The sequence below is a fragment of the Halalkalibacter suaedae genome, assembly GCF_017939705.1.
GTDB classification, from domain to species: Bacteria; Bacillota; Bacilli; order Bacillales; family Bacillaceae_D; genus Halalkalibacter; species Halalkalibacter suaedae.
In genome coordinates, this window is record NZ_JAGKSQ010000004.1 from 288,357 (window position 1) to 344,035 (window position 55,679).

At 34.7% G+C, this 55,679-nt stretch carries 78 protein-coding genes, 1 pseudogene and 1 riboswitch (2 of these 80 cut by a window edge); of the genes and pseudogenes, 68 read left to right on the forward strand and 11 right to left on the reverse strand.

Going from position 1 to position 55,679, the window contains the following annotated elements; all coding sequences use genetic code 11:
* The 11 genes from J7W16_RS11725 to J7W16_RS11775 form a co-directional block, all read left to right on the forward strand.
* Positions 1-435 carry the 3' portion of a hypothetical protein gene (locus tag J7W16_RS11725; protein WP_210597491.1) on the forward strand. 99 nt of this gene lie to the left of the window's left edge, so only the last 435 of its 534 coding nucleotides appear in the window; the start codon falls outside the window, past its left edge; the stop codon is at positions 433-435.
* A gap of 991 nt (positions 436-1,426) precedes the next feature.
* A complete protein-coding gene (locus tag J7W16_RS11730; RefSeq protein WP_246879973.1) occupies positions 1,427-2,587 on the forward strand; it encodes an FAD-dependent monooxygenase in 1,161 nt (386 codons plus the stop codon).
* 84 nt (positions 2,588-2,671) lie between these two features.
* The gene (locus tag J7W16_RS11735) at positions 2,672-3,223 is read left to right on the forward strand and encodes a hypothetical protein (protein WP_210597493.1); all 552 of its coding nucleotides are present in this window, start codon (positions 2,672-2,674) and stop codon (positions 3,221-3,223) included.
* A gap of 39 nt (positions 3,224-3,262) precedes the next feature.
* Positions 3,263-3,760, forward strand: coding sequence for a GNAT family N-acetyltransferase (locus J7W16_RS11740; protein ID WP_419095835.1), 498 nt, complete (start codon positions 3,263-3,265; stop codon positions 3,758-3,760).
* Positions 3,761-3,833: 73 nt separating this feature from the next.
* Entirely contained in the window at positions 3,834-4,181 is a 348-nt protein-coding gene (locus tag J7W16_RS11745; protein ID WP_210597495.1) for a hypothetical protein, read from the forward strand.
* 123 nt (positions 4,182-4,304) lie between these two features.
* Positions 4,305-4,601, forward strand: coding sequence for a hypothetical protein (locus J7W16_RS11750; RefSeq protein ID WP_210597496.1), 297 nt, complete (start codon positions 4,305-4,307; stop codon positions 4,599-4,601).
* A gap of 144 nt (positions 4,602-4,745) precedes the next feature.
* Positions 4,746-5,456, forward strand: coding sequence for a CPBP family intramembrane glutamic endopeptidase (locus J7W16_RS11755; RefSeq protein WP_210597497.1), 711 nt, complete (start codon positions 4,746-4,748; stop codon positions 5,454-5,456).
* A gap of 130 nt (positions 5,457-5,586) precedes the next feature.
* Positions 5,587-6,117 (forward strand): RNA polymerase sigma factor, encoded by a 531-nt coding sequence (locus J7W16_RS11760; RefSeq protein ID WP_246879974.1) that lies wholly within the window; start codon positions 5,587-5,589, stop codon positions 6,115-6,117.
* Positions 6,104-6,718 carry a hypothetical protein gene (locus tag J7W16_RS11765; protein WP_210597498.1) on the forward strand — a complete coding sequence of 205 codons (615 nt, stop codon included), beginning with the start codon at positions 6,104-6,106 and terminating at the stop codon, positions 6,716-6,718. Before J7W16_RS11760 ends, J7W16_RS11765 begins: the two co-directional genes overlap by 14 nt.
* Positions 6,719-6,735: 17 nt before the next feature.
* Positions 6,736-7,242 carry a DUF3916 domain-containing protein gene (locus tag J7W16_RS11770; protein ID WP_210597499.1) on the forward strand — a complete coding sequence of 169 codons (507 nt, stop codon included), beginning with the start codon at positions 6,736-6,738 and terminating at the stop codon, positions 7,240-7,242.
* A gap of 685 nt (positions 7,243-7,927) precedes the next feature.
* Positions 7,928-8,419, forward strand: coding sequence for an ASCH domain-containing protein (locus J7W16_RS11775; RefSeq protein WP_210597500.1), 492 nt, complete (start codon positions 7,928-7,930; stop codon positions 8,417-8,419).
* A gap of 160 nt (positions 8,420-8,579) precedes the next feature.
* Here the strand turns inward: J7W16_RS11775 and J7W16_RS11780 are convergent, their stop codons facing one another.
* Positions 8,580-8,972 carry a RidA family protein gene (locus J7W16_RS11780; RefSeq protein ID WP_210597501.1) on the reverse strand — a complete coding sequence of 131 codons (393 nt, stop codon included), beginning with the start codon at positions 8,970-8,972 and terminating at the stop codon, positions 8,580-8,582.
* A 105-nt stretch (positions 8,973-9,077) separates the two neighbouring features.
* Between J7W16_RS11780 and J7W16_RS11785 the strand changes: the two genes are divergently transcribed.
* From J7W16_RS11785 to J7W16_RS11800, 4 genes are all read left to right on the forward strand, one after another.
* Positions 9,078-9,422, forward strand: a complete 345-nt coding sequence (locus J7W16_RS11785; RefSeq protein WP_210597502.1) for a winged helix-turn-helix transcriptional regulator — start codon at positions 9,078-9,080, stop codon at positions 9,420-9,422.
* A 93-nt stretch (positions 9,423-9,515) separates the two neighbouring features.
* Positions 9,516-9,905, forward strand: a complete 390-nt coding sequence (locus tag J7W16_RS11790) for a WapI family immunity protein (protein ID WP_210597503.1) — start codon at positions 9,516-9,518, stop codon at positions 9,903-9,905.
* Between the two features lie 176 nt (positions 9,906-10,081).
* On the forward strand, positions 10,082-10,567 hold the full coding sequence (locus J7W16_RS11795; RefSeq protein WP_210597504.1) for a hypothetical protein: 486 nt from the start codon (positions 10,082-10,084) through the stop codon (positions 10,565-10,567).
* 72 nt (positions 10,568-10,639) lie between these two features.
* Positions 10,640-10,828, forward strand: a complete 189-nt coding sequence (locus tag J7W16_RS11800) for a hypothetical protein (RefSeq protein WP_210597505.1) — start codon at positions 10,640-10,642, stop codon at positions 10,826-10,828.
* A 111-nt stretch (positions 10,829-10,939) separates the two neighbouring features.
* Here the strand turns inward: J7W16_RS11800 and J7W16_RS11805 are convergent, their stop codons facing one another.
* Positions 10,940-11,416, reverse strand: coding sequence for a DUF1648 domain-containing protein (locus J7W16_RS11805; protein ID WP_210597506.1), 477 nt, complete (start codon positions 11,414-11,416; stop codon positions 10,940-10,942).
* Positions 11,417-11,614: 198 nt separating this feature from the next.
* Here J7W16_RS11805 and J7W16_RS11810 point away from each other — a divergent pair, with 198 nt between their 5' ends.
* The 4 genes from J7W16_RS11810 (at position 11,615) to J7W16_RS11825 (ending at position 13,867) form a co-directional block, all read left to right on the forward strand.
* Positions 11,615-11,758, forward strand: a complete 144-nt coding sequence (locus J7W16_RS11810; protein ID WP_210597507.1) for a hypothetical protein — start codon at positions 11,615-11,617, stop codon at positions 11,756-11,758.
* A 425-nt stretch (positions 11,759-12,183) separates the two neighbouring features.
* Positions 12,184-12,393: a hypothetical protein gene (locus J7W16_RS11815; protein WP_210597508.1), complete on the forward strand. Its 210-nt coding sequence runs from the start codon at positions 12,184-12,186 to the stop codon at positions 12,391-12,393.
* Positions 12,394-12,662: 269 nt separating this feature from the next.
* Positions 12,663-13,070 carry a hypothetical protein gene (locus tag J7W16_RS11820; RefSeq protein WP_210597509.1) on the forward strand — a complete coding sequence of 136 codons (408 nt, stop codon included), beginning with the start codon at positions 12,663-12,665 and terminating at the stop codon, positions 13,068-13,070.
* A 272-nt stretch (positions 13,071-13,342) separates the two neighbouring features.
* The gene (locus tag J7W16_RS11825) at positions 13,343-13,867 is read left to right on the forward strand and encodes a hypothetical protein (RefSeq protein WP_210597510.1); all 525 of its coding nucleotides are present in this window, start codon (positions 13,343-13,345) and stop codon (positions 13,865-13,867) included.
* Positions 13,868-13,961: 94 nt separating this feature from the next.
* On the opposite strand, the gene J7W16_RS11830 is transcribed toward J7W16_RS11825, so the two are convergent.
* Positions 13,962-14,450: a hypothetical protein gene (locus J7W16_RS11830; RefSeq protein WP_210597511.1), complete on the reverse strand. Its 489-nt coding sequence runs from the start codon at positions 14,448-14,450 to the stop codon at positions 13,962-13,964.
* Between the two features lie 230 nt (positions 14,451-14,680).
* Between J7W16_RS11830 and J7W16_RS11835 the strand changes: the two genes are divergently transcribed.
* The gene (locus J7W16_RS11835) at positions 14,681-15,349 is read left to right on the forward strand and encodes a hypothetical protein (RefSeq protein WP_210597512.1); all 669 of its coding nucleotides are present in this window, start codon (positions 14,681-14,683) and stop codon (positions 15,347-15,349) included.
* A 227-nt stretch (positions 15,350-15,576) separates the two neighbouring features.
* Positions 15,577-15,828 carry an NUDIX domain-containing protein gene (locus J7W16_RS11840; RefSeq protein WP_246879975.1) on the forward strand — a complete coding sequence of 84 codons (252 nt, stop codon included), beginning with the start codon at positions 15,577-15,579 and terminating at the stop codon, positions 15,826-15,828.
* 239 nt (positions 15,829-16,067) lie between these two features.
* On the opposite strand, the gene J7W16_RS11845 is transcribed toward J7W16_RS11840, so the two are convergent.
* Together J7W16_RS11845 and J7W16_RS11850 are read right to left on the reverse strand one after the other, a co-directional pair.
* A complete protein-coding gene (locus tag J7W16_RS11845) occupies positions 16,068-17,012 on the reverse strand; it encodes a cation diffusion facilitator family transporter (protein WP_210597513.1) in 945 nt (314 codons plus the stop codon).
* A 15-nt stretch (positions 17,013-17,027) separates the two neighbouring features.
* A complete protein-coding gene (locus J7W16_RS11850) occupies positions 17,028-17,363 on the reverse strand; it encodes an ArsR/SmtB family transcription factor (RefSeq protein ID WP_210597514.1) in 336 nt (111 codons plus the stop codon).
* Between the two features lie 280 nt (positions 17,364-17,643).
* Between J7W16_RS11850 and J7W16_RS11855 the strand changes: the two genes are divergently transcribed.
* Entirely contained in the window at positions 17,644-17,970 is a 327-nt protein-coding gene (locus tag J7W16_RS11855) for a hypothetical protein (RefSeq protein ID WP_246879976.1), read from the forward strand.
* A gap of 222 nt (positions 17,971-18,192) precedes the next feature.
* Here the strand turns inward: J7W16_RS11855 and J7W16_RS11860 are convergent, their stop codons facing one another.
* Positions 18,193-18,786 carry an MSMEG_1061 family FMN-dependent PPOX-type flavoprotein gene (locus tag J7W16_RS11860; protein WP_210597515.1) on the reverse strand — a complete coding sequence of 198 codons (594 nt, stop codon included), beginning with the start codon at positions 18,784-18,786 and terminating at the stop codon, positions 18,193-18,195.
* 330 nt (positions 18,787-19,116) lie between these two features.
* On the opposite strand from J7W16_RS11860, the gene J7W16_RS22195 reads away from it, so the two are divergent.
* The 9 genes from J7W16_RS22195 (at position 19,117) to J7W16_RS11900 (ending at position 25,989) form a co-directional block, all read left to right on the forward strand.
* A complete protein-coding gene (locus J7W16_RS22195) occupies positions 19,117-19,251 on the forward strand; it encodes a hypothetical protein (protein ID WP_283246045.1) in 135 nt (44 codons plus the stop codon).
* Positions 19,252-19,658: 407 nt separating this feature from the next.
* Positions 19,659-20,012 (forward strand): hypothetical protein, encoded by a 354-nt coding sequence (locus tag J7W16_RS11865; protein WP_210597516.1) that lies wholly within the window; start codon positions 19,659-19,661, stop codon positions 20,010-20,012.
* A 130-nt stretch (positions 20,013-20,142) separates the two neighbouring features.
* Positions 20,143-20,337, forward strand: coding sequence for a hypothetical protein (locus tag J7W16_RS11870; RefSeq protein WP_210597517.1), 195 nt, complete (start codon positions 20,143-20,145; stop codon positions 20,335-20,337).
* Positions 20,338-20,460: 123 nt separating this feature from the next.
* A complete protein-coding gene (locus J7W16_RS11875; RefSeq protein ID WP_210597518.1) occupies positions 20,461-20,718 on the forward strand; it encodes a hypothetical protein in 258 nt (85 codons plus the stop codon).
* Between the two features lie 47 nt (positions 20,719-20,765).
* Positions 20,766-21,242, forward strand: a complete 477-nt coding sequence (locus J7W16_RS11880) for a GNAT family N-acetyltransferase (protein WP_210597519.1) — start codon at positions 20,766-20,768, stop codon at positions 21,240-21,242.
* 358 nt (positions 21,243-21,600) lie between these two features.
* On the forward strand, positions 21,601-21,885 hold the full coding sequence (locus J7W16_RS11885; protein WP_210597520.1) for a hypothetical protein: 285 nt from the start codon (positions 21,601-21,603) through the stop codon (positions 21,883-21,885).
* Positions 21,886-22,207: 322 nt separating this feature from the next.
* Complete coding sequence (locus tag J7W16_RS11890) at positions 22,208-22,969, forward strand: ABC transporter ATP-binding protein (RefSeq protein ID WP_210597521.1); 762 nt, start codon at positions 22,208-22,210, stop codon at positions 22,967-22,969.
* The gene (locus J7W16_RS11895) at positions 22,970-25,444 is read left to right on the forward strand and encodes an FtsX-like permease family protein (RefSeq protein ID WP_210597522.1); all 2,475 of its coding nucleotides are present in this window, start codon (positions 22,970-22,972) and stop codon (positions 25,442-25,444) included.
* 86 nt (positions 25,445-25,530) lie between these two features.
* On the forward strand, positions 25,531-25,989 hold the full coding sequence (locus J7W16_RS11900) for a hypothetical protein (RefSeq protein ID WP_210597523.1): 459 nt from the start codon (positions 25,531-25,533) through the stop codon (positions 25,987-25,989).
* Positions 25,990-26,299: 310 nt separating this feature from the next.
* Here J7W16_RS11900 and J7W16_RS11905 read toward each other — a convergent pair whose 3' ends face one another.
* Positions 26,300-28,000, reverse strand: a complete 1,701-nt coding sequence (locus tag J7W16_RS11905; protein WP_210597524.1) for a methyl-accepting chemotaxis protein — start codon at positions 27,998-28,000, stop codon at positions 26,300-26,302.
* 474 nt (positions 28,001-28,474) lie between these two features.
* Between J7W16_RS11905 and J7W16_RS11910 the strand changes: the two genes are divergently transcribed.
* The 8 genes from J7W16_RS11910 to J7W16_RS11945 all read left to right on the forward strand — a co-directional run bounded on the left by J7W16_RS11910 (position 28,475) and on the right by J7W16_RS11945 (position 34,350).
* Positions 28,475-29,410 (forward strand): NADP-dependent oxidoreductase, encoded by a 936-nt coding sequence (locus J7W16_RS11910; protein ID WP_210597525.1) that lies wholly within the window; start codon positions 28,475-28,477, stop codon positions 29,408-29,410.
* Positions 29,411-29,679: 269 nt separating this feature from the next.
* Positions 29,680-30,039, forward strand: a complete 360-nt coding sequence (locus J7W16_RS11915; RefSeq protein ID WP_210597526.1) for a DUF488 domain-containing protein — start codon at positions 29,680-29,682, stop codon at positions 30,037-30,039.
* A gap of 410 nt (positions 30,040-30,449) precedes the next feature.
* On the forward strand, positions 30,450-30,932 hold the full coding sequence (locus J7W16_RS11920) for a DUF2975 domain-containing protein (protein ID WP_210597527.1): 483 nt from the start codon (positions 30,450-30,452) through the stop codon (positions 30,930-30,932).
* A 9-nt stretch (positions 30,933-30,941) separates the two neighbouring features.
* On the forward strand, positions 30,942-31,163 hold the full coding sequence (locus J7W16_RS11925; protein ID WP_210597528.1) for a helix-turn-helix domain-containing protein: 222 nt from the start codon (positions 30,942-30,944) through the stop codon (positions 31,161-31,163).
* 103 nt (positions 31,164-31,266) lie between these two features.
* Positions 31,267-31,734 carry a DUF2691 family protein gene (locus tag J7W16_RS11930; protein ID WP_210597529.1) on the forward strand — a complete coding sequence of 156 codons (468 nt, stop codon included), beginning with the start codon at positions 31,267-31,269 and terminating at the stop codon, positions 31,732-31,734.
* A 462-nt stretch (positions 31,735-32,196) separates the two neighbouring features.
* On the forward strand, positions 32,197-32,718 hold the full coding sequence (locus tag J7W16_RS11935; protein ID WP_210597530.1) for a hypothetical protein: 522 nt from the start codon (positions 32,197-32,199) through the stop codon (positions 32,716-32,718).
* 119 nt (positions 32,719-32,837) lie between these two features.
* Positions 32,838-33,437, forward strand: a complete 600-nt coding sequence (locus tag J7W16_RS11940) for a GNAT family N-acetyltransferase (protein WP_246879977.1) — start codon at positions 32,838-32,840, stop codon at positions 33,435-33,437.
* Positions 33,438-33,627: 190 nt separating this feature from the next.
* The gene (locus tag J7W16_RS11945; RefSeq protein WP_210597531.1) at positions 33,628-34,350 is read left to right on the forward strand and encodes a dihydropteridine reductase; all 723 of its coding nucleotides are present in this window, start codon (positions 33,628-33,630) and stop codon (positions 34,348-34,350) included.
* Positions 34,351-34,586: 236 nt separating this feature from the next.
* Here J7W16_RS11945 and J7W16_RS11950 read toward each other — a convergent pair whose 3' ends face one another.
* The gene (locus J7W16_RS11950; RefSeq protein WP_210597532.1) at positions 34,587-35,006 is read right to left on the reverse strand and encodes an RDD family protein; all 420 of its coding nucleotides are present in this window, start codon (positions 35,004-35,006) and stop codon (positions 34,587-34,589) included.
* Between the two features lie 496 nt (positions 35,007-35,502).
* Here J7W16_RS11950 and J7W16_RS11955 point away from each other — a divergent pair, with 496 nt between their 5' ends.
* The 17 genes from J7W16_RS11955 to J7W16_RS12030 all read left to right on the forward strand — a co-directional run bounded on the left by J7W16_RS11955 (position 35,503) and on the right by J7W16_RS12030 (position 43,477).
* On the forward strand, positions 35,503-36,249 hold the full coding sequence (locus tag J7W16_RS11955) for a class I SAM-dependent methyltransferase (RefSeq protein ID WP_210597645.1): 747 nt from the start codon (positions 35,503-35,505) through the stop codon (positions 36,247-36,249).
* A 55-nt stretch (positions 36,250-36,304) separates the two neighbouring features.
* Entirely contained in the window at positions 36,305-36,835 is a 531-nt protein-coding gene (locus J7W16_RS11960) for a helicase (RefSeq protein WP_210597533.1), read from the forward strand.
* 409 nt (positions 36,836-37,244) lie between these two features.
* Positions 37,245-37,778: a DUF4269 domain-containing protein gene (locus J7W16_RS11965; protein WP_210597534.1), complete on the forward strand. Its 534-nt coding sequence runs from the start codon at positions 37,245-37,247 to the stop codon at positions 37,776-37,778.
* Between the two features lie 39 nt (positions 37,779-37,817).
* A complete protein-coding gene (locus tag J7W16_RS11970; RefSeq protein WP_210597535.1) occupies positions 37,818-38,252 on the forward strand; it encodes a GNAT family N-acetyltransferase in 435 nt (144 codons plus the stop codon).
* A gap of 15 nt (positions 38,253-38,267) precedes the next feature.
* Complete coding sequence (locus tag J7W16_RS11975) at positions 38,268-38,426, forward strand: hypothetical protein (protein WP_210597536.1); 159 nt, start codon at positions 38,268-38,270, stop codon at positions 38,424-38,426.
* A 28-nt stretch (positions 38,427-38,454) separates the two neighbouring features.
* A complete protein-coding gene (locus tag J7W16_RS11980) occupies positions 38,455-39,096 on the forward strand; it encodes a Type 1 glutamine amidotransferase-like domain-containing protein (RefSeq protein ID WP_210597537.1) in 642 nt (213 codons plus the stop codon).
* 31 nt (positions 39,097-39,127) lie between these two features.
* Positions 39,128-39,481 (forward strand): cupin domain-containing protein, encoded by a 354-nt coding sequence (locus tag J7W16_RS11985; protein ID WP_210597538.1) that lies wholly within the window; start codon positions 39,128-39,130, stop codon positions 39,479-39,481.
* A 29-nt stretch (positions 39,482-39,510) separates the two neighbouring features.
* On the forward strand, positions 39,511-39,675 hold the full coding sequence (locus tag J7W16_RS21965) for a histidine phosphatase family protein (protein ID WP_210597539.1): 165 nt from the start codon (positions 39,511-39,513) through the stop codon (positions 39,673-39,675).
* 222 nt (positions 39,676-39,897) lie between these two features.
* On the forward strand, positions 39,898-40,233 hold the full coding sequence (locus J7W16_RS11995; protein WP_210597540.1) for a hypothetical protein: 336 nt from the start codon (positions 39,898-39,900) through the stop codon (positions 40,231-40,233).
* 69 nt (positions 40,234-40,302) lie between these two features.
* Complete coding sequence (locus J7W16_RS12000) at positions 40,303-40,542, forward strand: hypothetical protein (protein WP_210597541.1); 240 nt, start codon at positions 40,303-40,305, stop codon at positions 40,540-40,542.
* A complete protein-coding gene (locus J7W16_RS12005; protein ID WP_346726925.1) occupies positions 40,532-40,903 on the forward strand; it encodes a nuclear transport factor 2 family protein in 372 nt (123 codons plus the stop codon). Before J7W16_RS12000 ends, J7W16_RS12005 begins: the two co-directional genes overlap by 11 nt.
* Positions 40,904-40,913: 10 nt before the next feature.
* Positions 40,914-41,045, forward strand: coding sequence for a hypothetical protein (locus tag J7W16_RS22300; protein ID WP_346726926.1), 132 nt, complete (start codon positions 40,914-40,916; stop codon positions 41,043-41,045).
* Positions 41,046-41,070: 25 nt separating this feature from the next.
* Positions 41,071-41,382 carry a GNAT family N-acetyltransferase gene (locus tag J7W16_RS12010; protein ID WP_346726927.1) on the forward strand — a complete coding sequence of 104 codons (312 nt, stop codon included), beginning with the start codon at positions 41,071-41,073 and terminating at the stop codon, positions 41,380-41,382.
* Positions 41,383-41,503: 121 nt separating this feature from the next.
* Complete coding sequence (locus J7W16_RS12015; protein WP_210597543.1) at positions 41,504-41,821, forward strand: hypothetical protein; 318 nt, start codon at positions 41,504-41,506, stop codon at positions 41,819-41,821.
* Between the two features lie 25 nt (positions 41,822-41,846).
* Positions 41,847-42,140: an antibiotic biosynthesis monooxygenase family protein gene (locus J7W16_RS12020; protein WP_210597544.1), complete on the forward strand. Its 294-nt coding sequence runs from the start codon at positions 41,847-41,849 to the stop codon at positions 42,138-42,140.
* A gap of 158 nt (positions 42,141-42,298) precedes the next feature.
* A riboswitch (ZMP/ZTP riboswitch) is annotated at positions 42,299-42,376 on the forward strand.
* 45 nt (positions 42,377-42,421) lie between these two features.
* On the forward strand, positions 42,422-43,018 hold the full coding sequence (locus J7W16_RS12025; RefSeq protein ID WP_210597545.1) for a DJ-1/PfpI family protein: 597 nt from the start codon (positions 42,422-42,424) through the stop codon (positions 43,016-43,018).
* Positions 43,019-43,054: 36 nt separating this feature from the next.
* Positions 43,055-43,477, forward strand: coding sequence for a GNAT family N-acetyltransferase (locus J7W16_RS12030; RefSeq protein WP_210597546.1), 423 nt, complete (start codon positions 43,055-43,057; stop codon positions 43,475-43,477).
* Between the two features lies 1 nt (position 43,478).
* On the opposite strand, the gene J7W16_RS12035 is transcribed toward J7W16_RS12030, so the two are convergent.
* Positions 43,479-44,599 (reverse strand): IS3 family transposase gene (locus tag J7W16_RS12035; RefSeq protein WP_210597547.1). Its coding sequence is split into 2 segments (ribosomal slippage): positions 43,479-44,350 and positions 44,350-44,599, totalling 1,122 coding nucleotides; the frame shifts between segments, so codons are not numbered across the junction.
* 446 nt (positions 44,600-45,045) lie between these two features.
* Here J7W16_RS12035 and J7W16_RS12040 point away from each other — a divergent pair.
* The 9 genes and pseudogenes from J7W16_RS12040 to J7W16_RS12080 all read left to right on the forward strand — a co-directional run bounded on the left by J7W16_RS12040 (position 45,046) and on the right by J7W16_RS12080 (position 50,779).
* The gene (locus J7W16_RS12040) at positions 45,046-45,513 is read left to right on the forward strand and encodes a GNAT family N-acetyltransferase (protein WP_210597548.1); all 468 of its coding nucleotides are present in this window, start codon (positions 45,046-45,048) and stop codon (positions 45,511-45,513) included.
* 246 nt (positions 45,514-45,759) lie between these two features.
* Positions 45,760-46,536: a class I SAM-dependent methyltransferase gene (locus J7W16_RS12045; protein WP_346726928.1), complete on the forward strand. Its 777-nt coding sequence runs from the start codon at positions 45,760-45,762 to the stop codon at positions 46,534-46,536.
* A 149-nt stretch (positions 46,537-46,685) separates the two neighbouring features.
* Positions 46,686-47,148 (forward strand): annotated as a pseudogene (locus J7W16_RS12050) (NUDIX domain-containing protein).
* A 17-nt stretch (positions 47,149-47,165) separates the two neighbouring features.
* Positions 47,166-47,714: a YfiT family bacillithiol transferase gene (locus tag J7W16_RS12055; RefSeq protein ID WP_210597549.1), complete on the forward strand. Its 549-nt coding sequence runs from the start codon at positions 47,166-47,168 to the stop codon at positions 47,712-47,714.
* Positions 47,715-48,098: 384 nt separating this feature from the next.
* The gene (locus tag J7W16_RS12060) at positions 48,099-48,296 is read left to right on the forward strand and encodes a hypothetical protein (protein WP_210597550.1); all 198 of its coding nucleotides are present in this window, start codon (positions 48,099-48,101) and stop codon (positions 48,294-48,296) included.
* Between the two features lie 41 nt (positions 48,297-48,337).
* Positions 48,338-48,916, forward strand: a complete 579-nt coding sequence (locus J7W16_RS12065; RefSeq protein WP_210597551.1) for a hypothetical protein — start codon at positions 48,338-48,340, stop codon at positions 48,914-48,916.
* 43 nt (positions 48,917-48,959) lie between these two features.
* Entirely contained in the window at positions 48,960-49,499 is a 540-nt protein-coding gene (locus tag J7W16_RS12070; RefSeq protein WP_346726929.1) for a type II toxin-antitoxin system HicB family antitoxin, read from the forward strand.
* Between the two features lie 60 nt (positions 49,500-49,559).
* On the forward strand, positions 49,560-49,787 hold the full coding sequence (locus J7W16_RS12075; RefSeq protein WP_210597552.1) for a hypothetical protein: 228 nt from the start codon (positions 49,560-49,562) through the stop codon (positions 49,785-49,787).
* Positions 49,788-49,936: 149 nt separating this feature from the next.
* Positions 49,937-50,779, forward strand: a complete 843-nt coding sequence (locus J7W16_RS12080; RefSeq protein WP_210597553.1) for a hypothetical protein — start codon at positions 49,937-49,939, stop codon at positions 50,777-50,779.
* Positions 50,780-50,889: 110 nt separating this feature from the next.
* Here the strand turns inward: J7W16_RS12080 and J7W16_RS12085 are convergent, their stop codons facing one another.
* The gene (locus J7W16_RS12085) at positions 50,890-51,723 is read right to left on the reverse strand and encodes a hypothetical protein (RefSeq protein WP_210597554.1); all 834 of its coding nucleotides are present in this window, start codon (positions 51,721-51,723) and stop codon (positions 50,890-50,892) included.
* The gene (locus J7W16_RS12090) at positions 51,713-52,234 is read right to left on the reverse strand and encodes an RNA polymerase sigma factor (RefSeq protein ID WP_210597555.1); all 522 of its coding nucleotides are present in this window, start codon (positions 52,232-52,234) and stop codon (positions 51,713-51,715) included. The genes J7W16_RS12085 and J7W16_RS12090 overlap by 11 nt, the downstream gene beginning before the upstream one ends.
* Positions 52,235-52,636: 402 nt before the next feature.
* On the opposite strand from J7W16_RS12090, the gene J7W16_RS12095 reads away from it, so the two are divergent.
* From J7W16_RS12095 to J7W16_RS12105, 3 genes are all read left to right on the forward strand, one after another.
* Complete coding sequence (locus J7W16_RS12095) at positions 52,637-53,044, forward strand: hypothetical protein (RefSeq protein ID WP_210597556.1); 408 nt, start codon at positions 52,637-52,639, stop codon at positions 53,042-53,044.
* Between the two features lie 58 nt (positions 53,045-53,102).
* Entirely contained in the window at positions 53,103-53,579 is a 477-nt protein-coding gene (locus tag J7W16_RS12100) for a hypothetical protein (RefSeq protein WP_210597557.1), read from the forward strand.
* Positions 53,580-54,106: 527 nt separating this feature from the next.
* Positions 54,107-55,679, forward strand: partial view of an ABC1 kinase family protein gene (locus tag J7W16_RS12105; RefSeq protein ID WP_210597558.1) — the 5' portion only. The gene runs 86 nt beyond the window's last position; 1,573 of the gene's 1,659 nt are visible here — the first part of the coding sequence; it begins with the start codon at positions 54,107-54,109; the stop codon falls past the right edge of the window.

Sequence of the window (55,679 nt, forward strand, 5' to 3'; positions counted from 1 at the left end):
GAAGAAGATACCGAGACAACTCAAGAAGGGGAAAACGATACGAATGTTGTGGTAGAAGAGGAAGAACCATCTAACGAGCAAGAGACCGATAATGAGGAAACAGCTGAAGAAAACAACACTAACAACAACGATCAAAACACAAATAATCCAGATGTCATAGATGAAGGTGCTGATTCTTTAACAGATAGTGAGCAAGTGGATGAAGAATCAATAAAAATATCGAGTGGAGAAGATGCTATTGCTCTACTTAAGAAAGAATTAGACTTGGAAGATAATGACGACATTTTATTCGATGATACAGGTGGAATTCTTCAAGAAGATGAAACTGGATCATACTACCAAATTATACTTATATCAAAATCAATGAAAGCTGCTGGAGGATCAGGAACAGTAGGTGTTTATAGGGTTTATCAAGATGGTCACTACGAGGAATAAATCGTTCTAAGTATTCTTAACCTACTAAGAAGTTTTTTAATGGGGAATTACAAGAGATATTTTGTGCTTTAATAATAAAACTAGTAAATACATAAGTCATTTAGGTGCTAACTTCTACCCGAGTAATGATAGACAATACTTATACCCAGAACGGAACATTGATTATCAATGGGTAGATAAAGATGGTATGGAACGATATGATAAGCATTTAAGAAATTGGTTTTATGCTATCGGGTAGCAATACCCTAAATAAACAGAAACGTTATCCTGCTTACAAAGCAGTAAAGAGAGCAAGTATTAGAAAGAGCAGCACTTAAGAAGTGTTGCTCTTTTGTCGTTGTTAAAAATACTTTCTAAAGAGATGGGGATTGGAAATTATAGAATGTATATCGATAGAAAATCAAACAAATCACTTCTTTTTTGGTACTATGATGATAAAGTAATGAAAATAGAACATCAATATCTTAAATAATTGAAGGTTAAGTAGTGGTAACAGGAGCTTTCCTTGTATTGCAATTCTTATTCTAATATTGGAGCAGAAGAGTTTGGTGAAATCAGGGGGATTAAATGAAAAAGCCAGTAATAATTGACATAATATTTCTGGTATTAGCATTAAGTTCTTTTTTAAAGAATGTATGTATTTAAGGATTCGTGGTCATTCGCTAATATCTTGTTGCTTGCACTTGCTATTTCATCGCAGCTCACAAACTATCTATTTTTTCAGAAAGAGGTTGAATTCGAACGTTATGTTAAAGGGTTTTTAGGTGTAAGTATAGTAATTTGCATTGCTATATTTGTCATGTCATTCTTTTTATCAACTTCTACACTACACTTTTCCGAGCAGGATGCTTATTCAGCCTAAGTTTTTTAAGTAACGGAGCAAGTGTTAAAGATCGGATGTAGAAAAAGGGTATTATGGTTTTCAACTTTTTTTATCTTACAAAATAGTGCCTATGCTCTTTTCACTAAATAACCAGAAAGGGTGACTAATTTGGTATCTAAAACAGCAATAATTATCGGTGGCGGGCTGGGTGGGCTTTCTGCTGCAATAGCCTTACAACAGTTGGGTTTGAACGTCTCCGTATATGAGAAGGCCAAAGAACTTAAGGAATTAGGTGCAGGAATTGTTCTGTCGGCAAATGCTATTAAAGCGTTGGAGAAATTGGGAGTCGCTGAACAAGTTCGTAACTCCGGATCGCCAGTAAAAAAAGCGGAGATACGAACATGGGATGGTAAGCTCCTCGTTAATGTCCCTGTTCATAAACAAGCGAAACTTTATGGCACCTATAGCTACCTGATTTATCGTCCTGACCTGCAAAGCATTTTATATAAAAATGTAAAAAAAGGAACCGTTTACTTCGGAAAAAAGTTAATGCGTATAGAAACGGATGCAACGAAAATTAAGGCGATTTTTGAGGATGGAGAGGAAGTAGAAGGAGATCTATTAATCGGGGCTGACGGCGTACATTCTGAGGTAAGGAGATCTATCATCGGTTCAACACCTTCCCGTTATTCAGGTTTCACCGCTATTCGAGGCATATCCAATTTTGAAGATGACCGCTTTCCTGTCGAACTTGGCGGAGGCTTTGAAGCTTGGGGTCCTGGTAAGAGGTTTGGATTTTCTCATCTGGGCAGAGGTCGAATATTCTGGTTCTCAGCAATTAATATACCGCAAGGAAAGATGATTAACACCGTGGATCGGAAGAAGACTGCTTTGGAGAAATTAAAGGGTTCATTCGAGCCAATTGAAGCAGTCATTGAGTCAACCAATGAATCAGACATACTCCTGCATGAAATTTTTGATCGGAGCCCGCTAAAATATTGGAGTAAAGACAGGGCTACGTTGCTCGGAGATGCCGCTCATCCTATGCTTCCTAACCTCGGACAAGGGGGAGCCCAATCCATAGAAGATGCACTAGTATTATCCCGTTCCCTTGAAAAATACCCTGACAACGTGCAGCAAGCTTTTAAAATGTATGAAGAAATTAGGATTCCTCGCACCTCACAAGTAGTGAGAGGCTCAAGAGCCATGGCGAGATTAATGCAGCTTGAAAATCCATTAGCAATCCATTCTCGGAACCTAATGCTCCGTGCAATGCCAGATACTGTACAAATCAAGCGTTTGAAATGGTTAGTTGGACATGAGGTGTAAAAGCGGGTGCAATCCTTTAATAAGAAGGAATTGCTCTTTTCGTATTGAAATATAGGAGCAGGATAGCATTTAAAGGAGCTTGGAATGAAGAAAAAGTTCTTATTTTTACTTATTATTGTTTTACTTATTAGTGGTATTTATTTTATAAATGCAACCTCAAAAGATGATATAGAAGAAATTCAAAAGGCTGTTATAGCATTAGAGCAACCAGAATTAACGATAGCTCATATTGAATTCGTCGAGAAGAATAAAGCTATCGCCTTTTACGAATGGGGGCACGGTGCTGATGCTTCTTTTGGAAATGTAATCTTAAAGAAAAATCTTTTAGGTTGGGAGATTGTTCGGGGAGGAAGTCTGTATTTGTTGGAGGACTCTAAATTAAATTGGGGACATTTGGAATTAAGGAATTATTTTTCAAATTATACAGATATACTTAGAGGGAAAATAACGGACCCTGAAATCGAGAAAGTACAAGTGATCACGAAGGAAAGACGAGAATATCAAGCCAAAGTGATACAGTATAATAATGAGGGAAGGTTTTGGTTTTTAATTGCAGATGAAGAACTTCTAGGAGCTACAGTGTTAGGGCTTTCTTTTGAAGGGAATGTCATTGAAAAGATTCAAACAAGGCATTAATATTCTTAAACTTATGAGGTGATTCTATTGGTTAATAATATGCAAATTGAACAAGTGAAAATTATTGATATACACGTTGATGAACTTTCCGAACTTCTGATAAAGGTAGTAGAAGATGATGCATCGATTGGTTTTTTACCACCACTGTCATACTCAGATGCTACTAAATATTGGATGAATGTCTTAGATCAAGATGTGCATTTATTTGTCGCTAAAATAAACAATCAGATAGTTGGAAGTGTACAGTTACAGTTATGCAATAAGCAGAATGGTGCTCATAGAGCAGAAATTGCCAAGCTCATGACACACCCTAATTATCGACGTAATGGTATTGGTCGTTCACTTATGAACAAAGCTGAAGAACGAGCCAAGGAGGAGGGCAGGTCATTATTAGTTCTCGATACAAGAGAAGGAGATCCTTCTAATCTTCTTTATTCTTCAATTGGTTATATTCATGCTGGCAAAATCCCTTATTACGCTAAATCGGCAAATGGAGAATTGCATTCTACTATTCTTTATTATAAATCTTTTAGTTAGTTATTACGTGCAGATTAGTATGAGCATGAATTGATTAAATAATTTTTTAGATGAAATTAAGAGGGGGATAAGCATGGATGATATCGTTGGCTTTATTATTGTAGCATTCCTAATTATTGGTTTCACCTATGGTTTGGTAATACAAATTCAATATAATATCTTTATACAAAAAAAGGGTAAAACTTATATGCATAATTATAGAAGGTCTTTAATTGGAAATTATTTAGCATCGATTTCATTTTCAGGCTTTCTAATTTCCTATGTATTAAATATTTTAGTTGCAATACAAATTATTCAGTCAAATATTATAACAAGTGAAAATACGAGCTTTACTTGTTTGGTGTTTTTATTGATACTATTTCTAGCTAAATTTATAATTATTCCCAATAAAATTAGGCAAGGCGAACTGTTAAGTAGTTAACTTGGTAATAAATTTAAAGTGTGAATGGGTTTGAAACGAAAAAAGCGAGTCTTATTGACTAACGGCAGTGATGATGCGAGAAGGATTTTTATGGTGATCTTATATTATAAGGAGAGCTTTTAAATGGATTATATTTTGTTAATTATAGCTATACTTGTTCTATTCTCTTCTCTAAGACAGATGACATTGATTGAAAATAGTAAAATAAAATCAACTATGCAAGAACTTAAGCTGAATAGTAGTTTACTTCTATGCGGTATTCCAACGATTGTGGCATTGGTTTTTATTCCTTATCAAGTCTGGGTATTAACAGGGAAGTCCAATAACTGGGACGGGGTTTATATTCTAGGTGGAACTGTTGTCGCTGTAATAATTATTAGTTTTATTTTCTACTATAAAAGAAAATTGAGATTTAACTAAAGGGGAGCATTCCTGCAATCAGAGGGGGGCTTTTTTTATGTGAAAGAAAAGGAAACTAAATGTTAAGGTATAGAGCAGGATAGAGAAAAAGGGCGAATGTTAGGTGACTTTAAGTATTTATCGAAATGGCTAGGAGGCATGCATATGACATTTTTGTTTTGGACAACTGCCTATGGGATTGGTTTCTTCGTTCTTACTAGCTTACTTCGTAAAGAGGGTTATTCTATCCGAGAAGTAATGGGCGATGTATCTATTAGAAACATCCCGTGGTTGGTGTTAATAGGTATTAAAATCCTTTTGATCTTATTATCTTTACTTTCCTTAGCTGGAGGCATCATTTTGCCTGTAATTTCACTATTTAATCCTCATATTTATTTGGAGATTTTCAATTCTCTTTCAGGTAAGGAAATTGAGCTTTCACGTGAATTTACTATAATCATAACGCTCATTATAAGTGTCGTTCTTGCACCTGTTTTTGAAGAACTTTTATTCAGAGGCTATTTTCTAAATAAATGGAAAGCTAAAATGAATATTTTGAAGGCTATAATTATCAGCTCCCTACTCTTTGCATTTTTTCATTTCGATTTTCTTTTATTCTTTTCATACTTTTGCAGTGGAGTTTTCTACAGTTTAGCTTATTTGAAAACTAAAAGATTAGTTGTTCCAATCATTCTACATTCACTAACCAATTTATTTTCTAACATCAGCATTTTGTTTCCTAGCTTAAATATAAATTTCTTATCATTTGAAACATTTAAGCAAATCATGACGATAAGCTCCTTCGTATATGTCGTACTGTTTCTGACGGTTTGTTATATCTTATACCGATCCTATTTGACTCTTGAAACTTCTTAATGAAAACGTTCGTATGTCTATACATTCAAACGTTTTTTATTTTGGAAACTTAAAAATGAGTTTGGTGTAACTTTTTAAGTTTTAATCCGTTATTACAGTGAGAAATAGAGATAGAAGGAGGAGAAAGTAATTGAACGATCGCCATCACTACATCAAGGAAAAGATAAATGATTGGTACCATACGTACAATAATGATGTTTATAATTATGTCTTTCTTTTAATAAGAGACCATGAACAGGCAAAGGATATATTGCAAGATACATTTCTACGTGCTTATAACAATTATGAATCATTTCAAGGAGGACTTCCAAAGGCTTGGTTATTTCGAATAGCTCGGAATTTGGCTATTGATCATTTTAGAAAAAGGAAACCAATTGCCTATTTTTTAGATTCAATTCCATTTGTGCAAACAATTTATCCAACTCCTGAACAAATGACTTTGTTAAATGAATCCGAACAGGAATTATATATTGCACTTAGTAAATTAAAACGATTATATAGGGAGGTTATTATACTAAGAAAAATTAAGGAGTTCTCTATAAAAGAAACTTCAACTATTCTTGGTTGGTCTGAAAGTAAAGTGAAGGTAAATTTATATAGAGGAATACAAGCTTTGAAAAAGGAATTAGAAAAGGGGGATTATATTCATGAACCATTTTGAGGAGGAAAATGAAATCGACAAAGGTTTAAAATCAATGGAAAATAAGTTTAGGATTTCAGAAAAGGAAGAAAAATACATTCTAAATGAAATAAATTTGACCATAGATAAAAATGGACCTACCAAAATTCAGAAATCTCCACAAAGAAATTATTATATTGCTTCGATAGCTTCTGTTTTTCTTTTAATTATATTAGCAATCCCTCTATTGAGTAATGTCTATGAAACAGGTAGCAATGAATTTTCTAAGAAAACATTTAACATTGCATATACTCCAGTAATCCAAAATGAAATTGATAATCCAAATAAATATCACTCTCTAATGACAGTAGAATTTTTAGATGAAAAGGTATTCACTAATACTATCTACGGAGAGGGAACATATAAGGTAAATGATGATGTACTTGTCCTTCATTTTGAAAATGAAGCTGAAAATTTAATAATAGAATTTAAACTTAAAGAAAGTGATAAAGCTTTCAGTAAATATTCAGCGGTGATTAGTGATGTCGATTTTGAAATAACTGATAACAATAAAATAAGTCATTTAAAAGGCTTATTTGTTAAATTAGATAAGCAAATGTCTATTGAATTCATCAAAAAATAGAATAAAAGGTGATGAAAATGCCTAACAAAAAAGTCAGGGGCTTAAAACGAAAAGTGAACAGTATGGTAAATAGAATTGAGAAGGAAACCATCAAGTTTCCTTCCGATTTTTATAATGGGTATTGGCATCTTCATTTACCTGTTGGACAAGGATTTATATCTTCTCCCAAGACCCCAGTGGGCATCAAGCGTATATGTATCCAAGCATTATTGAAAAGGGCAGAACATTTAGTGAATATAAAACCTGATACTTCGGAAGGAACAAGAATAGTTGTTGCAGTTGATTTACCGGGTCTATGGAACTCACAAATCATTGTGTTTAAAGGGGAGTCTTATTATAAAACATTCTTCGATAGAAATGATGCTTCTCAAAAGTGGACACCTCTTCCTGCATCCAGAAATATTGAACATGAATGGAAACTAACGATCCCGAAGAACATGAAGATTCTAGGGTTTAGAGAAGAAATCACCGATGAAAAGGACCCATATGTAGGAGAAATATGGTTCATAGGGGAGTTGAATTAAGGTGTTGCTTATAAGGAAGGGATGCACGAAATGACGCAAGCGGGATGGAAGTCGATTCGGCATAAAAGACTAGGGCACGAATAATGCTAGACTGATATCCTTTACTCGAATCAGAAAAGGAAGTTGATAATCAACCTCCTTTCTCTAAATTAAAATACGGCTTTCACAAAGTTAATAAGTACCCTTGGAAGATATAACACTGCATCAACAGTCCAGCCTAACAGGGTACTAATCAAGGTATTTTTATCAGCGTTATCTCGGCTCATGTATTCACCTCCTATCCTTACCATAATATTGTTAAAAGTTATAATTATCTTGCTCGGTTAAACCGAATTACTCATTGTATAAATTCATAAGCAGCACTAAATATTTACAATAGTTCTTCCTGCAACAATACAATTTAACATACGGCTGCTATATGATATACAGACATGAAGTAGCTTATAACAAATCTTTAAAGCCTTGCTATTTCAATTATACATATTTTCAACTTTAGGTTGAATTCCTAAATCAATTGTAATTATTAAAAGCCTGGATAATCATTATGTGAATAACCATGGTCTTTAGAAAAGAGAACGTCTTACTACAAAAATAGTGCATTTTTGTCAGTGGAATGGGAATTAATGTTAAACTAAGAAGCGGAGTAGTTATAAAGGAAATAATTTTATTAAAGGATGAATGTTTTATGAATAATAAGGCTCAACAGTTTTTTAATGAGTTTTGTTTGATAGCTAATAAGAAAGGGATTGAATGTAAAGAGGCTTTTCAATTCGGAACTTCTGCTGATTGGTTATCCAGTTTAGTTGTTGAAAATAAGAAGACAGCGACAACTTCTGCTTTCTTGTTTTATGAGTTAGAGAATGAAGCTCTACCTAAAGTGGGCGAATATAATATTGTTCTAGATGCTCAGGAAGAACCGGTATCGGTCATTCAAATTCAATCAGTTGAAGTTGTACCTATGAATGAGGTAACAGAGGAATTTGCTTTAGCTGAAGGCGAAGGTGACTACCGTTATTGGTGGGAAGCACATGAGACGTTTTTTACAGGATTATTAAAAGAGAACAATATGGAATTTTCACCAGAAATGTTAGTTGTATGTGAACGATTTACAAATGTATATTCAAAAAAACAGCTAAATAAAATGGAGTCTTCCATAGTCCGATTAGGCAGCTCTTAAACGGAAGCGAGATTGGGTTTCAAGTAAACGATACGTAGGTAAGTTATGTAATGTTAAGGTTGAAAATCTATAATGATATTGCTTTTTTCAATATCATTATAGATTTTAGTGAAGATCCTACTGATAGAAGTGGTATTTTTAAAATTACTTTGTTCGAAATTTAGTTTATTTTATCGGTATGTGCGATGGCAGAGATTTCAATCAGTTGCTCTGGGAACGCCAGATAAGTCACACCGAGGAGGCTGCCCGCCGGCCGGTGTTGTTCAAGGTATTCCTTGAACAAGTCGACGACTGGCTTAGAGTGTTCTTGCGGATTTGTGAGGTAGATTTCCACATAAGCTAGGTTGGACTTCGTCACTTCTAACTCTTTTAGCACACGATCAAGATTTTCAAGCGTTTGCCGAGTTTGAGATTTAATATCGTTCTTGCCAACGAATATACCTTCTTTATTGTGTGAAAATTGACCTGAAATATAAATAGTGCCGTTGACGTTGTAGCCTTGAGTAATACCGTGATCCCATAGATTGTGATGATAGGTTCTTAAAAGACTCATTGTTTTCTCTCCTTTGTTTTAAAGTAAGGTAAGTATAGATCGACTACAAAGAAAAAAGTAGTACGCACTTTTTTAATAGTTACTACCAGAAAGGATAGTGTAATGATGAGTATGAGTGACTATAAAGAAAAGGGTAATATCCAAGAGACATCTTTTGGTTATACTTTGTCAGTGATTGGAGGTAAATGGAAGATGCTCATCCTTTACCTTTTAGCTGAAAATCAACCGGTTCGCTTTAATGAAATGAAAAGAAGAATAGGAGCTATTACCTATAAGACATTAAGTTCTCAATTAAAAGAACTGGAAGCAGACGGGATCGTTCGACGGAAAGAGTATCCTCAAATTCCACCAAAAGTGGAGTACAGCCTCACAGAAAAAGCAGAAACCCTATTACCCGTTTTAGAACAGTTATGTAAATGGGGAGAAACAAACCGCAATAGTTTGTACTAGATTAATTGAGCTAACTGGGTGCAATTTCCGAACAGAAATAGGTTTTACATTGAAACGAGTATATAAGAAGGTCGGGCAAAAGAGGAGTTAAATATGAATGAAATTAAGCTAATCTGTGAAAATAGAGAATATTTAGGTTTCTTTTTAGACAATGATTTTTTTGAGTATGGAGAAAGTCAAATTGAAATTAAGGTAAGTAATTATTTTGTTCGGGGGCAAGTTTGGTTTAGTTTTGGTGAGTTAAAACAATTCACTAAAGAAATGGAACAATTGTATAAAAATATGAAGGGAAAAGTTGTTCTAATTGATTCAGAGTGTAATCTTGATATAACATTTTCACTCAACAGAAGAGGTTACGTTCTTGTTAAGGGACGTTATCAAGAGAATCATGCAAGAGAGAATAAGTTGATTTTTGAAATGGAGACAACTCAGCCAAGCTTTAACGAATGGATTTCTGCATTTAATAATGCCTTAGCAGAATAAGCCCTTCTTCAATGAAACATCTAGTAAAAGTTTTTAATGGGTAGTTCTAATATGGAGAAATACAGTTATGAAAAAACATTGTTGTGAGGATATAGCTTATCATTCTAACATGTTGCAATAGCTGTTTCAGAAATTTTATCATGAACAAAAAACGAATAAGTTAGGAGTAAAGTAAATTGAAAGAAGTATGGGAGAGGTTTAAAACTGTTGAAGGTTGCTTTTTAAAAGGGATTTTCGCGAATAAGCTTGATACATACCGAGTAAATAAAGAACTCTTAATTCACTCTGTTGAACCCTTACTATATATAAGAAAAGAGAATTCAGTTGACATACAGTATTGGAAAATAGACTGGATTGAGGACAGCACAGGTGATGACTTTCTGTTACTTAAAGAACAGAAAACTCCAGAACCACTTAAATACGAACTAATAGATGGCCCGTCCCAAAAACATATCATAATGGGCTCAAGTTTTTCCGTTCAACCTAACTTAATAAAAAATGTAAGTGGATACGGTTTTAAGGAAAGCAATAATGAGATTTTGTCCTCTATTGTATTAGAACTTGAGGACGTGTTCATGACTATCAAATCAGGAGCCATTATAGAGATTAAAATTATAGAAGATGAACCTAAAGATTTAGGAGACTTAATCTTCACAACATAACTCATTTTGGATGATATCATTGGGTCGACATCATTACTATATTTCGTGCTGCTAAGAGGGGGAGTATGAAGTTTGAGTTCTAAAAAGAGTTCTAAACTTGAAAAATGGCGAGCAAAGTATGCGTCATTAGCTGTTGGATCAGGTTGCTTATATAGTGTTGTTACAAGTTGGGGAGAAAATTGGTTAATGACAACGATATTGACAGCCGGTGTAATCATGTGTGGAATAATGGCTTTCTTTGATCTAAAGAAGAACATTTAGAACGTGTTAAACTGACTAGGATAACCCATTAAGAGCAGGGCTTACTCCTTTCTTACAGTGGTATTTGACTATACGTGCTCTTGAACAGATCTCCTCGGTCTACATACTTAATTATTCTTTTAATCTAACTGCCCATATTAAATTGAAAAAAACGGCCAACAACATAACCGCCGTTAAAAGCAATGGTAAAAAACTGAATACGTTGTTTTCAATACCTACTGAGTATCTTACAAAAGATTCATTGGCTAATATAGAACTAATTAATACTAGGTTTTGAATCAAAACCATGATTTTTTTCGACATATTGTATTGTTGCTCTCGATTTTTTTCGGTTAAATTAATGTAATTAAGTTTTTCAGGGTTTTTAGTTAATAACCCAAGTAACCACCAGATTAGAAGCCCTATAATTGGCATAACTAGTACAAAGTACTTCGAACCCCAATTATCAGGTTCACCTTTAGTGGAATGAATGGCAATACGGTCTGGAATATCTGGCCAAAATAAAAATAAATTTATCAAATGATACGCTAAAATGACCAGAGAAATGAAAGTGAATAAGTGTTTAAATGAATTTACTTTTATCAGCAAAGTACCCTCCTTTTTCCAATTATATATTGTCTATTTTATCAGATATATGAGAAATAGCTTTAGAAAGTTTTTAGATGAATTAACAACAGTAACAGAAGTTTTTCCATGGCATTGGAAAGGAAATTAATGTTAAGATAATAAAGGTGTAATTACTCAAGTTCTGGGATAGATTAGTGAATCTTTTGAGGGGGATCTTGATTGATAATTATTGGTTTTATCATAATAGTGGTCACACTTCTAGCAATAGAAGGACAACTAAGAAAAGCTTCTAGACAGAATGAGGAAATCATTGAGTTGTTAAAAGGAATAAAGGGGATAAGCAGGAATGATAAATTGAACTAGCAGAGTGTTTCAACTAATAGGAGTTATATAATGAAGAAGAGAAAAGAATAATCTTTGAAACTAAATTAATTCTGACTAATTGTGAAATGATTTACGTAAATTTACGGGTAGCGTTCCTTAGAAGGGGCGTTTTTTTTGTGTGAGTAAATGGAAATTGGCATTAAATTAAAGATATGTTTATATTGCGGAAGGTGAAGTTATAGGAGGAAATTCATTTCCAGTACTAATAGCTGACTTTGGCATAGGTGGAGGGTATTTCAATCTTCATGGAGAAGATTGAAATTTACACAGTTATTTGTTTTTTTGAGTGGATTTCTAAAAAAAGCACTTACAATTTGCTACTGTTAGTGTTCCTTCAATATTGTCCATTAAAAGGAAATTAATGTTAAAATATTAAAGACGTAATCTTAATAAGGGTGATTAAAATGGGAGAAATAATCGTATCGGTAATACCGTATATTGTTCAGATCTTATTGTTGGTCGGTGCAATTGGATTGTTCTATTTAGTTTTTAAGGGTGCTTTTTCTAAGTTATTTGTCACTCGTTCAAAATTTGAAGAAGTAGAGAACGAGGTTAATAGCTTGTCTAAGGAATTAGATTCTATAAAAGAGCAGATGAAAAACGATACCAAATGAGTACAGTCTATTTATTCAACAATGGGGGGATTCCCTCTACTAAGAAAATGAATGTAGAACCCAATTAACAGTCTTTGAAAGAAAGATGAAAGCTAATCCAGCGTGATTTTCTGAAAAATAAGAGTTTTAGAGAGTATGTGAAAAGTGAATTAGCAGGTAAGGTATAAGTGCAACTACTTACATATTTACCTTGCGAAAGACTCAGTCATTCAAGTATTAGATTGAAATGCTGTTTCGCTACAACTAGCACTCTTTCAAAGGGGGATTAAATGATTAAAAGAATTTTTGAAAGGATTGTACTCTTTTCAATAATAGTGCTCGCAGCTTGTAATATGAATTCGCAATCAGAATCAATACTGAACCCAATTCTAAGTGAGTTTCAAGAGGCGGGAATTACCTTAAAGGAGGAAACGGAAAAAGCAAAAACATTTAGCTTTCCTGGCTCGGATGAGAAATATTACGAATTTAAGGATGGATACGTCTATCTTATATACAACTTTGACAGTAAAGAAGTGATTATTGACAAACTAACTACAATATTTGCAGAAGCAGAATTTCCTTATGATGTTAATAGTTTATATACGTATCAATTCATTATTATTTTTATTGCTAGTAGCGAAAACCCTGATATAGCAGAAAAAATAGAATCTATATTTCAAAAATTAAAAGATCATTAAAATGCTAGTAAGAGAAGTGATCGGTGCTATTGTTTTTTAATTAAATATTTTGATTGTACATAAAACAATAATAAATATCCTATATACTTGTAATATAGACCATATAGTTTACTTTAGTAATCCTGACCCGGTTTGTAGAAAACATGACACTCCCTTCAATTATAATTGGTGGGCCAAATGAAAAAGTGCTAAAGAAGACACAAAGCCTTCAAGAAACAGACTAACATTGTAGTGAGGATATGGCTAAAAATCAAAGGAGGTAGAGGCAGAAATTGAAGTATAAAAAGCTTTTAATTATATGTTGTATAGTTAATGTATTGTTAGTGATGCTTTCTACTTTTTTTGTGTTCAAAATAAACGAAACAGAGGAAATCCTTACCCAAAATGAGCAGAACTTATTAAGGGAGTTTGTGAAAAATCAAGAAGGTATAAAGACCAAATTGAATTCCTCATTAAAAGAACAAAGTGAAAATAGTGAAATGGGGTTAATAGCAGCATTGTCTTTGAATGTTGCCAATATAAAGCTACATGAACATATTTCAATTCCAAATGATTTAAGAAGGTTTCACTTTGACTTAAACGTGTATATTACTCATCTTTTAATGCAATCTAGTGATGAAAAACTAAATGTTTCAGAAAAGGAAGATATCATAGTTGTTATCGAAATCCTAACTAATTATGAAGAAGAATTGAATTTTAATTTTTATGACAGTCCAAGCGAGATCCAGAGAAAATTAGACAATGCTGTAAAAGAAGTTATAACCCCATTCTTAAACAGCAATTCTAATCCATTTTGATAAAACTAACTACTGCTCATTACTTGAACAGTAGGGACAGGTCAATTTGCTTACAATATTGGAAAAGTAACGTGCACCTCGCAAATGTTACTATTTAGAGAACCTCTTCTAGTGAAATTCCATTATCTTTAAATTCGATTTTTAAATTTGCTCCAGAGTGACATATGACTTCAAAAGAGATGATCTTATTATTTACAGGGAGGAATTCTTCTCTGGTCCATAAGTCTTGTTCAGGACTTAGTATGGGAGCTGGTTTATCTTTATTAAGGTGATGAAAGCTAAAGGAAAAAACATCGGTAAACGTAAGCCTCCATTTTTCCTTCTCATTTGAGACGGTCAGTTGAATAGTGGTATTGATTAGGTTTGAATGGTTTATTACTACTTTTTCTAGCAAGTAATCATGGAATCCATAAGTGTCAAATCTCTGAAACACCTCTTTAGGAAGTCTATTAGATAATGAAGCGTACTGCTCCCAGTATAAATCTCTATTCTTTCCCCATTCTTCCTCAAGTTCGTCTAATTTTGCTTCTCCTAAACTTTCGTTACTCAATGCCGTTAATAAATCATATGTAAAGTATTTCATATAAATCCATCCCCTTAAATTATAGCTTATTGTAATAGTATACTTTAAATCACTAGTATTACATTAGTTAATTCCGTTTAACACACGACACCAAATTCGCCATTCTGATAAGAATCATTGATCCAAGCCATTTTTTCTTTTTACGCTAAAAAAGGAAATTAATGTTAAAATGGATAAGGAGGAAGATTTCACTGTTATCATGTTTTATATACACTGGAGGGAGTTAATTAATGAAGAAAAGATATTTTATACTTTATTCTTTTGTATTGGTGCTTTTATTATTCGTGCTTGGCTCATGTTCTAAGTTAGAAACGGATAATTCATTAGTAGATACAAATATAAAGGAAGAACATCAAATGGAGAGTTCAACTTCAGCGAATAAGGATCGATCTCCTACTAGTAATAACGATTCAGACAACCTAGATAATCATAGTAATAGCAATAGTACTAGTGCAAGTAATCTAAATGAATCTACTGCTGAAAATACAAAAATCGAAAGCAATGAGGATAGTCAAGAATCAATAAAAGAAGAATCGGAGAGTATTACAAAAAATTTTGATTTAGAATCTTATCTTAATACAAATTATCTAATTGATGGTACCCATTATAAAATTAAAAGCTGGGGAGAAGTTGAAGGCACAAATAGAATCGATTATAGAGTTGATATCGTTCCTGATACTAAAGAATTTAGTGCTGAGATCACTAAAATCTTTAAGAGTGGAGAGCCTTATGGTGACAAAAGAACAGAGACTATGATGAATATTGCTAGAAATATATTGACCGATTTACCTGAGATTAATAATAAAGTTCATATCGACTCTGTGAATTGGGTATCGTATGATGGTGAATTTGAAGTAATGTTAATACAAGATTATGAACAAAGCACAATAAGTGAATAAATAACAAAAATGCTTGTTTGTTAAATTATTTTCTATAAAAAACCTCACATTCCCAAAAGCTGAAGATTTGTCACATGAAGCGGTGGCATCAGGGTATTTCTAACTAGAAATGGGTAATCGAAAATGCTTACTGACATTGAATATTGAGAAATAAGGAGACATGATCCAGATAGTAAATTATCGGTTTACATAAGGTAGTAATGTTATTATCTGAAAAGGATGTAAAGATGAAAAAAGTTTTTGGAGAGAGAAATGAGAGAATTAGTTATGAAACTAGAAAGGGTGTTTATGCCGTTATTTATAATTCTCAAAAAGACGAGGTTATGACTGTTCGAAATGAAAGGGGGCATCATCTTTTGGCAGGTGGCGGAATTGAAAATGGTGGAAGTCATTTCAGGTGTCTTGAAAGAGAAATGTTAGAAGAAACGGGATACAAGGTACTATTACATAGAATGGATAGATATACAAAGGGCGAATAAGTTTCTTATCCACGATCATCATTATTGGGCAGTTAAAAAAGGCTTAGATTTATTCAAATAATGCTAGATTTATTTGAATGAAAACGAACAATGATGGGATGGCTGAAGTAAACATTTCTGAAATACACTCCTCTTTCTACAGAAAGCCGGTGAGCCTCAGCTACACTTGGTGAGGCCTCACCCTTTCAAGTTGAATTAGGTAATTTGCTTACATACTGTATTTTAAGTATGCATAGCTATCAGTGATGATGGTGTCCAGATGAATTAGCTTTTGCGTTACACAGAATCGTATTATCATGCTGATGAGAAGTTGTTTCTATTTGAATCGTCATATGGTGAATATTTTTGTGTTCAAGGTCGTGTTCAATTTGATGAAGCAAACGTTCACTTTCAGCAACAGACATTTGCTTATCTACAACTGCATGGCAGGATAGTGCATTTAAGCCGCTTGTAATCGACCAAACATGTAAGTCGTGAACGCTATGAATTTCTTTTTTATTTTGGATTGTTTGGATCACATCGTTTAAATCAACATTTTGTGGTGTCCCTTCCATCAGGACGTGAAGACCAGATTTCGTAACATAGTAGCCACTTCGTAATACGAGTGCGGCAACAATGACACTCGCTAGTGGGTCTGCCCAGCCCAAGTCGAAGAACATGATCAGCAGTGCAGCAATAACTGCACCAATGGAACCAAGCATATCACTCATCACATGCAAGTAGGCTCCACGCATATTCAAGTTTTCTTCTACATCCCCGCCACGCAACATAATCCACGCAACAATAATATTGACTAGTAATCCAAATGCAGCGATGATTAACATTCCCGTTGAAGCCACTTCTGGTGGATTCTGAAAGCGCTCAATTGCCTCATAAAAGATGTATAGAGCAATCAAAATAAGTGTGATGCCGTTAAGAACGGCTGCTAATATTTCAAATCGCTTATATCCATATGTTTTACTATGGTTAGCGACCCTTGCTCCAAGTGTAAACGCCAATAGAGCAATCCCAAGTGATATGGAGTCACTTAACATATGGCCCGCATCAGACAAAAGTGCAAGGCTATTGGTTATAAATCCTCCAATTGCTTCAACTAACATATAGCCTGTAATGATAATAAAACTTATCATTAATGTTTTTTTATTCGCACCATGTGTATGGTCATGTCCATGATCGTGTCCCATTCATAGTCCTCCTAATTAATGATGGCAAGCATGCTCGATTGCCTGTTTTAGTAAATTCATAACGTGGTCGTCATTTTCCGAATAATACATAGTCGTCCCTGTTCTTCTATATTTGACCAATCTTAAATTTTTCAAGAAACGTAATTGATGGGAGACGCTAGATTGGCTTAAATTTAGAGTCTCTGCAATATCGTTGACTGAGTGCTCTCCTGTACATAATAAGTTCAAAATACGAATACGAGTTGGGTCGCTCAATGCTTTGAACGTTTGCGAAACAACAAACAATGTCTCTTCATCCAAATGCTGCCCTTTTTCAGTAAAGGCTTCTTTATTTTTCTGCTCTTCAATCATTATTTTTCCTCCTCATTATATTTTATGTGAATATATGATTATATGTTCATATATCCAGATTATTAAATGCTTCCTTAAATGTCAATCAGGAAAGTTTATGTGATCTCATTGTTTGCACAACATTAATTGAGCTTTTAAGAGGAAGGGGACAATGACTAAAATACAGCTACTAATTAAAAACAGGATTATTAGCTGTTCTTTTTGAAGTATTGGACCAAGGTTGATTTGTTAGAAACCTTTCTAAATAAAATACGTCTAACTTAACAAGGAGGGCAGGAAAATGAAGAAAAACGTAATGACTTTCTTAGTGTGCGTTTTATTAGCTATTGGAATATATTTTGTTATCTCGATACTTAACTTAAATCCACCCAAACCAAGTATAACTGTTGAAGATAGTAAAGTAGAAGTGGTACAGGGTTCTTATTGTTGGAAAGGACTTATTACAGCACAATGTGTTGATAGTATTTCTCCACCAGAACTGATTAAACATCATGATCTTAAACCTGTTGTTGTATCACCTAAAGCAAAATTGAAAATAGACTTTCATCATGAACCACTAGAAAATTCATTGGGTGTTGATAGATGGATTAGTAATCCAAGAAACTGAAAATGTCCCATTAAGTGATGACATATTATTAGTACCAAAAGAAAAAGGTATTTATATTTATAGTGCTTATGCATATTGGGAGAAGGGGAGTGCGAGTTACGCCTTTGTTATTGAAGTTGAGTAAGTCTTACCATCAATGACGTAACCCACCCACAAATCTTTGAATATTTTTTGTGATAGATCCTCCGCCATTAGTGGGTTAGGTCATAGATCTCATCTCTATTACTTCAACACTACTCCATTGTGCAGTAAAGCTGAATGGAATATTTCTAAACTTGAAGGGAAGCTTTCTTTGGTTGGCCACGAATCAATGTCCCAAACCTTTGATTTTTTGAATGCTCGTGGGCAGTGGATAAAGCATTCCTCCACATCTACACCTATCCCAAGTAAGGGTGGCCTTTCGTTTAGGCTCATGCTGTCCAGAATCTCGGGATTCTTTATTATAGTTGCACGTCCATTTATGCGGAGCACCTCTTCTAAACCAGGAATAAGAAATAATAGTCCTACGTGTGGGTTGGATATAATATTGAGAATGGAGTCTATTCGTTTATTGCCTGGACGATCTGGAATCACTAATTGTTTGTTGTTTAGTATCTGTATTCCACACGGGAAATCCCCTCTTGGAGAAACATCACATTTTCCTTCAGCGTTTGCCGTAGAAAGAAAAAACAGTGGTGACATTTCAATAAATCGCTTACAATGTTCATCAATCTGTGAAACACTTTTTTTAGTAATATGTTCATGTGGCGTTCCTACGATTTTTCGAACTTCCTCTTCTGATGTAACTGCATTGAAAGAAAAATTAATTAACTCCATCATACTTACCTCTTTTCATAACGACAATCTGTTAGTAACTATTTTACAGGAATGAAAATCATTATCAATGATTTTTTGGAATGTAATTATTTCATTGTTTTTAGGTTAAGTGGGTTGCAAGGGAATATAGAAGGATGATTATAGCAATGAAGGGAATACTATTTGGCGATGAATGATTTTACTAAATGATATTGATTCACTGATATATGCAAAAGTAGCAGTACATAATAAAGTAAGGTATTCTCCAGTGGAATAGGGTATATTTATATTTGTTGAATAGATTCTCTTTAAAGACAAGAAAAGTAGGTGAACAAAGTGGGGAAATATCAATTGGATACAAAAGCTCAGGTAGCTGTGACAAAGTTTCATGAAAAACAGGGACCTGCCAAATTTGATAAAAAGCAGCAACTTGAAAAAATACGTGCGGAGTATTTGAAAAAGAAGCAAAAACAAACAGATAAATAAGATGAATGGAAACATAGGGAGTCTGAAATTCCTTATGTTTTTCTTTTTATTCCAACATTCAGATTAGGTACAAAATCACGATTAAGAAATTAAAACGTGGAAGTTACAGGGTCAATGAAATAATATATAGAATTAACTAGGAACAGAAAAGGAAATTAATGTTAAACTAAAGATTAGCTTACTTCTAAACTGTTTGGACTTCTTATGAAATTTCATCTTCATGTGAAGTGAGTATTCCTTATTATGAAATGCTGTATTCATGGTTGATGAAAAGGAAAAAGGATAAACAAATAGCAGATTAATTTACGTGGGCTATAAAATGAAACTGAAAACCATGTCTACGAAAGAAAATTGTTAAGCTAACTAGGGAGAAATCAAAAGTTTCCTTTAGTTACAGGAGGGTCAAAATGACTAATTATTATTACTTAGCTTCAGACAAAAAAATGGGTTCGGGTATTGGTTCCGTTGATTTTACAAAAACTGAACCACATCTAATTCCTGGGTTTGATTATCCAATACAAATAGAAATTTTTAATGGAATAGAAAAAGACTGGCAATTACAGGAATTACTGCATTATATTCGTAATCATACCGCCCCTTATGAAGTTTGTACTGTACAAATAGCAAATGTAATTAACTCAAATCGAACAGAATTAGAGATACAGAAAAAACATAAGGTTTTATTAAACGAAATAGTTGACCCGAAACAACTCTTGTTACAAGAAGGTCATTTGTTGACCGTTAAAAAAGTCCCTATTTGAAATTGTATCTTACATAGGTTTGAACTTTCAGTTGCGATAGCATCAGTTTTTGAATAGTGAGTATCAGGATTAGTGTTCTATAGGAAATAAGAAAAGTTGTTAGAAGTTCATATTATTAAGGAGAGTTTACTTGAATAAATTCATGATTATTATGTTAATGGCGATTCTTGCAGGATGTTCTGATCAATCAACAGTATATACACCGTCAATAAAACTCACAAGCTCGAATGTAAGGATAGTTAGTGATATTCCAGAGCAACAGCCAATTGTTGACGGTCAATTATTTGAACACATCGGTCTTGTCTCACTACAATATGATTTTTAAATTATCAATACTGGTGAGAAGAACTTTAAGGTTAGTCAAAATGCACATATTAGTGAAAGTGATAGTAAAACAATTGCCCTCACCATTGAACCCAACCCAGAACTAAAAGCATTTGCAAATGAAGTGACGGGTATAAATTTATATAGCGAGAGGAATCATGGAGGAGGTTTTTTAGCTTCTCCTACTGTACTCGAACCTAATGAAGAAGGAACGTATTCGATCGAATATATACTTGGTTCAATAGAAGAAATTCCTGAGATGACATCGGCACCGAATAAAGAACAATTAGATGAATTAAGGGAGAAAGCAGTGAATGCAAACCTTGTAATCTATTATGAAAACGAGAAGATTAAAAGTTTTGCTCTAGATAAAGCAAGATAAAAACAATTAGTGGAATATTATTAGAAAATTATTGAGAGGTAGAAATCATGGATATATTTATTCGGAACGCCAAGGAAAATGATTACGAGTCATTGTTGCCGTTATTTAGACAGGTTCATGAATTACACGTTTCTGTAAGGCCTGATTTGTATAAAGAGAATTCTACTCCAGTTGAACAAGAGTTTTTTGAAAGCCAGTTGATTGATAGTAAACAGCATATTTTTGTGGCTATTATAGGTAATGATATAGTCGGTGTTGTCGTCACGAAGGAAGATGAAGTAATTGAAAATTCTTTTGTTACAGCGAGGAAGGTATTATATATACAGAGTTTGTGCGTTGCTGAAACTCATAGAAAGCAAGGTATCGGAAAACAACTCACTACATACGTGTTTGATTTTGGAAGGATTCTAAAAGTTGATAGTATTGAGTTGGGGGTATCCGAGGAGAATACATCGGCCATTGAATTTTATAGGTCGGTTGGGATGACAACAAAAAGTAGAAAAATGGAGATTGTGTTGAACTAGTAGGATAGGGAGCGAGTTAGTATGATTTTACAAGCAATAGTTATTGAAGATAATAAGTTACGTATTATTATCAATCTGTTGCACAGTAAACCAAGAATCATTAATCATCAACACCCTCCAGGATAGACGTTATCGCAGGAGAAACATTCTTAATATGCTTTAACAATGTGAGGAGAACCTGATGCAAGAGGTGAAAGAGAAGGGGATTTGAACTTTTGTTCCAGGATTGTTCATGTGGGATTACAGCGGGTTATCTGCCTGATTTTTTACTTGACCTTTACTAGCATGGCTCATAAATTCTGTGTTACGAAGACGTTCATTATTTATCGTTCCACACTAACTCTAAGATGCTTTTCTCGTGATTCTAGCTCGTTATAAAAGAATCTCGAGCATTGAGCTAGAAATCGATATGACTACATATGAAATTCACTCTTTATTTGGAGAACCAGATTCTAGCGGCTTTGTTGAATATTTCGATACATTTCGTATGACCTATTCTTTCGATGATTATGCTGCTAGCTTTGAAAACGAAGGTATTGATTCATATGTAACAACTGTACAAATATCTCCTAGAAAATACGCTGAATGTATAGGGGAAGAAAGACTACTAGATCTACTAAATGAAATAGGAACAACTATTTAGTTATTCTGATCATGGGGGTAGTGAATTTTCTTTTAATACTGTACATTATTGCCAATCAGAACATCACTTAAATGATTAAGTGGTGTTCTTTTTGTTTTAGACGAATAAATGAGATCATTATAACAACGACTTTTTATTAACCGTAAGGCTGCATTTCTTCAAAAAGGAATGCTTTATTTATGTAAAAAAAAGGAAGTTAGTGTTAAACTAAAAAAGCGATTTAAAGTAACAAGATACTCACTTTATGAAGAGGAAGATTCTAAATTAAAATCAATAGAATTAAAGTATTCTATTAAACTTTGTAAATTAAAGAGGAGAGACTATGAACATTACTGAAGTATTGAGATTAGAAAATATAACTAAGATTTATAAACAAGAGACGCATCAAGTATTTGCTCTACGCGATGTGTGTTGTAGTCTAAACAAGGGTGAAATGGTTGCAATTATGGGTACTAGTGGATCGGGGAAAAGTACGTTACTTAATATGGTTAGTGCATTAGATGAGCCAACAAGTGGGGATTTATACTTATTAGGGAAGAAAACGAAGGAGATCTTTAAAGAGCCTCATGCTTCTGACTATCGTAAAGCAAATATTGGATTTATCTTTCAATCTTTTCAGTTATTAAAAAATTTAAACGTCGAAGATAACATTGCCTTACCACTGATATTAAATGATGTCTCACAAGTAGAAATAAGAGAACGAATCGGATGGGTTATGAAACAACTAGGGATTGATAAGTGGCGTAAGCATCGACCGACAGAACTATCTGGGGGACAACAGCAACGTGTAGCTGTTGCTAGAGCGATCATTACCAATCCACCTATTTTACTAGCAGATGAGCCAACAGGGAGTCTTGACTTTAATACGACCAAGGATATTATGAATTTGCTTGTACAACTGAAAGAAGCTAATAACCAAAGCATATTATTGGTAACGCACGATCCATATGTTGCAACGTTTGCAAACAGGGTGTTGTTTTTCCACGATGGCCAAATAATAAATGAATACCACAACACACATCAAGAACAAGATTTAGACATCATCTTATCGAAGTTTAAAGAGATAACGCGAGGTGGGCATTAATTGTTTACATTGCGAGCCATTTCTCTTAAACTATTTCGGGCAAGTTTACCAACGACCATCGTTACGATATTAACCATTGCTGTATCAACATGCCTCATCATGACAATGATGTTGTATTCTATTAATGCCAAAAATCATATGCAGGAACAAATCTATCAGTTATACGGGAATGTTGATTTGACTGCAGGCTATAATCTTGAGCAAACTACATATTTAACTACGAACCAACTTGATCGAATTACGCAACTAGACGGTATAGAAGCCCTATCTAAAATATCATTAGCGTTTACGAGTGTGGAAGGGGTATCAGATGAAGTTTATACACTAGGTGTTGAAAATGATGATCTAGTACAAAGTCGCTATCATCACACTAAAGATTTAACTAATAACGATGTCGTTGTTTCCTCAGCACTTGCCGAGGTCTTAAACGTGCAAGTGGGAGGGCAATTACAGGTTGAAGGTAGCCTATTTACTGTACGTGAAGTTATATCATTTGAAGACATTCATTCAGAAGCACCAAAACTAATACTGTTATCCAATGATGTAGTAAAAAAGTGGATGAGTTCAACTAGTGAAGGAGAGGCCTTATTTGCTTTAATCAAAGCAGCAGACAAGGCAAATGCTACGGAACTAGCAGTGGCAATAAAAAAGCTAGACGATACATTGCGTGTAGAGATAACAGATGAGGACCCTTTTGTCAAAATGAACATGCAATCATTGTCCATTTTTATAATGGTACTGTCTGTTATGGTCCTTTGTATTACTGGGGTGCTGCTACTTACTAATTTCCAGCTACTTCTTTATAAAATGAAGCAACAATTTATTATCATGCGATCAATTGGTGCTTCGAGTAAACAAGTGGCCAAGCTTGTACAAGCTCAGCTAACAACCATTAATGTAATAGGAGTAATAACTGGAACCATTCTCACGTTTTTTGCATTACGATATGGGCTTGACTATTTCGTTGCTTACTTACAGTTACCAGATAGCAAGCAGACTTTCTTAATAGGACCGGCAATGATCATAGCTTTTGTTTGCTTCTTAGTTTTACAAATATTTGTATTCATTCAAGTACAGAAGAGTTTGAAAATATTACCTATGCAATTAATGGCTGATAATGAGCGCCTTGACTTTTCCTTTTCAAAAACGAAACGATTTATGCTTAAGTTCTTAGGAGGACTCGCGTTATTTCTCATTCTCTTTAGTCGTATTATTCCCGATTCGAATGGTAAAGGGAGTCTTGTGTTAATTGTGGGAACATTGCTGCTTTGTTTAACACTTTTAATGGTTTTCCCACTTCTATTAAGTAAATCCTTAGTGAAAATTTCACCATTAGTGCATCGTCTGTTTGGGAAAGAGGCAGGAATTGCGATACACAATATCATTCCCCAGGTTCGAAGTAATACGTCTGTTATTTTAAGTGTTGTCTTTCTAATGGTCATTGTCATTTTCGGTAGTTCTTTAATGAAGTCGATTCAACAGACAGAGCAAGAATACTTAAATGAGCGATTTGAAACACCGATTATCATAACAAGTTCAGTAGGTTATGACACGGAAATTGAACCAATGGAGCTTGCAGATAGTATTGACTCGCTACCGTCAGTTGATTTTGTTTACTCAAGAGGAACCCTTGCTATAATCGAGCTTGCTACCGATCAGGGATGGGAACATTATGATTATACAACAATCGATATTAATAGGATGTTAGCTACAGGACATGTCCAATCATTTGACGGAGATTTATCAAAATCAGTTATTATATCCGAACAAATGGCAACAACTCAAAACCTCTCTATTGGCGATCAATTACAGTTAGGATATTTTAATGAATCTGCACAAAAAACAGTAGGAATAGGTACATTTACTGTTGGAGGGATTGAATCAAATCTCGGTCAGCATGCAGATATGTATGTTGATTGGTCCACATCCCTACCCTTGGAGAATATTGTTTTCAGTGAGTTATTTGTAGAGACTTCTAATATAGAAGAGACGATAACTTCAATTAATTCGCTAAAAGAAGAGTATCCTGAAATTCAAGTAAGCAATGTGCGAGATAGCTTGGAACAAGCCAATACAATGTTTTATCAGCGGTGGGGGTTATTAGTAGGTGTGTTTATCATCCTTATAACAGCTACCTGTATCGGTGTGTTTCAATCACTCATTCATTATATCTATACGAAACGCCATGACTTTGCCATTCATCGATTAATCGGGATGACACCGAATCAATTGATCAAATTAATTGTTTCGCAAACACTTATATTTATTGTATATGGTTTGTTTGTAGGGTGCACAATAGGTATTATTTTCACTTGCTTATTGTTCCTCATTGATCCAGCAGGAAATTCATACTTGGATATTCCAATGATGTTGCTGATTAGTCTTGGATTAATTGTATTAACAGTTGCCGTATTTTTAATTCAAGGCTGGTTTGTTAGTCGGCAAAAACTTACAGAAGAAATGCAAGATCTATGATTAAGACTATATGTAAATAAACAGAAAATTCCACTTAAACTAAAAGAGTAGAATCGTGGAGAAGATTTAATAATAGGAGGTAGATTATGCTAATTCTATCTTCAGGAATTACTGGGTTTCTGCCAGCACCATCTGTTGATGAGAAAGAATTTAAGCAAATTTGTTATTCTCTATTCGGTTCAAAAGTGTTGAACTATATTGAGTATAGAACGGCCGAAAATTTTTACGAATGTGTTGTTCAAATAGGGGATAGAGAGGTTCACGTCTTACTTAATGGTCAGTATCCTTTAATGGCATTCACTTCTAAACGTGAACTAGATGTATACTATTTCCCTTTCATAAACGAACCTGAACTATCAAAAATGTTTGAACCGTATTATGAAATATTAAATTTAGATCAACTAAGTGAACCATTGAATTACATTAAAAGAGGTAATAAGATATCAATGGAAAACGATAACTCTTTACATCAAGATGAATTAAAGCAAATCATTTTTTGGCAACCTAGATCGGTAGGGGAAGTAGTATTTAATTATTGGGATTAAATTTCACTAAAGGTTAGCATTCCTGCAATTAGGAGTGCTTATTTTTATGCGAACAAAAAGAGAAATAATGTTAAGCTATTAAACACAATGTTCAAAGGGTGACAAGATCAATTCAAACTTAACCCTGAAGAGAGAGAAATAGATGTACATGGTTCTTATAAGGTGAATAAAGAATGAATGATGAGGATATTGGGGTTGCTGACGTTCATAAAACAGACGGTCAGTGGATCACTAAAGAAATAGGTCAAATGAGACTAAATAAAACGCCTGTATCAATTGCTAGCAGTTGATACAGGCGTTATTGTTCTAATTAAATTTTAAACGTTCGTACAATATGTTGCAGTTTATCTGAATAGGAGGCGAGAGATTCAGCAGAACTACTAATTTCTTGCATCGAGCTACTTTGTTGTTGGGCAGTAGCTGTACTTTGTTCAATACCAGCCGCTGCCTCCTCGGCTGATTCTGCAATTTCTTCAGAAGAAACCCTTACTTTTTCACTGTTAGTAGAAATGTCTTCTAAATTCGCAGTAACCTTTTCAATTCCAGTTAGCATGTTGAGCAACTCATTATTAATTGAGGTAAAGGATTCTCTACTAATGCCAATTTGTTTGTTGCCTTCGTTTACTTTTTCGAAACCAGATTCTAATGAAGTTACAACTAAATTCGATTCAGTTTGAATGCCTTGAATAATACCTGTAATTTCGCTAATAGAGTCGCTAACTTGTTCTGCGAGTTTTCGAACTTCATCAGCAACTACAGCAAAGCCTTTTCCATGTTCACCTGCACGTGCTGCCTCAATGGCTGCATTTAAAGCAAGAAGATTGGTTTGCTCAGCTATTTCTTCAATTACTTTTACAAGCTTAGAAATATCTTGTGCCTTGTGATCAAGTCCTTTTACATTTTTAACAGATTGACTTACAACGTGATTAATTTCAGTCATAAGGTGAACAGATTGTTCCATATTATCTTTCCCGCTGTTAGATAATGCAATAACTTGCTTTGAGGATTTCTGAAGTAACTCACCCTCATCTCGAGTGTTTAAAATTTGACTATTTAATGAGTTAATTAAATGAGAAATTTCTAACGAAGAACTAGACTGTTCTTCTGCTCCAGCCGAAAGCTGTTCCATCGTCGCAGCAATTTGATCAGCTCCCAAACTTCCTTGGTTAGAAACCTGTGTCAATTCTTCGCTCTGGCTATTCACATCGAGGGAGACATCAGTTATTTCTTTAATTACATTTTTTAAATTGTCACGCATTGCATTTATAGAGCTTGCTAATTGGCCAATCTCATCCTTACCATAATAATCTACTTTTTCAACAGAAAGGTTCCCGTTTGCAATTTGGTCACTGATGTAAACTACCTTTTTAAGCTGATTTTGAATTCGGCGATTAACAAAGTAGGTAATGATTGCTCCGGAAACTATTGATATTACAAGGGCAATGAGTAAAACAATAAAGGTATATGAAGCGTCGTCTTTTGCTAAATTTGCTGAAATTTCTCTTTCTTTATTTACAATTCCTCTGAGTTCATCAAGTAGATCATCTGTCTCAGAACGAAGCTCAATTGTCGTCGCTCTTAATTCTAGAGCTTGTTCAATATCACCGTTATTAACTGCTGGAACAATTCCATCTAAAAAGAGGTCATTAACTATTTTATCATTTTCGATAACCTGATTGAATAGTTTGCGTTGTTCATCTGTATCCATTTCTGAATTAACATCAGTCTCTAGTTTATTAAAATCCTCCCGTTTATCTTCAAATTCCTGAATTAATGCTTGGTCTTTGTAAGTAATAAAATCTGCTATTCTAGTATCTTTAGATCGGAATTGAGAACCCATTTCCGTTAAGGTTACCGAGCGGTCGCCTCTTCTCTCTAATGTATCAATTCCACTGTTGATTTGAAGAAGAAGAATAGAAATAATTGCAGTTGAGACTACAAATAAAATGATAGTTGCGATCAACGAAAGACTGTATTTTGTTCCGAGTTTCATATTATTCCAACGTAACATCTGTGATGTTCCTCCTAAGTTATACAACGTTAAAAATTACTATAAAAACAGTAGTGAAAATTTCTCACTTTATTAGAATTCCTTTCACTTAGATTATAGTAATATTATATTAGCACACTGAAGAGAAGGGTAGTCAGTTATTTTTCAAGTATATTATACCAAGAGGCTCTAGGATAATATGGAGGCGATAACTTCAAATCTTTACATATCCGTCCTAAATTGTCGTGAAGCTTTTTAGTGTGGGAAAAAATTAACTCTAATGGGGAGAGGATGAAAATTTGAAAGGCTGTAGTCCTATAATTTACTTCATTCTAAGCATTTTATTTTGATTCCAAGTTATTAAAAGCTAGACTATACTTTGTATCAAATCATTTTATGTTAGGTTTTATTAGGAACTGACAAGAGAGAATGACTTCTTAGGAAGAAACTAATACTAGAGCTGACAAATATATTCAGTAAAAGGAAGTGCTAGTTATGCGTGCAGTTGTCATCAATGAATATGGTAGTAAAAATGTGTTAGTGGAACAGGAGCTACCGAAACCGGAAATCAAAGCAAACCAAGTACTTGTTAAGGTGTATGCAACTTCTATTAATCCGATTGATTGGAAGCTTCGTGCGGGTTATTTAAAGCAGATGCTTGATTGGACATTCCCCATTATCCTTGGCTGGGATGTTGCTGGTAAGATCGTTGAAGTTGGAAGTGAAGTGAAGAATTTTCAGGTTGGAGATGAAGTTTTTGCACGACCGGATACGAACGCTGAAGGTACATATGCCGAATATACGACTGTGGAAGAGGACTTACTTGCGAAAAAGCCTAGCAACTTGACATTTGAAGAGGCTGCCTCTATCCCATTAGCAGGTTTAACAGCTTGGCAGTGTTTAGTGGATAATACAAAAGTGAAGCAAGGAGATAAAGTACTTATCCATGCTGGGGCTGGTGGTGTAGGAAGTTTGGCAATTCAAATGGCAAAACATTTGGGTGCGTATGTTGCTACAACAGCGAGTGAACAAAATGAAGCATATGTAAAAGAGCTAGGTGCAGATGAATTCATTAATTACCGTACACAACAATTTGAAGAAGAATTAAGTGATTACGATGTGGTTATTGAAACAATGGGCGGCGACATTTTAAATAAAAGCTTCCAAGTATTAAAGCCTGGTGGTCGACTAGTAACAATTGCCGGACAACCTGATCCAGCACTAGCAGAAAAGCATCAAGTTACAGCAAGCTCCTATTGGTTAACGCCAAATGGGAAGCAGCTAAGCGAAATAGGAGAATTACTTGAAAAAGGAATACTTAAGCCTCAAGTGGGTAACGTATTTGGTTTTTCAGCAGAAGAGTTACAAAAAGCACATGAATTAAGTGAGACACATCATGCCAAAGGGAAAATTGTGATTAGAGTTAAATAATAATTGCAGAGCCCGAGTTCATAATAAAGCATCCAATAACTTCTTGTTATTGGATGTTTTTTTGATACAGTTAGTTTATTTTTCTATGTGTAAAAAATAACTATTTGTAGGTTCTGTCTTTGTTGAGCAGGCCATGTCATTCAACCATACAGTACAATCATACTAGAAGATATGGTTGATTATAAACGGATCTACCGTTATTATTAGTCGTTTCATTATTTCTTGGCTGGGTATGTATAATTAAGAAATCTTATAATAGGGTGGTTATAATGCCGGTACATTTAAAGCGAATTTATGAGGACGCAAAGAAGGATGATGGTGTTCGAGTTTTGGTTGATCGAATATGGCCGAGAGGTATCAAAAAAGAAGATGCGAAATTAGATTATTGGATGAAAGAAATTGGACCATCAAATGAATTACGCGAATGGTTTGAACATGATCCTGAAAAATATAATCAGTTTAAAAAGAAATATAAAGAAGAGCTTGAAGATGGTGAACAGCAAGAAGAACTTGAAAAACTAAAGGACATCACAAAAAAGCATAATAAAAATTTAACGTTATTGTTTTCAGCAAAAGATGAGAAAAACAATCAAGCAAACGTGTTAAAGGAAATATTAGATAGGCAATAATGATATAGAAGTAAATATATGATGAACAAACGAATCTGGTTAGGACTGATTCGTTTGTTTTTTATTGTTAAGTAATATAAAGAATAATTTAAATTCAAAGGAGCGATAGCAGAACAGGGTAGTTTGTTCACAGGGGATAAGATTAATTATGTTTTTGGCTACCTTATTGTCGAAAGTATTTTTCTATTTCCTTTGTATTTAAAATGGCTGAAAATTAAATTCTTTCTGAGACACTTCACAACATTAATAAACAGAGTTAACAGCATTTCATTATAATAGGAATGCTTTTATTTTTGTCGGGGCTAACGTGTGTAACAATAAAGTTCTTGTGAATTTAAATAAATATTTATTGTAATTCAATAAATATTATGATAAATTCAGTTTGACATTATACAAGTGAGGTGCTTTTTATGAAACGAGGATCAACACTTTTTTTAAGAGCGGTGGTTATTCTTATAGGAATCCCTATTCTAGCGGTGTGTATTTATGGGTTAGCTCGATTTGACCATAATTCTCCATATTGGGAACTACCTGAGCTGGCTAATTTGCAATATCCTTTATTGATTGGAATGTATGCAGCAACGATCCCCTTTTTCTTTGCTTTGTATCAGACTCTAAAACTGTTAAACTTTATTGACAAAGAGGAAGCATTCTCGAAATCATCTGTAAAGGCTCTAAATAGTATAAAATACTGTGCAATTACTATTAGTATTTTGTTTGTTTTCGAGATGCCAGTTTTATACATGCTGACTAAAGTAGACGACACACCAGGGAGATTAATCGGAATGGTCGTTATCTTTGCATCAATGGTAATTGCAGTCTTTGCGGCTGTTCTCCAAAAGTTATTGGAAAATGCGATCGATATAAAATCTGAGAATGATTTAACGGTTTGAGGTGATTATGTGGCAATTATCATAAATATTGATGTGATGCTCGCTAAAAGGAAAATGAGCGTGACTGAACTTACGGAAAAGGTTGGAATAACGATGGCAAACGTTTCTATACTGAAAAATGGAAAAGCCAAAGCAATTCGATTATCAACTTTAGAGGCGATTTGTCATGCTTTGGACTGTCAGCCTGGAGATATTTTAGAATACCGAAGTGAGGATAACAACCATGGGTAAGGAGTATTTAAAATGAACAAGATTCAGAACTATATCTTACTATTAATATAATGCTATGGGTAATTAATTCTAATAATTTCAGGGGACTTAAAGAGGTGATGGTGTGTTAAGAGGTGTTAGTTTCGAGATACCAAATAAATATGGAACTTTTCTCGCAGATATATTAAAACCAATTGAGCTTTCAACATATAATTGGCTAAATCAAAATGAAGAGGCTTATATAATAAAGGATGGTCATTTAGATGAAGAGTTATTTCCAGGAATTGAAGAAGTTATCGATGGAAGCCTTCTTGAAAATAGAATAAAAAACAATCAATATTATGTGATTTTTGCAGATTTAAAAGCCTTTCCTAAAGGGGAAAAAGTTCATAATATCAAGACATATGAAGAATTTTCGAATAGTAGATGTGAGCTTGTTTTATTAGTGGTTGACTCGGGTTATATAACAATTTACTGCAAGGATAAAGAAAAACTGAATTTTTTACATAGAAACGCAATTGAATGTAGTTTCGAAAATGTTGAATATATAACTGATGAAAATGATGGTAGAACAGGACTATCTGTTTGGTAGCATTTTTCCTTTAGGTCCTTTGAATGCCTTTTTTAATGCGGTGCGTGATCGTAAGAACGGATTATCAAGGGACTGAAGAGGTACATTATAACAAAGTATATTCTATGTTGTTCGTTTCCTGATTTTCTTGATTAACTGAAATAAAGCCATCATGGTTATTGCTAGATAAACAGGCAATACTTTATAGTCATTATGCTGTTTTTAATTTATCTACCTCTAGCAAGTTAGATAAATTCATAGTTCCTCCTGTTTTTTTAGATAATTTATTACATCTGGATATATGTTGAAAGAAAAAAAGGTAAAAAATATTAATTAACTTTGTTAAAGAACTTTGAGTGTCCTGAGTTTCGGGACGTTTTTTTTATGTCAGTAAAAAGGTAATTAATGTTAAACTTTTAGAAATAAACAGTTATTTTAAGAACATGAAACATTTTGGTGTTAGAAATATCGAGGGGGGAGACTGTGAAAAAAATATTACTTGGTTTTGGAGTTGTTGTAACAATGGTGGTAGCTGCCTTTATCTCTTTAGAGAATGGTAAAAAGAATAATTCATATTCGACTCCAGAAGCAGCATTAAACAATGTTGAAAATCCTAAATATGAAGTCTTAGAAATTATTGATACAAAGGTCTTCGACAGTATTGCGTATGTTTTTTATTATTCAGAAGTAGGTCTAAATCAGAAGAATTATTTAGCAGTAGCAAAAATAGATCAGAATAAATATGGTTGGCGGTTTCACGAACTACTTGGGATCGGAGACATCAATGAAAGTAATGTGGGGAATTCTTCAGGCAAGGATAACTATATCGTCGGCTTCGCTCCAAAAGAAGTAGATAAATTGAAATTTGGAAGTGTTGAGGCTGAATTGATAGCAATGGAGACGAAAGGTATGAAAGCATTTTTACTACACGGTGTAGAATCTGAATTAATGGGTCAAGCCGATTTTCAGTATTTTGATATTGAAGGTCACGAGTTAACCTATTAAATGTTTACTCGGATAGCTTTTTAGATTGAGGGATAAGGCAAGTTCCTGTAATAAGAATTTTATTAAGTTAAGGAACTATAGATTCGGTTGTAATTTGTAAATAAGGGAGTTTAAGGGATATGAAAGATACAATAGGAAAGATAGATTATACCAATTATTTTTGGCAAGATGATAAGGTTAGGTTACGCAGTATTCAACCTGAAGATTGGGAGGGAGACTATTTAAGTAAGTTTGATAGTCCTGCACGTCGTTTATTGGAATGTGCTATTGAGTTGCCTCCTACAATTTCTAGTTCTAAAAAGTTCGCAGAGGAAGATGCTGATTTTGCTGGAACGAATGGAAGAATAATGTTCACTGTAGAAAATCTAGAAGGTAGAAGTATAGGTGGAATTAATTTAAATAGTATCGACGAGAGAAATGGTACATTTAGTATTGGAATCGTTATTGATAAGGAACACCGTGGAAAGGGATACGGAACAAGTGCAATGAGAATCCTTTTAAAATATGCCTTCCTTGAGCGAAGACTTAATAAATTCAATGACTATGTTCTTGAAGGAAATGAAGGTTCTGCTAAGATGATGAAAAACCTCGGCTGTGTGCAAGAAGGCGTTCGCCGACAAGTTGTATATCTAAACGGACAATATCTGGATTTTATTTTGTTTGGGTTAACAAAAGATGAGTTTATTGAGACAATTAAAGCAGAACGTACTTATGAATAGGTATGCGACTGTTCAATATGAACTTCACTTTTTCTTTATAATACAAATTGTAAAAAATGCTATTATTTATTGAGTTGTTGGAAATTTTTCGTTTATTTTCTAAAATAATCAATCAATTCAATTGAGAATCTTTATCATTTGTTGTATAGTAGATAGGAAGATACATATATACAAGTGAGGAGAAGATATAATGCAAATTTACTGGACTAAAATAAATAAGATTATTGAAGAAACGCCTGAGGTTAAAACATACCTGCTTGATTGTCCGGAAGGCTTTACATGGGAAGAGGGTTCCCACACTCACTTCGCATTGGAAGGTTTTAATGCTGATGAGGATAAACCAAATCGTAGCCTAATCCGCCACATGTCTATCTCCACTTTACCGCACGAAAATTCAATCGGGATCACAACTCGCATTAAAGAGCAGTGCTCTGAATTTAAAGCGATCTTAAGAAGTCTTGAAATCGGCGATGAAGTTGCAATCTTCAAAACTCATTCGAATGTACCACTTAAAAGAGAAGATAAAAATGTTTATCTGCTGTCATCTGGTGTTGGTCTAGCAACGTTCAGACCGCTTGTTCTTGATTATTTCGAGCGTGCTGACAACGTTACTCACATTCATTCCCTCAACATCGATTCAACAAAAGATTTCTTGTTTACTAATATTTTTAAGACAGCTCCTGAAAAGAAGTTTACATCACAGTTCGTTGATAATAGAACAGATTACTATGAAGAAGTGAAAAATCTTGCAGCTGACAAGGATGGACTTTTCTATGTTGTCGGTAGTGACGAATTCCTTGTACAGAACATTAAAGTCCTTCGTGAACAGGGCATCAAGCCAGAACAGATCATGCTCGATAAGCATGAACAAATGCTGCCTGATTTTTTGTCAGTTGATTTGGCAACTAATTGAGACAAAATTTAGATATTAGATAGATTCAACTGACGAGGGAACATAAGGGTTTCTAAGATCCTTTGAAGCCTATATTAAACTTATAAAGTAAAAGAATGGCTTCTGATTAAGCCATTCTTTTACTTTTATTGTGAACATATGACCTTACACGACGTCAATTATTATAAAGTAACAATTCATCTTACTCCATCTATCATAAATCATTAAAACAGCTTTGTCCCAGCTCCATCTTTTGCTTATATTTCTGGTGGGTCATAGGTTACATACGTACCAGCAATGAGATCGTGAATCGAACGGTTATCATCCCGTATACCGACCATAATCGCACTAACAATGATACCTACACCAAACGTCACGACATATACTATACCTGCAACAATGTTTCTTAACGCCATTGTCCCAAGTCCAAGCTTTTCCCCATCCACTCTTACAATCCGTATCCCCAATATTCGTTTGCCAACCGTATAGCCATGCCAAATAATCGGTAGAATCAGATAATACAGTAAATCAATTAAATCGAATGGGAATGCTTCATCTCTTCCGTATTGCCCGAAAAAGATGGAAGAAATGAAATTCATTGCAATAGACAGCAGAATTCCATCTAACAACGTCGCACCGAGTCTAGCCCAAAAGCCAACTGAATTCTGACAATACATTCTGATTCCCCCTCCCGAACAAACTAATGCTGCTCCTCCTAAAAGCTATGTGTCCTTTTCCTTTTTGTCTATCCCTTAATTTTACATTGAAATAATAAGTCTCTACAAGACATATCGTATGTTAGAAATACACCTATAATGCTTGTCTACCTCGAGATGTACCTCTGCCAGTATTCTCCAACCTTAATTTATTTTGATTAGTGCCTCAGATGGTTGCAGATTAGTTCGTTAAGGGAAATAATGTATTAACAGTTAATTTTTTATGGGGTATAATCATATTAATTCTTTCAAATGAGGTGTACGGCATGTCTAACCGGATTGTTCGAAGTAATTAGTTTTCGGGCTGGAAAAAACGCGTACCAGCTATAAAGGGAGGAGTATGCCCTTTTTACGAAAACTAAAACTTGAACAGTGTCGGTAGTCATTATGCAACTAAAAGCCTAAGACGCTGAACGGTGTCTTAGGGTTTTTTACATTTGAAAGGTGGATGAAAATGATAAATGAAATGGATTATAAAAGCTTTTATGAAAAAGTTGGCAAAACGAATGGTTGGGATTTTAGTAAGTTAAAGGTTAGATTAGAAGGAGCATTATGGGATTTCAATGAGGAAATCAAGAATAAATCAAGAACCTCAGACATTCTTCTGGACATCGGAACAGGTGGTGGAGAAAATCTCTTAACGATTGCTTCTTCGTTCCTATTCTTAAGCGGTATTGATTTATCCTATGAAATGATTGAATCAGCACAAACAAATTTGAAAAGAGCTGGTATATCAAATGTTCGTTTCTCTCAAATGTCTTCTGACAAATTAGAATTTCCTGCGGGATTTTTTGATGTGGTCACTTGCCGTCACGCACCATTTAGTTCAATGGAGGTGGCTAAGGTGTTGAAGAAGGGCGGGTACTTTTTAACTCAACAAGTCGGTGAAAGGGATAAAGTAAATCTAAAAAGAGCATTTAAGCGAGGACAAGTTTCACAAAAGAATGAGGCATTATTAGCAAGATATGTCAAAGAGTTAGAAGAATTGAGTTTTTCTAAAGTTCAACACTTTGAATACGATGCTACTGAGTATTACCAAAGAACAGAAGACCTCATCTTCCTACTAAAGCATGCACCGATCATTCCGAATTTTGGTGAGGAAGTTAATGATTTTGAACTGTTGGCTGATTTCATAAAAGAGAATAGCACTGAAAAAGGGATTCGAACCAATTCGAATCGGTTTCTGATAATAGCTAGGAAGTAGAAGGAGTGGACAGTTGAAAATTAAGATCCAATCTAACTATGCGAGGTGATCCCACATGCAAATATATCCTTACTGTCCACTGAAAACCAGAACTATTGAAGTAGGTGGACTTACAAAAGTGCAGCTTATTCAGAAGTTGGAACGAAACTTCATTATGATGAATGAGTATGGAAAGAGACTACTATCGGATGAACGTTTCAAGATTTCTAACGTGAAATATAATCTTGAGACTGTAGAATTAACCGTTAGAAACCTTGGCCTCCCTAATGGAGGGACAACTTCTCATATTTTTAAAAGAGCTAGGGAGCTTGGTTTAGTGTTGTGCCCGCTTGAGCTAGGTCCCTATTTAAGACTAGAATATCGGGATCAGACTGAAGGTGGTCAAGGGAATTCTGTGCAAAATCAAGCCCCAGTAGGCTCTGTTACAATTGCATCTGAAATCTTAAGTGCAAATGATGAATTCCCGAAAGGATTTTATCTTAGACGTTTAAGTGATGGGTTGTGGTTGCGTGGTTATGTTGCTGACGATTTACATATTTGGGATCCAGGTGATCACTTTATTTTTTGTAAAGCGGTTGGAGTTTAGTGTTTTAGTTTCAATCTTTATTTAAGCGGACATCTGTTCCGTTATTAAAGAATAAAGAGCATGTTTTTAGCGTAATACGGACATCTATTCCTCTATTCACCTCTAAAAGTGCTACTAACAGTCGATTACCAGCTTATAACGGATCAAATGTCCTTTAAACCTATCAAACCATCGAATATATTAGTAATAACGTACCAAATGTCCGTTCTAGTTTAAAAGATGCAGCACGTTATTCTAAACAAAAGTTTAGTTGATTCTATGAAATTTAAATCAGAATTAGAGTAAGTGAAACAGGATAGGATTCAGCTTAAACGCTGAATCCTTCTTATTTTTCTACCCAATAAAAGGAAATTAATGCTAAAATAATGAGGACTGGATAAAGATTAATTAGGAACGATCGGGAGCTGCTATGTTTGAAAAGATTACTTATTTAGAATCAGGAAATACAAAACAAAAACGTGCTTATAAAGTGATAAATGATGTAGGAATAATGACTAGCTTAGCAGAGTTTAATCCAATACTTTGCGGAACTTTACCCATAAATCTAGATATCTCTGGCTCTGATCTAGATATCATTATGGAAGTTTATGATTTCGAGCACTTTGAGAAAATGGCGAGACGTCTGTTTGGTGATAGGGAAAACTTTAAAATTAAACGACTTGTTATAAGAGAAGTACCAGTGATAAAAGTGAATTTTGTGTATGATGGTTTTGAATTTGAATTGTTTGGCCAGCCGGTTCCTGTTACAAATCAATATGCTTATTTGCATATGGTCATTGAGCATAGGCTAATGGAACAGCATCCTCACCTAAGGGTGGCGGTTATTCAGAAAAAAGAGCAAGGTATGAAAACAGAGCCTGCATTTTGTAAGCTTTTGGGCTTAGAAGGAGACCCGTATGAAAGTCTATTAGAGTACGGGAAATCGCTTGGTTTTACGAAATAGATTCAAGTGTGATTATGTAAATTGAGGAGACAAATGAAAATGAACCTACATATAACGAAAGAGTTAAATCAAAAGGATAAACAATATATTTCTGATGAACTTTATTATTTTAATTTGAAGCATTTCCCTAAGGATCTGGGAGGTAGGTATGAAGAAATCTGCCTATATCTCAAGGACGATGAAGGCGTTGTTCGTGGCGGAATGCTCAGTGAAATTTGTTGGAATTGGCTCGAGATTCATACGTTTATGCTTAACGAAGATATTAGGAAACAGGGATATGGAACGAAATTATTAGCAGAAATTGAGAAAATAGCTGTAGAAAAAGATTGTGATTTTATTAAGGTAGATACATTGAGTTTTCAAGCGTTAAATTTTTATCAGAAGAATGGTTATAAAGTTTTCGGGAGTATCGACAATGTCGGGCGAGATTTTGAGCACTATTATTTAAAAAAGGATTTAAAGACTAGTAAATAGAGAAGGCGGAATAAGGTGGAGATGAATAAAGAGACAACTAGAAAACAAAAACAACCTGGAGTGTTAAAGTGCATCCTTATTGAGATTCGGGATTCGATCATTTTTGAAATCATTTGGAGCATTGTAACCTTCATTCCGAGAACGATCATACGTGTGATCAGAAATATGAATTAATCTAAGAAATGAGTGGGAGTTGAGTTCTTTGAATAATCGACACTTATTTTTGTTTGGAGGGGGCCCACCTTTTAACGAGAAGCTGGGTGAGACATTTGCTTCCTATTCACTCAAGGAAAATGGTAAGGTTGGTCTTTTATTGATCGAGCGAGAGGGATGGAAAGAGTATATGCCGAGTTATACGTCGCTCCTAGAGGATCACGGATTGAAGAACTTTGTCTGTCTTCCGCTTTCTTTATCTCCTGAAATGATAATGAAAGAACTTAATTCTTGTACTGGGGTTATTATTTGTGGGGGAGAGACTGAACGTTATCGTGATTTAATCGTTGATACGGCTGTTGGTAAATATATTAAAGATATGTATCAATCAGGTATTCCAGTAGCTGGTTTTTCTGCTGGTGCTCTAATCAGTCCAACCTATTGCGTCATTCCACCAATAGACAATTCGAAAGGTAAGAGTCTATACCTTACTGGATTAGGATTGGTCAGTGATTGTGTAATCAGCGTTCACTTTTCAGAGTGGGACGAGAAAGATAACTTACATAGAGCAATAGAAAGAATGAATGTCTTAAAAGGCTATGGAATTGATCAAGATTCTGGTCTATATTTTCAAAACGAAGATCTGACCTACACTGAAGGGAACATTTATATAGTGAATAGACTACGATGAAAGAAGAATAGCTGTTTCTAGAGGAGGCAAAATGGACTTTTATACATTCGGTAAAAAAAGCGGTCATTCAATCTCTACATTCAATTCAGATTTCATTATGTCTCGTATTCTCCAAACTGAAAAGGAAACTCGTATAGGGTGTATGTATTTAGAAGAGAATGGAGTCATCGGCTATCATCGAGCAACAACACCCCAGCTATTATTAATTGTGAGTGGGGAAGGGTGTGTTCGTGGTGAAGAAGATAAATACTATTCCGTTCAGCCAGGCGATGCTGTTTTTTGGAAAAAGGATGAATGGCATGAAACGAAAACAGAAAAAGGATTAACTGCTCTTGTTGTTGAAAGCAAGGAGCTAAATCCGTCCTTATTTATGGATAAGAGGTAATGAGTTTTACAGCAACTCATTGAAAATAGGTGACGAATAATAGGAGGCAACATGGTACGATCTATCTTATCCGTCACGGGGAAACGCAATGGAATCTAGAAAATCGTCTACAGGGTTCAAAGGATTTAGAGCTTACTGAAAAAAGAGTTAAGGAGATATGCGATACCTCTCATTTCATGGATGAGATCATTTAAAATAGTTAGGTCAATTTCTATTTAGATCAATCGTAGTGATCAAAATAAATGGAGAAATCCATAAACGAAGCGTCCATAACTGGAACGCTTTTTCTTTTTACAAACCTCAAAAAAGGAAATTAATGTTAAGATAATAAGAGGAATGATCCACTAATTTAGCTGAATCACTGTATTGGGCACTAAGTTAATTGATAAGAAAATGTGAAAAGGTGGCTGTCCATTATGGAATTTAAACTAGGTGACTTTGCTATTGTTTTGCCCCCTTTACCTATTACAGTTGCGATTATCATTATTATTTACCTTTTAGTAAGGTGGGGGAAGGAATTGGAAACAGGACGTCATAAACTGTTGTTCTACTTCTTGATTAGTGCATTCGTTACACCGATTTATTCTCACAGTACCCAAGAAGGTGTTTTTGAATTGTGGGTTCCCTTAGGATTTATTATCATTTTCTTTTACTTAGCTCGAGGCAAAAGCAATCATCCAGCCAAGATGAAAGCTAGTCTTTTGGGACTTTGCCTAGCGATCTATCAAATCATTTTGCAATATATGGGGTAGATTTAATTTTGGGTTTTTAGTGAGAAATTATATTCTGCACCTTAATTAATCATTAGTTGGAGGCATTTTATGTTTTTACTTTTCTCTATAATTTTTAGTACTATTTTGGGATTCATTTTACTAATGATGGGCCCAGTTGTTGGTGGGATTGTTGCCTTTGGAATCGTAGTTGGCTGTATGTTTAGAGGATTGTACTTGCTTAATGATATACACAAAAGAATGGAATCAAAAGAAGATCATGTTGAAAAAGCATATCGAGAATACCTAGAAGAAAACAGAGAAGTGGATGGTGATAAAAGTGAATACTGAAACAAACCTGAAACTGCTATTGCAAGAGTTAGAAGAAAGTCATTTAAAACCAGAAATTCGTTCGTCTAGTAAAAAATTAAACGAACTATTAGCAGATGATTTTTTTGAAATAGGTAGTTCCGGGACGGTTTTTTATAAAAAGGATTGCGTAGGAGAGGGAGGGTTAGAAGTTCGAGAATTATCTCTTCATGATTTTGACATTCATCTTTTATCCCAAGATGCTGTGTTATCGACGTATCGAGTTCGAGATGAAACTCGAAAGCAGGAGACATTGCGTAGTTCTATTTGGAAATACACAAATGGTAGATGGCAGCTGTTTTTTCATCAAGGAACGGTTACTAAATCAAACTTACAACTATGAGGTAGATGATGTGAGAATTAGAGCTGTAACGCTTTCAGATGCACCAGTTATTCATCATTTAATGATAAAGGCATTTGGAGAATATAAGGATGTAATTCCTCCATCGAGCACATTAGAGGAAACATGTTCAATCAGTTTCTAATGCTTTAGAAAATGGAGAAAACGCATTGATAGCTTATGAAGAGAATAATCCAGTTGGCATGGTACGGTTTCAATTGAATAAAGAGGGTTTATACTTTTACCGCATGTCTGTGATTCCTGAACACCAAGGAAAAGGCATTGCCAAGAAGCTATTATATTCTTTGGAGAACTATGCAATTGAATCACGAGTATCTACATTACTGTGCAAAGTCCGAATGACAGTGTCTAAGAACATGAAGCTATATAGTTCGTTAGGTTATCGCGTTTATGATGAAGAGGAGGTATATAAACCGAACGGTATTGTTTTGAGGATCGTTTCAATGCAGAAGGAGGTTTGATTATAACTTAATAAATAAAGATGAATTTGGACATGATCAGTAAAGTATAGGATGCCTTCTTAGATGCGGTAGTTAGTTGAAATAAATCAAACAAAATCATAGTCAAAGAGAGGTAAAGATAATGAAAATTAAAATGATTATATTCCTTACATCTACAAAAGAAAAAACAGAAAATAGATCAGAAATGGTAATGAAAACGTTTGAATCAACTATTCGTCCTGTTAAAGGAGATATCATTGATGACCCAGGTTTTGACTCGAGATTTCATAATGGTTATGAAGTTGCAAAAGTAACGTTGAATTATGAGGAAAATGAATGTTATGTATCCCTAAGTCCACTTGTAATTGAATTAGAGGAAATGACTATTAGTGAGTATATAGATAAACTTGTAGCTAATGATTGGCGTATCGTTTCAAAAGAAGAAATATTAAATAAATGAGAGGCTTTTTGAAGGGTGAGATTAAATGATTCTGGAAGCCGTTATGTTGCAGGTTAAGCTAGGTATGGAAAAGGAGTATGAGGAAGCATTTCGAGAGGCATCAACAATCATATCCTCAATGAGAGGCTATGTGTCTCATGAGTTACAACGATGTCTAGAAGTTAAAGGGAAGTACTTATTGTTGGTTAAGTGGGAAACATTAGAAGACCATACAGTTGGATTTAGACAATCAAAAGAGTATCAAGAATGGAAAAGACAGCTGCATCATTTTTATGACCCATTGCCAACAGTTGAGCACTTTGAGAGTGTGCAACTGTAAGGTTTAAGAGCATTTCTTTAACAAGGAATGCTTTTGCCTTTTATCTAAAAAAGTGGAAAAATGTTTTTTTCTTTATTTTTTATAAGGAAATTTATGTATTAATTGGAAGCGGAATTGTTATAGTTAATGTATAATTAGATTGTAATTCAAAGTGAAATCTTGGTGTGTATAACTGGCGTACGTGGCAAACCACGGGGGAGTACATGCTTATATAGTCGCACGCCTGGGCAAAGTATTTGGATATTCCAAATACTTTTTATTATTTTGTAGGGGATGATTGGATGGGAAATGCTAAAAAACCAAGAAAAGTAGCAATTTTGATTTATGAAAATGTTGAAATTTTAGATTTTACCGGCCCGTATGAAGTGTTTCTAGCAGGGAGTAAAAGAGGAGAAGATTTCTCTGTATATACGGTAGCGGAAGAAAAACTCCCCGTTCATGCATTAGGGAACTTAAGTATAAACCCTAACTACTCAATTTATGATTGTCCCACTCCCGACATACTAATCATTCCTGGTGGTTGGGGAGCAAGAAAAGAAATGCATAATCAAAAAATCACGAACTGGATTAATGAGATTTCGAATAAAGTTGAACTCGTTTTATCTGTTTGTACAGGGGCTTTATTATTGGCGCAAGCAAACCTATTAGACGGATTACAGTTAACAACAAATCGAAATGCTATAAATGAATTAAGGGAGGTTGCTCCTGATTCTGCCGAGATAATAGAGAATTCACGATATATAGATAATGGGAAAATTATTCTATCTGCGGGGGTGTCCGCAGGTATTGATATGTCCTTGTACGTTGTTGGAAAATTATTGGGGAAAGAAAGAGCGGTGGAGGCAGCCAGTCTCATGGAATACGATTGGAAGAATTAGTTATTAGGGTTTAATAGTATATAAGGGAGTGTAAACATGAACATTCGACCTTTAGAAAACAAGGACCTCAATGCTGTTAAAGAAATGATGGAAGAACATCCTCTACAGTTCCCAAGGTTTATTATAGATAAATACCCTCCACGTTGGAGAAACATCTTACATTCAAAAGTCGATAGTGAAATAAATGGTTATTATGTTGCTTGTACGGAAACTGATGGGATAATTGGTCATGCAGGATATATTTTTGATAATGTAACAGGTCTATTTGAAATAGTCGGAGTTGTTGTAAAGATGGATTTTCAGAGAAAGGGTATCGGAAAAGCACTAATAGATTCAATATGTATGAGGGTCAAAGGCTTCGGTGGAAAAAAAGTCATTCTTTATACATTAGGTCATCCTGGAAATGAATCAACTATATCCTTTTATCAAAATATAGGATTTGTGGATAGTCAACAGTAAACTAGACAACTTTTTTAAGGTGTTCAAGTTTGAATTCTAATGGGCTCAAATAGCGTAGTGTGCCATGGATTCGTTTGTGATTAAACCAATGGATATATTGAGAGAGGTCCTTTTCTAAGTCTTTAAGACTATCAAAATGCCGTCTCTTAATAAATTCCGTCTTAATGATTTTAAATGTTGCTTCTGCTACTGCATTATCGTAAGGACACCCCTTCATACTGAGTGAACGCTTGATGTTAAATGTCGCTAATGCCTCATCAATGAGCTTGTTCTTAAACTCACTACCACGATCTGTATGGAAAAGTTTAATCTGACGTAGGTCTGTTTTAATTGACGCCAAGGCCCGATAAACTAATAATGCATTTTTATGGCGACCGGCACTATATCCAATAATTTCACGATTAAAAAGATCAACAAATACACATATGTACTGCCATTTTTTATCGACTCTAACATATGTTAAATCACTTACAACGACTGATAATGATTCTTTTTGTGTAAACTGACGATTCAGTTCATTTTTATGTTCCGACTCATTCGTCCCACTAGAATGTGGTTTAAATTGTGCTAGCGTATAAGAGGAAACCAGGCCCTGTTCCTTCATAATTCGCCCAATCCGCCGTCTGGACACAATCTTCCCACGTTTAACTAATTCCTTTTTAATTTTACGAGTCCCATAGTTTTGAAGACTCTTGTTAAAAATTTCAATAATATCGGAAGTGATGTCGTCTTCGGCCTGACGTTCTTTTGCTTTATAATAATAGGTACTTCTCTTAATTTGTAGGACTTTGCACATTGCTGATATCGAGTATTTGTGTTGATTTTTCTTAATCACATTTACTTTCGTCCTAGTATCAGCGCGGCTTGCTTTAAAATGTCATTCTCCATTTCTAATTGCTTATTTCTCTTTTTTAGTTCAGCTAATTCCTGTTGTTCAGGGGTTAGGTTGTCCTTTTCCTTGAAAGAACCAGAGGTCTGACTCTGACTCACCCATTTATCTAAAGACGACGGAGTAAGGTCGTATTCGCGAATAATCTCTTTTCTTGGTTTCCCGTTCTGGTACAGCTGCACGATCTGTTGTTTGAATTCTTCAGTAAATGTTCGACGTTCTCTTTTAGTCATCGTAGATTCTCCTCGATTATGGTATCTGTAGTCTACTTGACCTTAATTTTTCTGTCTAGTTTAGTGTAGCCGATTCATTGACTTAGTTAGCTTCGATAGAGACTTTTTCATTCCTGATTATCATCGTGTAACATTTATGAGGGTAATAGATTGTTAAGTCAATGAGGTTTATAGTCTCTGAGTAGATGTTGTAATCACTTTATCGTTCTAATTAATAAGGGAGAGCATGTGAAACCTTGTATTTAAACTAAAGGGAGTATTCCTTCAACAAGGGATGCTTTTTCTATAAAAATGAAAAGGAAATTAATGTTAGACTATAGGAGCTTATCTTAGTTGTATAATTTTGCAATTAAATGTAGTGTTACACAGTGTTTGTTTTCATTTATTCAAATTAATTAAGCATATCTACAGAGCTAATCTTAGAAAATTTAAAGAGGAGAGTTCTTATGGTGGAGATTAAAAGAGCTGAAGTAGAAAATTATCAAGTTATCACAGAGTTGTACGAAGAACTTATAAAAGAGATTTGTATTAAAACCAATGTCGTACCCCATTTACCGTGCAAATCTCAATCATTAGAACTGTGTAAAGATTATTTGGAAAATGAAGCTATAAAAGTATTTGTTGCAGAAATGGAGATGGAAATTGTCGGATTCATATCGCTCTGTTCAAGTTACTCTCTATATGCAGGTGGGAAATTTGGAATTATTCAAGAATTTTTCGTTTGTCCTAGTTATCGTTCAAACAAAATAGGCTCAAAATTACTAAATGAAGCAAATAAATATGCAAAACAGGAGGGCTGGAAGCGTTTAGAAGTTGCAACTCCACCTTTACCACAGTTTGATAAATCTTTTTTATTTTATAAAAATAATGGGTTTGTAGATGGGGGAGGAAGAAAAATGAAATTTATGTTTTAGTCATTTTCTTAAATCCCTCAGTTAGATAGGAAAATCACTCAAATACTCTATAAATGGTCCATTCCTACATCAAGAAATCCTTTTCTGCACCGACAATAAAAGGAAATAATGTTAAATTACACGTGCAGAAGTGTTCAATAGAGTATTCGCTTTTTTATTAAACTAAGATATAAGATAGTTGAAAAAGGTGTTTTTACTTTCGTATGGAAGTTTGAATGGATTGGATGTACAAGGAGGTAGAATATAGTGTTACTTAACCCCACCACTTTAGCAAATTGGTTGTCACCACATTCAATAGAATGGTACAAACAACTTAGTAACCTTCAAGGGAAATATACATATTCTTGGAATTCTACGATTACAGAGCCCAACGGAGAATCAATTTTCGATAAAGAAGTGGTTCAAAACATATTAGATAAGAAAGTTTTAGATGTTGGATGTGGACACGGAGAGTTCACACTTGAATGTAGTCCTTTTGCAAAAGAAATAGTAGGTTTTGATGTAACAGATAATTTTGTAAAAATCGGTAGAGAAAATAAAAGGAAAAATGTAACTTTTGTTTTGGGAAATACAAAAAGTGGATTGCCTTTTGAACCCAATGAGTTTGATTTTGCTTACAATCGAAAGGGTCCCACTTCCGCATATCCTTCTCTCAAAAAGGTTGTAAAAAAAGGTGGGAAACTGCTCGGACTTCACCCAGGTGATGAATTAGGAAAAGAATTACCACTTTTATTTCCTGAGTTATTCGAAACTCTACAAGGTAGCCCAATCTTAGATACGATTTATCAAAGACTAGATCTAAGTAATTTCTCTCATAAAGAAGTTGAAGTAGTAAATAGTATTGAACTTTTGCATACCCCATTAGATGTAATAAAATTACGATGCTTTGGTCAAGACCCTAAAATTTATGAAGCTTTAATAGAAGAAAACCTCTCTGAAATATCTAAGATTTTTGAACGAAATACAACAAAAGAAGGTTTACCAATAACATTTTCTCGTTATATAGTTCGTGCAATTGTCTAATGAATGTATTTTTTCTTCAGCTGCTTGAGTTGTTTGGGATTTATTCGGGTAAGCAATATGACAAAACATTTTCTAATGGAGACCAATCCTTTAAGCAGCAGAATAATCAAACCAAGGTTTCCAGTAGTGGATTAGTGGGAGGGTGTAAAGTGAAGATTAGAAATTCAGCCAAAGCTATTATAATTTCTGATTCTAAGGTTTTGTTAACGAAAAATAAAGATGATGATGGTTATTTTTATCTTTTTCCTGGTGGTGGACAAGAGTGGCGAAACTATTCATGAAGCGTTAGCTAGAGAGTGTATTGAGGAAATAGGAAAACAGGTCGAAATAGGCGAACTTCTTCATATTCGTGAGTATATAGGAAAAAATCATGAACATGCTTCATTTGATTTTGAGGTCCATCAGGTTGAATATTACTTTGTTTGTATACTTGAAACTCTAGAAAAAGAGTATGAAATGCCTACAAATCCCGATAGTCACCAAGTTGGAGTGGAATGGATAGATATTAACAACTTAAAAGAGTATAGAATCTACCCAAAAGAGCTAAGGAAATACATATCAAAATATATTATGAATGAAAGATCTCCAATTTATTTGGGGGATATTAATTAAATTTTTGGGAGCTATCTATGCAGGAACAGATTCGTTTTCCGATCGGTCAATTTGAACCATTACAGAATCCAACTCCAGAACAACGTAATAAATGGATTCAGGAGATTTCAGAAATGCCGAAACTCCTTCGGCTTACAGTAGAAAATCTATCTATTAAGCAACTGCACACGCAATACCGTTCTGGTGGCTGGACTGTTCAACAGGTAGTTCACCATATGGCTGATAACAATATGAATGCCTACATCCGATTTAAAAAAGCATTAACTGAAGAGAATCCAATTGCGACTTCTTATCGAGAAGATTTATGGGCAGAATTTTACGATTATAAAAATACACCTATTGAACTATCATTGAACCTTATTGAACTATCATTGAACCTTATTGAATACATTGATAATAGATTTACTACATTACTTGCTTCGTTAACTGCAACTGAGTTCGAAAGGACATTTAAGAGTCCTACACACGGCTTAATGAATTTAGCTGTTGCAACACAAAGGTATGCTTGGCACGGTAGACATCATATTGCACAAATTGAATCGCTTAAACAACGTAGGGGTTGGTAATACAATAGCCTACTTTGCTAGATTGTGAAGCAATATCCTTAAACAAAAAGGTGCATTACCACAACAACGGTAATGCATCTATTTTTGTGCTAATAAAAAGGAAATTAATGTTAAACTGTAGAGACGGGAATGTTGATAAAGGAAAGAGAAACCCCCGTGAAAAAGGAGGGGGAATTATTGGTGTAAAAGGGAATAGAACGTTTTGGTATATGCTATCAGTCTTTCTAGAGAAGTTGAAGTAAACTTTGTAAGAAAAGATGGTACAGAGGATAAAGTAGAATCAATTGATGAGGAAATGCTAAAAGGTTTGAGAGAATAATAGTTTTTTTGTAGTAACGGATACTTATCTTAAAATTATATAAAATGATTAGAGGGGATGCGTACATGGGTATATTATTGATCGTTCTTCCAATCGCTTCAATTTTAGTTGGACTATATTTCATTACATTAGGTCTTTGGGAATTAAGAGAAGGCGTAAATAGAAAACAATACATTAAGTATATGTTCACAGGGTTATTTTTACTGGTTATTCTAACACCAATGATGTGGCTTTTTGGTGGTAGCCTTCTCGGGATGAGTTAAGGTTGTGAATCTGAAAGTGCTTATCTAGGGAGGTTGTTGATATGGAAAACACGCTGCTAATGAGAACAGAAGCTTCTCACTCATTAAATTTTTTAATATATATTCAAAATTTGTTTCTAAATCAAAATGAAAATAGAGATGAATTGAAATTTCCATACATACCAACAAAAATTGAGTTTCGGGAAGACTTTGATACGTGTTATCGAATGTTATGGGAAGAAGTATTGAAGCGAATTACAGAGCATCCCAAAAATGACCTAAAGATGTACATCGAAAAGAAAAATTTGTTTTACCACGGTTTATTCGCTGAAACAGAAAATACTTTAAATGGATTTAATCAATTATATCAAGCCTTCAAAGTATGGTGGGATAGCCTAGCTGGGCGTTTCTCAGTAGAAAGGTCGATTGATGATCAAGGACAAAAAATATATGCAGCATTAGCGGATCTACTTATAGAAGAAAGAATAACACCTAAAAAGGAATTGAATATTATCTTAATCTATGATGATTGTGTCTTAGTTGATCTAGAACCTTCTTCTTATTTGGCAGTTCTTTCTATAAGTGATTGTTTGATGAAGTACAAAGAGTTAATCCGGAAATTACAGTTAAGTATTGATTAGTCAGTCAAGGCTTAAAAAAGCATATATTTAAGGATGTGTCACTGTGTTCGAATTCGGAAAAGTAGTTTATCCAGCGTTCATTCACAAGGAAGATGAAGAGATGTTTTGTGTTTATTTCCCAGCTCTATTTCCGGAATCGGGCTGGGATTATCCTTTATCACGTGGGAAAACAAGGAGTCTAGCTATAGAAAATGCAGAAAAGGAGTTAGCTTGCGCCTTGGCAGGGTTCATATATGATAATGAAAAAGTACCTGGACCGATTCCTATTCCAAGTAATCGCCTTTCCAAAGAGATGGAATTAATCAAGATAGAGACATCGTTAGAGCAATATGCAGAGGAAATAGAGGAGCATTTAAAAGGTCGTCACTGGCATATTGGCTATTACGTCGAAGAAAGTGATGAATATTTTGAAGCAATCGGATTTAAAAATGAGCAAGGAAACTGGGATATTTTTTATTCAGAGGAAAAAGAAGATTCTAATGAAGTTTTACTTTTTACAGTGAAACTAGAATCTGAAGCCTACGAGAAATTTAAACAGTTTGTTGAAAATCTCATAATTAAACGTCGTGGTGAGTTAGAGTAAAGCCAAAATAAGTATTTTTTTAAAGAACTAGTGACAAATTGATTAGATTAGGAGGATCATGTGCCAAACTTTGAGAGAGTTAAAAGATTGTCCAATCTATTATTTGGAGCAAGTGGTGTGTTAGTATGTTTCATTGTAATTAAACTACCGAACTATACAACTGAAGAAAGATTTATGTCGACTTCTCTTATCCTGTTAATTTTCTGCATGATCTTAGCAATCTCTTTAAGATGTGTTGCAAAAGATGCAAAAGAATATATTAATAGTGTGAATAAATATAAACGGTAAGTGATTAATTTTTGAATTGGATTGCTCTCTTCAATGAGTTAAATGAAATTAATGTGAACTACAGCTGTGAGTTGGATGTAGATGTTGATATTTAAGGTAACATCAGGGAACAATAATCTCTAAGAGTCGCTAAATAAGGGGGATTATTGTTGAAGAAAATTATCTTGTTTTTTATGTTGGCATCGGTCTTTTTTAATTTTTTACCAAATTTTATTTATGCTGAAGAAAAGATAAATAACGATCTATTGAAAGTGATCAATGAATGTTTACCACCAAACTCAGAATTGATAAGTCCCGAGGAACCTAAATCAACTAAGCCATACCAGCTATACGATTTAAATCAGGACGGAAGAGAAGATGTAATTATTAATTTTGTAATAAAGGCAGAAGAACAACCGAACCCATCACAATATGGTGTAATAGTTCTAAGGAAAGAAAATGAAAGATGGAAAAAGGTCTGGGAAAGCCAAACCCAAGGAGTAGGATTAGCTTATTCAGGTACGGCAGATCTTACTGGTGACGGAATTAATGAGTATCTCTTTGGAGTGACAATTGGTGCTTCAGCTGGAAATACATTAGAGGTTTTTAGATGGAATAATCATTCTTTTCAGAGGATAGCAGAAATTCCGAATCATATGATGGAGCTAATAACGGATAAGAAAACAGGTATAGCTGTTTGGCAGCGCTACATTGCAGATGCCTATTTTGTAAATGTTCTAAAATGGAATGGCGTTCGTTTAGCTCGGAATGAAGAACTGTTCTCTAGTTACTATCCTACAATTGAAAAATTTTATCAGGATAAAATAGCAAAGTTAGATGCGTGGTTCTATTGGTACACACTTGCAGATGCTCAAATTAAGGCGAATTTATTTGAAAAAGCGAGGAATTCAATACAGAAAGGTACTGAATTAGCAAAAGAATCATCACTACCTGACGAAGTAGAAAGTTTCAAACGATTGCTTGATGAGCTGGAAGAAAAGCAAAAATCATAGTATCCGGAATCATTTTAGAAGCAAGTGTCAGTTAGTTATTACAACAATAAAAAGCCTTGAGAGGATTAGGATTCCTCTCAAGGCGAGTTGGGAACGAAACCGTTAGTGTATTAATACACCATCAGATCATTTACAATGGCTACTAAATCCCAAGCCCCTTCTTGATTCTTGTCGAACACGAGATTCAGACTTCTCCAATCCAATCCATCATACTCTTCTGTACCGTCATAATGAAATTCAACGACCCTCGATTCTGGGTAAAATTCCTTAATATTTGTACTTCTTTGATCACTAGGATCATCTGGATTTGGATCGACATTCATTTCATCTGGGTTCAGAAATCTTTCTGGAATCACTCGTTCATCAAAATATGCTTCAGGACTTAACTTGATTTCTGTATTCGCTTCTTGTATGCCCCAAACATATTCGGTTGGGTCCTCTAGTAGCGTGACCACTTTGCTTTGGGCAACTTTCACCGAGAAATCTGCGATATATCCGTCAGGTGAAAACAATAGCCCTTTTTCTTTGTGAACATAATCTGCGAGTACGTCCATATCGCGGTCGTGTAATGCTTGAACGATTTCCTCTGCCTTTTGCTCGATCGTGATTTGTTCTTCAGTAGGCTCTTCTTGATCAGTCACTTCTGGTTGTTCGTTTGGAGACGGCTTCTCTACACTTTCGACGTTCTCGACATTATCTGTTGATTGTTCGTTAGTCGTCAATATGTTAACGCCAATAATGGAAAATAAGGTGAGTGCTGCAGCTGTTGCAATACCTACGGTGAGCTTTTTTATGTCCATTCCACTCTTTATTGGTTGTGACCCATCATCATCGTTAAGAGACTCCATCAGATTTTGGTGAATCTGGTCTTTTGTCGATTGAGATAACCGATGTGAAGGTAGTTCTTTGACTTTATCTTCGAATGATTTATGATTATTGTTCATCTGATTGCCTCCCGATTTCTTCAGTCCTCAATGCTTTAATGGCACGATGGTAATTGGTTCTGACCTTTGTTTCATTCCAACCTAAGATTTCTGCTGTTTCCTTAACTGATAAATCCTGAATGCCACGTAAAATCAGGACATCACGGAATTTCTTTTTTTGTTTTGAAATAGCCGCATAAAGTCCCTGGTATTCTTCTTTTCTTAAGAGGAGCTGCTCAGGATTGGCATCTGATTGCTGATTCCAAATGCTTTCATCAAAGGGAGTGGCGGATTGACTAAGCTTGTTCTTCTTCTTTCTCCCTTCATCAATGGCAACATTACGTGCAATGCTGAAAAGCCAAGTCTTCGGAGTCGATCGTCCTTGATAGGAATGAAGACCCTTCCCAGCCTTAATGAATACGTCCTGAACTAAATCTTCTACATCCGTTTTACCGGTGTAGTAAACAAGGAAATTGTAGACATCATCACTGTACTGGTAAAACCATTCTGAAATTGTTTTCTTTGCCGTCATAATTTAGCTCCCCGTATGTGATTTCACTTATTAGACGTAAGGCATTTTTTTATGTGTCAAAAAAAGAGTGTTTTTTTAGTTTTAGAATTTTCATTTTGGGATTCATTAATTGTATTATAGGGGGAATTTGAGGAGGGTTGTTTGATTTGACCGTTATTAATTTCACGTTAAGTATGAATTTTTATCTATTTACGCTCAATTAAAAGGAAATTAATGTTAAAATTAATGGAAGATAGTTTCAAAATACCTTGGGACTTAGACACAGATGGCTTCAAGGAGAATCAGTGGATTTTTTTCGGACGAGGAAGAGTGGGATGTTCGTTTAGAACGTTAATCTAGGACAGTTGGATGCTTTTAACGATCTATTTATAGGGACTGAGTAAATTTTTTTGGGAGGCGAAAATGAATCAATTTTTAAAGTATTTTATATGGACTGTGATCATTGGATTTGTCATGTATATCGGTATTAGATTTCAGCTTAATCTAGAAGAGAAAGCTGAAACAACTTATACTTTGATTCCGACTACACTTTTTCAGGTTCTTTTTCCTATCATTTTAGGGCTATTACTTCGCTTACCGCTATTACTAGACGAAATCAATAAAAAGAAAAGATGGACAGTGAATTGGGCGAAAATAATCGTAATTGGTATACCTAGTTTATATATAGCTCTGACGCCCCTTCTTTATTTTACATCCTTTGGAAACTATTTGCCCCTTACCCTTGAAATGGTCATGCTAGAATCAAATACAGTCACTACAGTAGCCGGTTTGATCTTTGGTTATCTTTTACTCGATAGCCTAAAGGAATGAGTAAATGAAACTTTTGAAATTCGAAACTGTGATACTTACTTGTTAGGAGGTGGCTCGAATGAATACTAATAACTCAAACAATAATAGCTGCGTGAAAGAAGAACTAATACCATGGCAACCAACTAAGAGCTTAAAAGGTAATAATACCTATGATTTTAATATGATTGAAATGGAAAGACATAATGATTATTTGAAAATATCATTTGAGGATCATTACGGAAATATAGTAGATGTTTTCTATAGGGATCTAAATAATCTATGTCCATTAGAATACTGTGTATGGGCATTTCGCTACAGTACAGAGCTTGGAAGTATCCATCTAAATAATAGAGACATTAAGGGAGTAAATGTTGATCAGGATTCAGTTTGCTTTTATAAAGCGAAGAACTCGGTGTATGTGAGTGAGTTTGATGAAAATCCAATTGCGAACAAAGTGGTATTTCCAGAAGTGGAACATCACCTTTTTATAACAGGAGATGAAATTTTTGAGGTTATAGCGAATTATGAGCCTGAATTTGTTGAAAGAAAGAAATGATTTTTTATTATGTACATGTTGGAAGAATTTGTTATGATGGTTTATAGGTGCAATTGTATAGGCAGGGTGGCGTTCAAAATCCCCCATCAGTAAGGGGGTGAGAACATGAGTGGAGACTTTGATTTAGCGACAGCTACATTTATTCTTCTGTTCATCACACTACTTGTTACTTTAATTGATAAAATCAAAAAGTAACCTACCCTGCCGCCAAAGCTGTGTAGGTTACTTTTTTCCATACTGCTGATGGTTGACCGCCTTCAAACGGTCTATACGATTGTACCGCAAGCTATGGTGACCGCCATAGCTTGTTTTTACTTTTTGTTACATTCTAGATTCTATACAAGAATTATATGTTATTTAGGGAAATGTTTCAAGTATGGCAAACTTAACACGTTCGTGAAGGCTCTCTGTCTTCATGGATAATGCTAAATGTTTAAAAACACGTAAATCAGCAAACTGTACATATATTATACGTCTGTTATACAATGTTGTTGAACTTTAGCTTAGTCATTGAAAAGAGTGCTTGTTTGAAGAATATCGCCATTTATCGAATCATTGTCATTGTAAACATGGCGGTGAAGTTTTTTATACAAATTATTCTCTTTCAGAAAAGGTATCAGCATAATTGGAGTAGTGATCAGGCCCAACGCAAGTGGGAGGCTTTATTAAAGAAGCAAGCAGCTGAATATCGTGAGACGGCGATTAAACTAGAGGGGCTTTTAATTAAATTAGGTCAGTTCCTAAGTTCAAGAGCCGATATTATGCCACAGGTGTTTTTGAATGAATTAGAAGAGCTTGTCGACCGAGTTCCAGCTGTCTTTTGGGAAAAAGCAAAAAAGGTGTTAGAAGACGAATGGAATGGTGATTATGGAGCCATCCTTCATAAAGTGAGTGTTGAACCGGTCGCTTCAGCTTCGATTGGTGAAGTGTACCATGGTTATTTGCACAATGGTGACTCGGTTGCAATTAAAATCCAGAGGCCTGGCATAGACAAAATCATCCGTACCGATTTTAAAGCGATGAGAATCGTGATGTGGCTTGCAAAGACGTTCACGTCATATGGAAAGAGAATGGACTTATCAAAGCTATATAAGGAAATGACGATTGTCATTGGTGATGAACTAAATTTTATCAAAGAATTAAAGAATGCGACCTATTTTCAGAATCGATATTTGGATTCGGCTGAAATGAAAATACCTAGTTATTATCAAGAATATTCAACTAGAAAAGTACTTGTGATGGAGTGGATTGAAGGAACGAGAATTACCGATTTATCTTTTTTGGAGAAGAATGGAATTAATCGTGACGAGCTTGCTGAGCGTTTATTTAAAGCATTTTTGGAACAAATCCTTCAAGAAGGTAGGTTTCATGCAGATCCACACCCTGGAAACATTATGGTACAGAGCGACGGGACGATTGTGCTTCTTGATTTCGGGATGGTTGGAACGATTCAGAAGAATGACGCTGTTGCGATTCGTAGGCTTGTTGAAGGGATTCTGTTTGATGATTACGATAAGGTCATTGAAGCATTGGAAGCCTTGCGTTTCTTATTGCCTCATGCGAATAAAGAGAAATTAAAAGACGTTATAAGGACATTGATTAACACCTATGTCGAGCGGGATTTCACTCAAATGGATGACTATTTAGTTCAGCAAATTCTTGATGATATTCAAACGGTGATTAAAGAGGAACCGATTCAATTGCCGAGTGAATTAGCGTTCTTTGGTAGAGCGATCTCAACATTTGTCGGCATTCTCTATATTCTTAATCCTAAAATTAATATCTTGGAAATAAGTAAGCCACTGATTATGGAGTGGTTACGGGATTTCAAGGAGGATGGTCGTTCTTCAGCAGTCGGGCTTATTCAGCAATACTTAAAGCCGTTATTAGGGGTTCCGCGTAAATTGGATGACGTCTTAAATGAACCTAAACGATTCCGGCAGTTACAAGAAGAAAAGGAGCAGCTCCGCCTCCGGGAATCGTTTTACCGATCGGTCAAACGAGATACGTTCGTCTTTATGATTCTTAGTTTGATCGGTAGTTATATTGGGGTGATCCTAGACCAGACCGAATTGATCTATGGAAGTGTCGCAACCTTTG

Excerpts from the sequence above, each read along its gene's own strand:
- J7W16_RS11735 (WP_210597493.1), top strand. The coding sequence starts at position 2,672 with ATGAAGAAAAAGTTCTTATTTTTACTTATTATTGTTTTACTTATTAGT.
- J7W16_RS11740 (WP_419095835.1), top strand. The coding sequence starts at position 3,263 with ATGCAAATTGAACAAGTGAAAATTATTGATATACACGTTGATGAACTT.
- J7W16_RS11745 (WP_210597495.1), top strand. The coding sequence starts at position 3,834 with ATGGATGATATCGTTGGCTTTATTATTGTAGCATTCCTAATTATTGGT.
- J7W16_RS11750 (WP_210597496.1), top strand. The coding sequence starts at position 4,305 with ATGGATTATATTTTGTTAATTATAGCTATACTTGTTCTATTCTCTTCT.
- J7W16_RS11755 (WP_210597497.1), top strand. The coding sequence starts at position 4,746 with ATGACATTTTTGTTTTGGACAACTGCCTATGGGATTGGTTTCTTCGTT.
- J7W16_RS11765 (WP_210597498.1), top strand. The coding sequence starts at position 6,104 with ATGAACCATTTTGAGGAGGAAAATGAAATCGACAAAGGTTTAAAATCA.
- J7W16_RS11770 (WP_210597499.1), top strand. The coding sequence starts at position 6,736 with ATGCCTAACAAAAAAGTCAGGGGCTTAAAACGAAAAGTGAACAGTATG.
- J7W16_RS11775 (WP_210597500.1), top strand. The coding sequence starts at position 7,928 with ATGAATAATAAGGCTCAACAGTTTTTTAATGAGTTTTGTTTGATAGCT.
- J7W16_RS11780 (WP_210597501.1), bottom strand. The coding sequence starts at position 8,972 with ATGAGTCTTTTAAGAACCTATCATCACAATCTATGGGATCACGGTATT.
- J7W16_RS11785 (WP_210597502.1), top strand. The coding sequence starts at position 9,078 with ATGAGTATGAGTGACTATAAAGAAAAGGGTAATATCCAAGAGACATCT.
- J7W16_RS11790 (WP_210597503.1), top strand. The coding sequence starts at position 9,516 with ATGAATGAAATTAAGCTAATCTGTGAAAATAGAGAATATTTAGGTTTC.
- J7W16_RS11815 (WP_210597508.1), top strand. The coding sequence starts at position 12,184 with ATGGGAGAAATAATCGTATCGGTAATACCGTATATTGTTCAGATCTTA.
- J7W16_RS11820 (WP_210597509.1), top strand. The coding sequence starts at position 12,663 with ATGATTAAAAGAATTTTTGAAAGGATTGTACTCTTTTCAATAATAGTG.
- J7W16_RS11830 (WP_210597511.1), bottom strand. The coding sequence starts at position 14,450 with ATGAAATACTTTACATATGATTTATTAACGGCATTGAGTAACGAAAGT.
- J7W16_RS11835 (WP_210597512.1), top strand. The coding sequence starts at position 14,681 with ATGAAGAAAAGATATTTTATACTTTATTCTTTTGTATTGGTGCTTTTA.
- J7W16_RS11840 (WP_246879975.1), top strand. The coding sequence starts at position 15,577 with ATGAAAAAAGTTTTTGGAGAGAGAAATGAGAGAATTAGTTATGAAACT.
- J7W16_RS11845 (WP_210597513.1), bottom strand. The coding sequence starts at position 17,012 with ATGGGACACGATCATGGACATGACCATACACATGGTGCGAATAAAAAA.
- J7W16_RS11850 (WP_210597514.1), bottom strand. The coding sequence starts at position 17,363 with ATGATTGAAGAGCAGAAAAATAAAGAAGCCTTTACTGAAAAAGGGCAG.
- J7W16_RS11855 (WP_246879976.1), top strand. The coding sequence starts at position 17,644 with ATGAAGAAAAACGTAATGACTTTCTTAGTGTGCGTTTTATTAGCTATT.
- J7W16_RS11860 (WP_210597515.1), bottom strand. The coding sequence starts at position 18,786 with ATGGAGTTAATTAATTTTTCTTTCAATGCAGTTACATCAGAAGAGGAA.
- J7W16_RS11865 (WP_210597516.1), top strand. The coding sequence starts at position 19,659 with ATGACTAATTATTATTACTTAGCTTCAGACAAAAAAATGGGTTCGGGT.
- J7W16_RS11880 (WP_210597519.1), top strand. The coding sequence starts at position 20,766 with ATGGATATATTTATTCGGAACGCCAAGGAAAATGATTACGAGTCATTG.
- J7W16_RS11890 (WP_210597521.1), top strand. The coding sequence starts at position 22,208 with ATGAACATTACTGAAGTATTGAGATTAGAAAATATAACTAAGATTTAT.
- J7W16_RS11900 (WP_210597523.1), top strand. The coding sequence starts at position 25,531 with ATGCTAATTCTATCTTCAGGAATTACTGGGTTTCTGCCAGCACCATCT.
- J7W16_RS11905 (WP_210597524.1), bottom strand. The coding sequence starts at position 28,000 with ATGTTACGTTGGAATAATATGAAACTCGGAACAAAATACAGTCTTTCG.
- J7W16_RS11910 (WP_210597525.1), top strand. The coding sequence starts at position 28,475 with ATGCGTGCAGTTGTCATCAATGAATATGGTAGTAAAAATGTGTTAGTG.
- J7W16_RS11915 (WP_210597526.1), top strand. The coding sequence starts at position 29,680 with ATGCCGGTACATTTAAAGCGAATTTATGAGGACGCAAAGAAGGATGAT.
- J7W16_RS11920 (WP_210597527.1), top strand. The coding sequence starts at position 30,450 with ATGAAACGAGGATCAACACTTTTTTTAAGAGCGGTGGTTATTCTTATA.
- J7W16_RS11940 (WP_246879977.1), top strand. The coding sequence starts at position 32,838 with ATGAAAGATACAATAGGAAAGATAGATTATACCAATTATTTTTGGCAA.
- J7W16_RS11945 (WP_210597531.1), top strand. The coding sequence starts at position 33,628 with ATGCAAATTTACTGGACTAAAATAAATAAGATTATTGAAGAAACGCCT.
- J7W16_RS11950 (WP_210597532.1), bottom strand. The coding sequence starts at position 35,006 with ATGTATTGTCAGAATTCAGTTGGCTTTTGGGCTAGACTCGGTGCGACG.
- J7W16_RS11960 (WP_210597533.1), top strand. The coding sequence starts at position 36,305 with ATGCAAATATATCCTTACTGTCCACTGAAAACCAGAACTATTGAAGTA.
- J7W16_RS11965 (WP_210597534.1), top strand. The coding sequence starts at position 37,245 with ATGTTTGAAAAGATTACTTATTTAGAATCAGGAAATACAAAACAAAAA.
- J7W16_RS11970 (WP_210597535.1), top strand. The coding sequence starts at position 37,818 with ATGAACCTACATATAACGAAAGAGTTAAATCAAAAGGATAAACAATAT.
- J7W16_RS11985 (WP_210597538.1), top strand. The coding sequence starts at position 39,128 with ATGGACTTTTATACATTCGGTAAAAAAAGCGGTCATTCAATCTCTACA.
- J7W16_RS11995 (WP_210597540.1), top strand. The coding sequence starts at position 39,898 with ATGGAATTTAAACTAGGTGACTTTGCTATTGTTTTGCCCCCTTTACCT.
- J7W16_RS12000 (WP_210597541.1), top strand. The coding sequence starts at position 40,303 with ATGTTTTTACTTTTCTCTATAATTTTTAGTACTATTTTGGGATTCATT.
- J7W16_RS12015 (WP_210597543.1), top strand. The coding sequence starts at position 41,504 with ATGAAAATTAAAATGATTATATTCCTTACATCTACAAAAGAAAAAACA.
- J7W16_RS12020 (WP_210597544.1), top strand. The coding sequence starts at position 41,847 with ATGATTCTGGAAGCCGTTATGTTGCAGGTTAAGCTAGGTATGGAAAAG.
- J7W16_RS12025 (WP_210597545.1), top strand. The coding sequence starts at position 42,422 with ATGGGAAATGCTAAAAAACCAAGAAAAGTAGCAATTTTGATTTATGAA.
- J7W16_RS12030 (WP_210597546.1), top strand. The coding sequence starts at position 43,055 with ATGAACATTCGACCTTTAGAAAACAAGGACCTCAATGCTGTTAAAGAA.
- J7W16_RS12040 (WP_210597548.1), top strand. The coding sequence starts at position 45,046 with ATGGTGGAGATTAAAAGAGCTGAAGTAGAAAATTATCAAGTTATCACA.
- J7W16_RS12055 (WP_210597549.1), top strand. The coding sequence starts at position 47,166 with ATGCAGGAACAGATTCGTTTTCCGATCGGTCAATTTGAACCATTACAG.
- J7W16_RS12060 (WP_210597550.1), top strand. The coding sequence starts at position 48,099 with ATGGGTATATTATTGATCGTTCTTCCAATCGCTTCAATTTTAGTTGGA.
- J7W16_RS12065 (WP_210597551.1), top strand. The coding sequence starts at position 48,338 with ATGGAAAACACGCTGCTAATGAGAACAGAAGCTTCTCACTCATTAAAT.
- J7W16_RS12085 (WP_210597554.1), bottom strand. The coding sequence starts at position 51,723 with ATGAACAATAATCATAAATCATTCGAAGATAAAGTCAAAGAACTACCT.
- J7W16_RS12090 (WP_210597555.1), bottom strand. The coding sequence starts at position 52,234 with ATGACGGCAAAGAAAACAATTTCAGAATGGTTTTACCAGTACAGTGAT.
- J7W16_RS12095 (WP_210597556.1), top strand. The coding sequence starts at position 52,637 with ATGAATCAATTTTTAAAGTATTTTATATGGACTGTGATCATTGGATTT.
- J7W16_RS12100 (WP_210597557.1), top strand. The coding sequence starts at position 53,103 with ATGAATACTAATAACTCAAACAATAATAGCTGCGTGAAAGAAGAACTA.